The organism is Paenibacillus phytorum (genome assembly GCF_013141715.1).
Classification (GTDB): domain Bacteria; phylum Bacillota; class Bacilli; order Paenibacillales; family NBRC-103111; genus Paenibacillus_E; species Paenibacillus_E phytorum.
In genome coordinates this window covers 1-42,226 of record NZ_WHOA01000079.1, presented here as the reverse complement: position 1 = coordinate 42,226, position 42,226 = coordinate 1, and the positions used below count along the sequence as shown (strand labels likewise).

Here is a 42,226-nt window from a genome sequence, read left to right as displayed (position 1 = left end):
TTTCATCGCTAAAGTGTGCGAGAGGCGGGAGATTGACTCGTTAGCGATGTAAAACATGCTTAAATGATGGGTAGGCTGGCCGAGTAGTCCGACTTCTGCGCCATAATGATGATTTTCATCGCTAAAGTGTGTGAGAGGCGGAAGGACCTTTCTTTAACGATGTAAAACATCCTTAAACGATGAATAAGTTGGCCGCTAGATACAATTTGAGCTCATACCGCCCAGCCGTCAGTCACCGAGTAACCACATGCGCGACCTAATCTTTTTCAGCAAACGCTCAGCCTGTGTTCAACTTATATTCAGCCTACGCTCAGACAGGTTTCAGCCACCCCATTTACACTAAGTCCAGTAGGGATTGTCATGGCCTGGGCGGTGTATAGTCTGGGTAACTGGGAGAGGGGCATAAAGGATGAAATTAGGTCGGAAGAAGAGATGGATCATTGTGGCCCTAGCTGCCATTCTATGCGGAGCGGGAACATACTATTACGTACATAACAAGGCGCAGCCAGCGTCTGCAGCAACACAGCAAACAACGATGAAAGTGACCAAAGGGGCGATATCCATGGCGGTATCAGGGACTTCTCAGTTGGATGCCAAGGACAAGCAAAATATTGTGATCCCGATTGATGGTATCATCAAAACGATGAATTTGACGCAAAATCAGGCGGTCAAGAAAGGCGATGTGCTAGTCGAGCTGTCGGTGCCTTCAACGGAAACAACTCTCAAGGAAGCCCAGGTAAGCTTGCAGCAGCTTGAGAAGGAGCTAGTAGAGTTACAGGACCAACAAAATCATATGAGTGTTACAGCTTTAATGTCTGGCAAGATTACATTAGCAGCCAATCTTGATGTAGGCAGTCAAGTCAATAAAACAACGAAGATCGGCACGATTTCAGATACATCGCAGTTTAAAGTGAAGCTGCCATTCTCCCTGCAAGAAGCTGTGCAGCTGAAAAAAGGTGATCCTGTAGAGCTTAGCGTCGATGGCTACTTACTATCCAAAGTCGGAGCGGTGGATACGATAGGTCGTGAAATTAAAGCAGATGCTAACGGCAACAAAGTGGTAACGGTGGAGGTTCTGGTTACCAATGATGGGACGCTTTCGGCAGGCCTTAAGGTAAAGGGCAGCATCGGCAGCGGCGATGGTAAAATCGACTCCTCCGAGCAGGTGGCGCTTGAGTATGTGCGAACATCTCCTATTTTCGCCGAGGCAAGCGGTACGATAAAAAGCATGAAATTTAAAGATAGCGAAACGGTGAAACAGGGTGATTTGATCGCCACCTTGTTCAATGACGATCTTCAAAACAATATCATTAGCAAGCAATCAGCCATCGAAAGCCAGAAAATCCGTGTGAACGATGCGGAGCAGAAAGTTAATCAACTGACGATCAAAGCGCCGTTCGATGGCGTGTTCTCGGCTGATTTTGCCAATAGTAAAAATAATGTGCTTCGCAATTATCCGGCAGGCGCGCAGATTAATGCCAACACAACGTTGGGTGCCGTAGCGAGCCTAAGCACGATGCAGCTGGCTATTGCCGTAGATGAGCTTGATTTAACAAGCGTCAAGGTGGGGCAGAAGGTAACCGTGAAGGTTGATGCAATCTCCGGCAAGACGTTCCAGGGTGAAGTAACTTCCGTTTCCAATGTAGGAACAACAACGAATGGGGTTACAACGTATGATGCTGTTGTCGCGATTCCGAATACCGATCAGAATGATTTGAAATATGCGATGACGGCGACGGCTGAGATTTCTATACAAGATAAGAAAGATATTCTCGTGCTTCCGATCCAAGTGGTGACAACAACCAGAGGAAAGTCTACCGTTTCGCTGAAGAAAGCGGACGGAACTGTCGAAGAGCAGCACGAAATCAAGGTGGGTATTCGCAGCAAGACACAGGTTGAGGTGTTAAGTGGTTTGAACGCGGGCGACGAGGTCGTGATGCCGGTGCGCAGAGCGACAACGACGAATCAACAGCAGCAAGGTTTCCCTGGGGGTGCAGGTGGTTTTCAGGGTGGCGCAGGAGGCAACTTCCCTGGTGGAGCTGGCGGCACAGGCGGTGGCGGAACGCAAAATGGTGGAGGCACGGGCCGCTAGCCGTGAGCCAGTCCCTACGGAGAGGAGTGATTTGGGTGAATATCATTGAACTAAACGAGGTAACGAAGAGTTATGCTCGGGGTGCAGAAGAATTGCAAATTTTACGCGGCATTACCCTGCATATTGCGGAAGGAGATTTTGTTGCCATCATTGGTCCCAGTGGATCGGGAAAGTCAACGTTAATGAATACAATCGGGCTTTTGGATAGTCCCACCTCTGGCTCCTATACGTTAGACGGCGTAGCAACCGAGAAGATGTCAGACAACGGACTTGCTGAGCTGCGCAATCGGAAAATTGGTTTTATTTTTCAACAATTCAACCTGCTGCCCAGACTTACTGCGACGGAGAACGTAGAGCTCCCGATGATTTATGCAGGCATTCCAGCCAAACAGCGGAGAGAACAGGCGCAGCGGATGCTGGAGAAGCTGGGGATGGGTGAGCGAGGACATCACAAGCCAAGTGAACTGTCTGGCGGGCAGCAGCAGCGGGTAGCCATTGCCAGAGCTTTGGCCATATCACCGTCATTAATTCTAGCAGATGAGCCGACAGGCGCACTGGATTCGAAGACGGGCATTGAGGTGCTGGAATTGATTAAGGAGCTTAATCAGCAAGGCAACACGATTGTTTTGATCACACATGATCATCACATTGCAGTCAATGCCAAACGCGTCGTGACACTACGTGACGGAGAAATCATAAGCGATCTAAGAAACGAAATGCAGCTAACACCTGAACGTAAGTTAGAGGGGGCTCTTTCATGAGAATTTGGGAGCTTTTCCAAATGGCGCTGGCCACGGTGCGTTCGAATCCGCTTCGTACGGTGCTGACTATGCTTGGCGTTATCATTGGCGTTAGTTCAGTCATTACGCTAGTTTCGATAGGTCAAGGCACGTCCAAGGCGATTGAAAAGCAGTACGAAGGGCTGGGAACGAACCTGCTGACGGTTAATCTGATGGGTAACGGACGCGCCACGCAGCTGAATTATGATGAGGTCATGCAGCTTGAGAATACTTCGGGAATCAGTGCAATTGCACCGACGATGACTAGAAATAGTACCAGTATCAAATACGACCGGACAACAGAGACCTACAATGTCATTGGGACAAATGATCGATATCTCAGTTTGCAAAAGGGGACGGTCGCCAGCGGCCGCTTCTTGGCTCAAGCCGATCTGGACTTCCGCAATCACGTTGCGGTCATAGGCAGTGATGTGGCCAAGCAGTTTTTCGGTACGGCTGACCCGATTGACGAAGAAATTAATGTGAACGGATATATGTACACGATAATCGGCGTGCTCAAAACGAAAGGCTCCAATACAAGCGGAACGTCTCTCGATACCTCGGTTTTTGTGCCTCTCCCTACCATGAGCAGGGATTTCAAATTGGGTAACATTCGGACGGCTTATGTCGAAGCGGCTTCTGGCGATGAGGTAACCCGGGTACAAAGAACGTTAGAGACGTATTTATTTAATAAATTTAAAAGTACAACGGGATATAACATTTTGAATTCATCCGAATTAATTAGCGCCAGACAGACGGCATCCAGCACACTGACCAATCAGCTAGTCGCGGTAGCGGCGATATCCCTCCTGGTAGGCGGGATCGGTATCATGAACATCATGCTTGTAACCGTGAGCGAGCGCACCCGGGAAATTGGGATTCGGAAGTCGATTGGCGCGAAGCGGAGAAACATTTTGCTGCAGTTCCTGGTTGAAGCTACGCTGATTAGCGGCATGGGTGGTTTGATCGGATTGATTCTGGGAATCGGATTATCTCTAGCCTGGCCTTATATAAACCCTAGTCAACAAACGAGTTTATCCCTAAATATAGGACTTTACGCATTCTTATTCTCGGCGTTAGTTGGTGTTATTTTCGGATTATATCCAGCCAATAAAGCATCAAAATTAAAACCTATCGACGCACTGCGTTTTGATTAGGTCTACAGGAGGTATGAAAACATGATTCGCAAATTATCATCCATTTCACTCAAACAGACAGGTCTTGCCCTGCTGTTGACTGGCAGCTTGGCAGCTGCATCGTCGATGGCTCCCGCTGCTCATGCGGCTTCCGAAGCGGTTTATATCTCGAACTCCTCTTATTTTACATTAAACCAAGCGGCGCTTTCGTCTTCTTCTCTTCAGTTTTCCGTGCTTTTACATAACGGGGAAAGCCAATCGATCGATTTTAACCAATATGGGGTAAGGGTTACGGATCAAGCAGGACATAGCTATACGGCCAAATTAAGCGAGAAAAAGAGTGCGAGTGTCCTCCCTGGTCAGGATCAAAGCTTCCGATTCTACGCTAACCTGCCAGCAGGTGAAACGGCTGCTCAACTAAAAGTTGATGTGTTCCGCTGGGATTTCGGCAAAGCCGATTTCATGAATCATCTAGGCGATCTTCCAGTTTCCTCGGTCGTGCAGGAGGGACAAGTAAAGGTGCCTGAGCAAATTATTAATTTGCATGCACTCGACAGTACGCTCTCAAATGACGCCTCCGTTGCTTTTCAATTGGGCCAAAGCGTTCGCGTAACAGAGAATGGAAAATGGTACATGTACACGCAAGTTTCTGCAAAAAACCTAGGCTCGAGCAGTGTTAAGCTGCCTCCCGGTCTACAAGTTAGACTCGTGGATGCTAACGGACTGAAATATACCTCTACGGTTGCTAGTGGTTCCGATACAACGTTCCTGCCAAATCAATCGGATACGATGACGCTCAAAACACTCGTTTCCCGACAAATGCCGACCAGTGGTCTCACGCTGGAATATTATTACTTGAACCAAAGCGAGGATGTCTCGCTGGGTACGTTAAGTCTGAACACTTCGCTTCAAACAGCAGCGCTTGGCACCAAACAAGCTTACGCTGGGCAGCAGGAGGGTGAGCAGGTCACTGTGAAGGCGAATACGTCGACGTATTCGATTCAAGCCGACGGTGTTCATGTGCAGACCGTTGTCACGCTCAGTAATGATGGCGAAGCGATCGCTTCCGTGCCATCCTTCTCTGCTTCTTATCAGTTCGGCGACGCCGTGACATCCGTGACATCGACCGATAACGCCGCCCGCAGCGGATACTTGGCTCCAAAGGAGACGGCTTCGTATTATTTCAACGCTACCCTGCCAACAGGAGTTGATCCGAATGCGGCGCAGCTGGTGCTGTGGCAGACGGCTAGTTCGGGTAGCTCGGCATCTGGCTCGACAGCAAGTACTTCGAGTGGCGGCGCAGCTTCTGGAACAGCGACAACCGGCTCGGGAGCGGGGTCCTCGAGTAGCTCGACGGCTGGCAGCAGTGGAACTGCAGCGACTGGTCAAATGCCTGTTGCCGTCTTCCTGCTTAAGGGAGCAAGTGAAGCGCAAAACGGCTTTACAACAGCTGTGAACTATGAACTTGGCAGTAAGCTGATTTTCAACAACAACTCTGTTGTTAATAAAAATCTAGTCGTTGCCTTAGTCGAGCTGCATGCTCACGAGAACGACGATCTAGGCTACAAAACAGCCGTAGCCAAATACAAAATCACGAACAACGGAACAAGCGCCATGGCCCTTCCCGAGCTTCAAAATGAGCTGATCGACAGCAAAGGCAACACCTACACGGGCTCTCGCCAAAGCGCAGTTGCGACCCAAATTACACCGGGAAGTTCTTATGTGGTGAGCTATTCCTACCTGCTTCCGAATAAAACACAATCCGATGATGAGACATTCGCATTGAATGTTTATGACGATAAGTCTGTATCCGAGGGTAATGTGTCTGTCGGAACCTATCGGGTAGCGCTGCAGAAAGAGACAGAAAGCGATACGCTTGCCTTGTATCCTTTCTCACTCAAAGTGAATGACAGCTCGATAAGCTGGCTTTATAACAGCGGGACTTACTCCTACCAGCTTAATCTTGATCTGGACATTGCCCATGAAGATCAGGTGATTATCGATTCGAACTTCTCCAAAATTGAGTTCGATATGGTCGATTCCCTCGGCCGCATTGTTGGCACTCAAACAGCAACACTGACGGGGACTGGGAAATTAACGAGCGGCAAGCAAAAAGTCGTCGTCACCGGTTTGAAAAATGAGCAGGTTGATTCTGGTGTGGTCGTGAATATGTACGAAGTGATTGAGACACCGAATGGGACGGCTAAGCGGCTTATTAAGCAATTTCATTAGTTATAGGGAAAGAAATTCATACAAAAGGGATTAACCAAAAAGACTGTCAGACATCCGGCTATTTCTAGCCTTGTCGGGCAGTCTTTTTGGTTTGTTTCTTAATAGAGGTAGCTGCGGAGACGGCAGATGCCTATTTCACGTCGTATCCTTTGGCAATGGATGGCTCAATCCATCGTTTTTTGAAGTGTTCGCGGCGCAAGATCACCACGCGATCTTTGTAGACGTCCACGACGAGACTCTGGCTGATTGCCTGTGTCTCGGGCACGTTTTGCGCGTTCCATACCTCCCGGATGGAAGCGCTGGAAGCGGCAAGAAACTTCAGCTGCTTCACTTGTTTGGTCGTTTCTAGGTTCCAGTGGGTGTGGCCACTGAACAAAATGACGTTTGGGTGCGCATCGAGCAGCGCCCGCAGCTCCTCGTGCTGGACGACGCCCAGCTCTTGATCCGTGCCATCCAGCGTCTGCGGCAGCGGCTGGTGGAGGAACACGAACACGGGCTTGCTGGCGTCCGCCGAGCCCGCGGCCGTAAGCCGCTCGCGCAGCCAGCTGAGCTGCTCGGGAGAGAGGAACGCATCCTCGCCGTAGGATGCGTTCACGTCCCTGTACGCTTCCCCGCTAAGGAATAGGAAGCGATAGCCCTCCACGATAAGCTCGTGATACGGCTTATCGTAGCCCATCATGCGGTCGAATAACGCGACCGCTTGCTTGCTCGACCATGTTGGATTCATCTTCGATGTATCCAACCCACCCTCCGTCGTGCGCCACACGCCGTAGTAATCGTGGTTGCCCATGGTCGCATGCACAGGGGCATGGTGCTGGCGGCCGAGCAGCGCCAGCAAGCTGCGATAGTCGGCCTCACTCCCATTCGTGAGGTCGCCGTTCAAGACGAGCAGCTTGCTGTCGGGGCGCAGCGCGTGATGATCAGCCAGCGCTTGACTCAGCCTCAGCTGAGCGACTTGATCGTAGGACGTGATGTGAACATCACTCATCACGGAGAACGAAAACAAAGGCGCAGCCAGTGGCTGTTCAACCTTGCCACTAGCCAAGGTTGTGCCTCGCAACGGGGCCAAGAATAGAAGAAAACTAAGGATAAGTATTCGCAACTTTAATGATTTCATCTCGGATTCACCTTCCAATTAGACTTATCGATTGTCCTTATTTAGCTTGCTTAGCGATAGATAATGCGGATTTAGATTGTAGGAAACATTTAAGCTCACTAGGCGAGTGATTTGTTTTCAGGTAATGAGTTACAGGTTAGGTTTCTGTTTAGTTAAGAGTGAACGATCGGAATCCAACGTCAGAGTACCTATCTTTCCCGGCATTTAGGAGGGGGAAGTTGTACGGCGTACAACATTTTTGTCCATTTTTTCTAATAAAACTGAGATTGTTGTAGTTTGTACAACAAAAAAGCTTTATTTCTTGAGTTTGGGCTGTTTTTGGGTTAAAGAGTTGTGTTTTTTACAACAATTGCCGAGAACTCGCGGATTCTCTCACTTAATGTTGTACAAAGTACAATTTTGCAATCAGTGGGGGCAAATAAAACCAGAAAGCCCATACCCTAGTAGTATTCCCAGTTCCAAGGGAATTTATTTATTTTGCTGCCCAGCCCAAATATCAGTTTCTCTGTTGACTTTTAAGTCGGTTGGTTGTATGGTTAATTACATGAGTAACTAACCAATGTGGTGGTGAGAAAAATGGGACTAATGATGGACGATAGCCGCCCGATTTTTGTGCAAATTGCAGAGCGTATTGAAGATGACATTATTGAGTCAAGAATGCCGGAGGAATCGCAAGTGCCTTCTACGAATCAGTTTGCATCCTTTTATCAAATTAATCCGGCTACAGCAGCGAAAGGTGTTAATTTGTTGGTGGACCAAGGGATTTTGTACAAGAAACGAGGGATTGGCATGTTTGTAGCGGAGGGAGCGCGAACGAAGCTGATGGAGAAGCGGAAAGAACTATTTTATGAGCAATATGTGGTGACGATGGTGAAAGAAGCCGAGAAGCTCGGGATTACCGTAGAGCAATTGACGGAAATGGTGCGCAGAGGGGAGAAAGCGTGATGACCAACATTGTGGAAGTGAAAGGACTAACCAAGACCTATGGCCAAATGATGGCAGTGGATCATGTTAGTTTCACGATTGAAGCGAACAAAATCTATGGCTTGCTAGGCAGAAACGGTGCAGGCAAAACAACGATTATGCATATGATCTCGTCCCAGCAGTTCGCTACAAGCGGCGAGTTGAAGGTATTTGGGGAAGACCCCTACGAGAATAGTCGTGTGCTCAATCAAATTTGCTTCATTAAAGAAAGCCAGAAGTACCCAGATAGCTTCCGTGTCATAGATGTAATTGAGGTTGCGAGATCACTTTTCCCGAACTGGGATCATGCTTATGCGAACACTTTGATTGAAGATTTTCGTCTGCCTTTGAAAAGAAAAATAAAGAAGCTATCCAGAGGGATGCTTTCTTCCGTCGGTATTGTGGTTGGTCTGGCTAGTCGAGCGCCGTTAACCATCTTCGATGAGCCTTACTTGGGTCTGGATGCTGTGGCAAGAATCCTATTCTACGATCGCTTGCTTGAAGACTATGCCGAGTTTCCGCGGACGGTTATTCTCTCCACGCATCTCATCGACGAAGTTAGCCGCTTACTCGAGCATGTGCTGGTTATCGATAACGGCAAATTGATTATGAATGAAGATGCGGATGCTCTTCGCGGTCGTGCTTGCACGGTTTCCGGTCTAGCGACAGCCGTGGATTCCTTCACGCGTGGCAAAGAGCTGCTTGAACGCACGGCGATTGGTGCGGCTGCATCGGCTACAATTCTAGGTGTTCTAAGTGAGCGGGATCGGAAGGAAGCAGAGGCGTTGGGACTTGAATTCACACCGGTATCTATGCAGCAGCTTATCGTTCATCTGACACGCACACCATCCATTGCGGGAAAGGGGACTGATAAATAATGAATCAAGTTAACCAGGTAGTAAAACTCCATATGAGGAACAAAATGGCATCGTGGACTATCCCGTGGATCATTATTGGGGCAAACTTTTTGATCAATTTTCTTATAGCGCTGTCGCTGGACAAAGGTGAATCTATTAACACTGGGGCGATTGTTTCGATTTTCATCTACACCTTAGTAGCAGGTACAGTTACTATTAAAGAAACCTTTCCATTTGCCTTGGGACTAAGTATTCGTAGGAAGGATTATTTCTTTGGAACTGCTGTGACAGCTATTATTGTAAATGTTAGTTCAGCCCTAGGACTTGTCATCCTGTCTGTGATTGAAGAGGCGACCAATGGGTGGGGAGTTCGATTGCACCTTTTTAAAATCCAATTTCTAAACGATCTTTCGCTGATAGGCACGCTGGGTATTTATCTGATTGTACTTCTTCATATGTATTTCCTCGGGTTCGCGATATCTAGTTTACACCGTCGTTTCGGCGGCGCTTCGATGTATATCTTTTTTACATCTCTGCTTTTGATTGGTACGGTAGGTTCCTATATCTTCACGCACTTTGGACTGTGGGGCGGTCTCCTGGATTGGATCATTCACAGTTATATGGATATATTCTGGTGGATGGTACCTTTGGTTGTCGTGTACTTAGTGGCAGCTTATGGATTGCTTCGTCGAGCAACTGTTTAGAACTAAGAATAAGCCTGCTGCAGCTGCAGTAGGCTTATTTTGTTAGTTTAGTCTCCTAATCGAAAAAAGAATGGATGACCATCGGAGAGGTTTCCGCGGTATGTTCTATTTATATCGACTGTGTCGATTGTTGAATTTGCTCGATTAAAAGGCTGTTGCGAATACTTATACGACTTTGGCTAAGTATGCATCGAGCTGATCGAACGTTCCGCCGAAGCCTTGTTTCATAGAATCATGCATGCCCTCAAAGAACTTAAGTTCTTCCTCAGTTGCATTGATAGGCCCTCCGCGCATGATCAGTGTGGTTTTTCCTTCATTTTCAGTAAAAGATAACTTATTCATTATTTCCATTGGAAAGCTTTCGCTGAATGGTGCTCTGATAATGTTAGCCTCAGCATCGGAGAAAGAATTCACGAAGACGAGTTTCTCAGGGGAATTAATTTCATGGTAGACAAACTTACCCCACATTTCAAAGCCTTCGGACGATTTCATGCTGTAGTGGAAGATGCCGCCTGGGCGTAGATCTAAGGTGTGTACGCTTAATTCGAAACCTGTTGGTCCCCACCAACGAGCTAAATGTTCAGCTTCAGTCCACGTTTTGAAGACGAGTTCACGTGGTGCATTGAATGTGCGAGTAAGAACCAATTCGCCACCTTCTAATGTGGCATTGAAGTTGTTCCCTGCTTTTTCTTGAGTCATGTCTAATCCTCCAAATCAAATTGATTTTTCTTTTCCTTCTCTAACATTTGCTGCAAATAATCGTCCAAACGATCGAATCTCTCTTCCCACATGCGGCGGAAGGAGTCTAGCCAGCCATCCAGCTCTTTGAACGACTGAAACTGCAGGTTATAGATTCTTTTATTCGCAGACGGTTGTACCTCGACAAGTTCTGCATCACTAAGCACGCGGAGATGCTTGGATACTTGCGGCTGCTGGAGCTCAAGCCGATCCGCTATTTCCCCGACGGTAAGAGGGCCGTCACGCAGAAGCTCGACAATGTGCAAGCGGTTTGGCTCGGCAAGAGCACTGAAAGTCTTATTCATAGACATAATATACTCCGAGTGGAATATTCCTGTCAAGGAATATTTGTGAATGCAATCGCAATTTGTTGAAAAGCAAAAAGACTGCCACACCGGCAGTCTTTTCTTCTTTCACGTTCTTTCACATGTGTTAGTTTAAGCCAAGATTCGTTTTGTATACTACTTTATGCCTTCTTATTTCTTTACCGATTTTTTGTTTATTTTCTTGGGGCTCTGTCCGCCTTGGTTGCATTCGTGCTCACATTTTTAATGAAACACCCTCCGGCCTCAGCAAAAAAATAAATACGAGACGTATATAAATCATAGAATTGGACGAATCTAGTAGCTATAACTCTATTATTTTTTAAGAGGAGGAGATACTATGTTTCGTAAAATTCTTTGTGTTACTTTGACGCTTCCGTTGCTGCTTTGTTTGTGGCAGGTGCAACCCGCCTATTCGTACCCTGAATGTGAAGATGGGGGGGAATTACCTCCTACGTATAGTATGGCAAGAAATGCAGCTCCTGTGGAAGAAGCCGCTCAAGCTGAGCTTGTTCAGCCAAGGACGCAGTACCAAGTGGACCGCGGAGATACGCTGTTCAAAATTGCACGTGATTTTGGTGTAACCGTAGATGACCTTATCAGCTCTAACAATATTCAAAATCCGAACCAGCTAACGATTGGTCAAAGTTTAACGATTCCGAAGACTGAATCAGAGATTGGTTTACCAAATGGTCAAAAGAAAATTATCAAAAAAGTGTTGAACACAACCCTTACAGCTTATACGGCGGGCTTTGAATCAACAGGTAAAAAGGCCTCCCATCCCATGTACGGCATCACATTTAGTGGTCTTAAAGCCAAAGAAGGACGCACGATCGCCGTGGACCCGGCTGTTATCCCTATAGGATCTACAGTGTTCATTGACGGTATAGGTATTCGTAAGGCAGAGGATATAGGTTCAGCTATACGCGGTTCTAGAATTGATGTGTTCATGAATGATCTAAATGACGCTCAAGAGTTCGGCGTGAAGAAGAATGTGAAAGTCTATCTGCTAGATAGAGAGAATATTTAAGTCGATAGCCATTTACTAGGTTAAGGGTCAACCGGGATATCCGGTTGGCCCTTTTTGTGTGAAAGCACACACTTTGTGTATGTATTTCCTCTTTTTTGTAGAAAAGTGTTGAATTTTGAAATAACGCGGATTAATATGGAAAAAAGTCAGTTCTAAATAACTAGTAGCAATGAGTAAAAATACCTAATAACCAAGCAATAATGAACAAAGGCAAATCCATCGAAAGGTGGAGACGCAAAGCCACGGGTCTAAGCCATGAGTCACACCTCATGGGACGATAGCCGGGTTGCTCTCTGGAGCTTGGTTTTTTATTGTCTACAAAGACTATCTATGTGATTGGAGCTGGAGAAGTGATCAAAACATATTTTAAAAAAATGGTATTAAGCTGCTTAATGGCCTTGTTGGTCTCAAGTCTAGGGGAGGGGAATACAGCTTTAGCTGACCAGACGGTCAAAGTTACGGATACACAAACTTCCTATGCTGCTCCTGTACGTAAATCTTATAATAATTCTTTTATTTCGGGCGACGACCTGGTTTGGATTGGTAGTGATGCAACGAATTTGTATCAAATATTTTACCGTAATTTGGACACGGGGGAAACGAAACAGCTCACCGACACGAAAACAAACAAAACCGATCTATGGGCAGGAGGCGATTATGCCGTTTATTTTGCCGATCGGCGTGAAGTGATACTGCTTAACCTCCGTACGGGTGAGTCGGAATCGATTATAAACCATACTACGGTTGAAAACCTCACGACAGACGGACGATATGCAGCTTATATGAATAAGACGGATAGCTACATATATGTTTACGATTTAGAGTCGAAACAAACGAAACAGTTGGTTAAAGGGCGTTATCCACAGGTCGCGGACGGGAAAATCATCATGCAGGATGGGAAAGGAAGTTTGCTGTTATATGACTGCGCTTCTGGCACAACGAGGACGATGAAGGAACCAGTAGATGGATATATTATCAATTTTAAGTTCAATGGAAAAGTGGTCGTCTGGACACAACAAGTTAACGAACACACAGTTCAAGTCAGAATGATGAATGTGGATGAGCTGAATGCGGTACCTACTGTATTAGCCCAAAAGAAAATGGATAAAAACACTTCCTGGCCTACGATGCTTGCCATTAGCAGCAATCTCATCGTCTGGAGGCAAGCATCGGAGGATGGAGGGAAAAGTGAGATTGCTGCTGGAGAGCTTACATACGGGGAATCAATCATTATCGCGAACGAAACCACAGAGTCTAAGCTGGTCGGAATTTACAATGATCAAGTCGCACTTCAGGGCAATGACGGGAACATTTTACTGAGTTCGCTGCAAGTAAGCGGTACACCCACGGCGAAGAAAGAAACTCTTGCGTCAGCTGTACCAGATGTTAAGCAAAGGCCTCAAGCTGTTGAATTTGATACACGGTTTTATAAAGAAGGACTTACATATAAAGAATTAATTCAAAGTAAGTCTCAAGTAGAGGGTCATCCTGTATCCTCGGATAAAAGTGTGAGCTTGGTTGTACCGCCATATTCATTCCAGGATACTTTAGGCAAAATTAGGCTGGCACCAGGGGAAGACAAGAATTTGGAACTCACAAAGGCGATGCAGAGTGGACAGATGATGGTCAGCTTGCCGTGGAATATCGATTTTCCGGATAAAACGGTGTTAGAAATCCAGCTTAATATGTCTTATATGGAGAGCAGAGTACCACATAATTTACGGGATAAGCTTGGTATTTTCCGACTGGAGTCTGACACATGGATTTATATGGGGGGGCTATTGGGCGACAATTCCAATGTGATTCATACAGCAATAGAGAAACCGGGAATCTATGCAATCTTTCTACACGACTTTTCCGATGGTCCTCTGCGCGAGTACTGGGTGAACAAGAGAATCAAGCAAACTATTGCAGAGGATCCGATTCGCGTATTTCTTGACGGAGAAGAACTGAAATTTAACGAGCAGCCTGCTCTGCATGAAAATTACACGACGGTAGAGTTTCGTACTATTTTTGAAAAGCTTGGCTTAACCATTCAATGGGACGAAAACGCACGGAGGGTAACGGGACAAAAGGAAGGACAATCGCTCAGCTTGCAACTGGGGAGCTTGTCAGCATCCATCAATGAGCAATCCATTGATATGCCGGTTGCACCCTATTCAAATAAAGGCTATACGTTCGTTCCGCTGCGTTTTGTCGGTGAAGCAACGGGACGCAAAGTAGTGTGGGATGCCAATTTGAAGGCAGTATATCTGTATGATGCGAGTACGGAAGGAAAGCTGTTTTACGAAGATGGTAAGTTAAAGTACGAAGGCCAGCTCAAAGGCGGCAAGATGAATGGGAAAGGCAAGCTTTACCGCAATGACGGATCGCTTTGGTACGATGCTGAATTTCAAAACGATGAGGTTACGGGTTGGGGCACTATGTATTTCGAAGGCTTCTTGTTCGGAGAAGATCGTACGGGTGAGATTATTACCGGGCAATTTACGAGGGGCTTGCCTAACGGTGTTATTCGTAAGTACGATGACAGCGGGTTTTTGAAGTACGAGGGTCAAGAGGTTTTTGGAAGCCTTACAGGCAAAGGTAAGTTGTACATCCAAGGTCGTCCAGTTTATGAGGGAGGGATGAAAGATGGCTACTTCAGCGGACATGGAAAATATTATGTGGGCGGAAAGTTGAAATATGAGGGTGGCTTTGTACAAAGCATGGAAGATGGTAATGGTAAGGAATATGACGCCAATGGCCTTCTTCAACGAGAAGGAGAATATAAGAAAGGCAATCGGAATGGCAATGGGATTGATTATTATCCATCAGGAGCTAAGTCTTATGTAGGACCTTTCGTGAACGGCACTCGTAGTGGAGCAGGTAAACAATATTATGAGAATGGGAATTTGAGAGCCGAAGGTCTATATGAACATCACTATATCGTGAAAGGCACTTATTATTACGATAACGGTGAACGTTACGAAGGTGACTTTATCAATGGTTTTCCTGATGGCCAAGGCACTTTATATGATAAAAACGGCACCGTAAAATTCCAAGGGAAATTTAAGCAGGGTAAGCCTGAAGCTTAAACAACATGGATACATATGAAAATTGTCAAGTCTATAAGACTAGTAATATTAAGCATATCTATCTAATTACCAAGCAATAATGAACAAAGGCAAATCCATCGAAAGGTGGAGACGCAAAGCCACGGGTCTAAGGCTGGGGACGCAGTTCTCTGGTTAGGACAGCCGGGTTGCTCTATCGGAGCTTGGTTTTTGCTGTTCAAATTCGAAAAAATTAGGAGGCTCATCATGTTGAAAGTGAACAAATTCATAATCATGGTATTTCTTGCTTTTGCAGTCTCAATCGGAGTACTGCAAGATTAGGGTATGATTACTATAGTGGTATGTCGTATGCTAGAGCAAGAATACTATAAACCGGAGTCAGGGCAGTTTATAAGTGAGGATACGTATAAAGGGACATTAGGCAATCCGCAAAGTCAGAATGGGTATACGTATGTGTGGAATAACCCGATTAACTTTATTGACCCCTCTGGGTTTGATCCTGTTACGGTTGGACATGTTTATGACATTGAAGGCCCTTATCAAGGTAAAACTGAGAGTTATGTGGGATCAACTGCACAAGAGCTCCTCGAACGTATGGGCAAACATAAATGGAAAGCGCTTGTTGCAGATCCAGCTACAACAGTAACGACCTATGAAGTGAAAGCGGAATTGAACGTAGCAGAATCCGCCCGAGGGACACAAAGAAGTGCACTAAATGAAGCTCTTCGGGCAGCCGAACAACAAGTAATTGATAAAAAAGGAGGTAAGGATGCGCTGCTAAATGATAGGAATGCAGCAACAAAAGAGAATGGAGAATACTGGACTGTAAAGCATAAAGTCGAAATCGACATGAATTCTTCTAAATTATCATTGAAAGGAGGAGCCCCGGTCGGTGCTTTTGCTGGATTTGCTTTATGGGATGCATTCCTTGCCTATCGGTCTATGGTAACATCCAAGTACGAATTTGCACCATATCTGCTTGAAGATGGTGGTGGTGTGTTCACAATAGGTTATGGTAGAAACGGCTGGCTTGATAGTACAAAATATTGGAAGACCTATCAAACAGGACCAATGGCAGAGCAGAAAGTATATGTTGGGGAAGACGATTTTGATTTCTGGAAAAAAGAAGCGCAAGCTCTATGGGGAAGACTCGATTTTTGGGGTAATTTTGTGCCGGGGTTACTTAATCCTGTTTTACCTGTGGTAGACCCCAACGAAGCTTAGATTTATTAGTGTTCAATAAACACAAATCTGGAGGAATCGTGTGGGACTGGAACTTAAAGTGGAAGAATCCAACTTTCGTGACTTGAAACGAATAGAGCTGGATTATGACTCAATTGAATTTACTAATCGTTTGGGGATCGAAGTCGATTCGACTGAACTTTCAGATTTTATGGGCAACGTTGAAGGAATAGGTCAAATAGAAACACTTAGCATAAACTTCTCTTCACAATTAAAAGATCTAGAGGTTGTTAGGGCGTTTCCGAATTTACGCAACATCGCTGTATACGGATATCAGATCACATCGCTGGATGGAATGGGAGGGTTTCAGCAAGGCGAATACATTAAGATCAGTACGGAATCCAAAAATCGCCGTCGACGGATTGCCCAAATATCCCAGGCCCCCATCAAGCGAATGTCTCTTCAATTTGCTCGACCGGAGGATTTGGACGCCATTGGTGAATGCGTAACGTTGAATTCTCTTGATCTATTTCGTAGTATGGATCTGGATTTTTCGAAGTGGAAACGGGTCCCTCTGGAATCCCTTGGACTCATGCAAGGCAAATTCAAGGAATTGGGAAACACCGCCCAAGTTGAGAGTCTAAGTAACATGAGAGTTTTGGGTTGTCGCAACCTTGAATGGTTTACAGGTGATAACAGTCGAATAACTCGGATGGTGATTGAAGGTTGTAAAAAACTCGATTTGCGAACACTTCAATCCTTTCAAAACATTGAAGCATTAATCGTTAACGGCAATTCTAATAAAGTTGCACTGAATGAAATCGGAGAACTTAAGCAATTGAAAAGTCTGTGGTTAATCGATTGTAATGTCCAAGTCGATATTTCAAACCTGAAACATCAATTTTCTAGACTGGAAGAACTTCAAATCTCCAATATGAAGAATGAGCAAGTGCTTGAACTTAGTCAACTTAATACGGGTGTAATCGTCTCGGGCAGAACATATACTCTGAAAGGAAGTCTAAGAACATATAAGGCCTTAAATGGAAGTTTAATAGAATAACTATACGATCTAGCCGAAAGAGCTCGGAGACCACAAACGAGACTAACCTCTCGCTTGTGGTTTCTTTTTTTCGCCGCTGAATCGATAAGAACACAAATAACCGCTCAAAGAGTATGAGAAGCAAGATGAAAATCCTGAATTTTTAATAGAACTCATGAAGGTGAACGTTTTATGTGAAGCGACGGTGGTGTTGGACAGGTTACATATCCAATGAATGACCAACGAAAACCCGGTACGATGACGTTTTTTAACGGCAGACCGTACAAACTACCCGAATGGCAGTAGATTAGGGCAGAACGAAATATAATGGGTTTCAGCATTAAGGATTGACCATACGATGGAGTGTGTGTCATATACACATACAGCAGACAGCCGAATAATGGCTGCGAGCAACTTGGTAAACGATAAACTTGAGAAGACCAACCTTACGGCACTTGAAAAACACTTAACGGTGATTTCAGGTGCCTTTTTGCGTTCAGAGGATCTTACGGATAGTGTGGTACAGAGAGAATATAATTAAGTATTAGTCGGTTAAGTGTTAAATTTTAATCGCGCGAAGACAAAAATACCCGCAGATCAAGGAGGACGACTAACACAGAGGACTGGGAGTTAATACTTCATGCAAGTGCGTATGTTGGCGAAGTTATTCGCTTGAATCGTGGTGGAGTATGGGGCTGGAATGAAGATTACGATACACCCGCTATACTAGAAATAGGAGCATTAAATCAGGTGTTTAATCCCTTAAACCGAGTTGCTCGCTTTTGGGGCAAACCTATGATGCCAACTATAGTCTTGTTGAAGGATATGAATCCCTAAGATAACTGATAGTGTACCACCTTGTGTTTAACCTTCGTAGGGTGGTTTTCTTTTTTTGTCCGCCGCTGTATCACTAACAACACAATTAACCACTCGTAGAGTATGGAAGACAAAATATTAATTGGAAATCCGCTCTTTGAAGTTTGTTGATCCAAGTGGTAATACTGTTGCATGTCCAGATCCTGTGAATGTGCATTCTTAAGAGATTTAGGTATGTTTGAATTACAAGAAATAATGATGAATGAAGGCAAGTAAACAGCCAAGAAACCGTTTACGAAGAGATAATGTCTTAGTCATGGTAGGAATGCGGTAATAATGTTAGATTTTCTGGAGGTCGAGGGCAAGAAAGGGCTGATGAAAAATGCATCAATGGTTAAAGATTCTGTGGCTGTTAGTAACCATTTTTAGTGTTATATCATTTGGATGGTTTCTGCTTGGAACAACAGCAAATTTTCAGCGATCTTTGGATCTCGTGGGTACTGTAACATTAATTATGGCGGGGCTTCCTTCTCTCGCTATTACAATATTATCTATTCGAATGTTAATAAAAAGGTGGGTTCCATCCAGTGGGGTAGCTCTTGCAGGATTCTATTCTGGAATGATATTACTTATAATTCTTTCAGTCTATTTAATTCAAAGTGTTAGCACTCAGGGGTGGTTAACCGAAAAAATTACAAGTGATTCATTGAAAATTACTAGGGATGATAAATATGAGTATCGAGTTGATTTAATTAATGTGTTTCAAAAAAACAGTCATGCGCGACTTTATGTAAAAAGTGCTGCCACTGGGGAAGAAATGAGCATCCCTGTTGATATTCATACAAATAAGATTGTGGGACTTGGAATTAAAAAGGTTAATAATTGGGGAATCATGAAGCCATCAAGTGCATCAAATCGTTATTCTCTGTTCACGACAAAGGAACTAGGGATTCCAGAAGAGATATTTGAGATTGATTTAGTGACAGGAACTTCGAAGAGATTAGAGTAATAGATAATAGGCTCTATTAGAAGAGTATGAATAACTTAAGAAAATTGCCTTACCTTATGGGTCAACCAGTACTCTGGTTGGCCTTTTTTGTATGAAATCACACACTTTGCGTAGTGGGTGCCTATTTTTTGTAGAAATATGTTGAATTTCATTATTTTATGGAATACCATGGAAATAGTTAGTTCTTTACGACTAGCAATAATGAGTGAAACACACCTAATATCAAGCAATAATGAACAAAGGCAAATCCATCGAAAGGTGGAGACGCAAAGCCACGGGTCTAAGCCATGAGTCACATGTCATGGGATGATAGCCGGGTTACTCTTTAGGGGCTTGTTTTTTTATTGCCAAAAAAGAAAGGAGGGTCCCAAAATGGCAACATATCTTATGCTTATTAAAGTGTTCGACGATGCCGAAAAGGTCATATACAAATTTGGTCCAACAGAAGAAAGTTTGGGTGAAATTGAATTTAATCTAGTTCATGAAGAATTTCGGCAGCTAGAGAGGATCCCGGGTACTACCAAAGACCATATGTTCATGAAGGCTGCTTCAGCTATTGCAAGATGTTATGCAGAGGGAGACGGTTTTCCTGACAAAACTTTTTTTGCTTCATAAAAGAGTTATCTCAATTACAATCTTTCCGCATAATACAATCGGTCCGCAGCATTAACTACCTTGCGTCCTCGCTTGGTAGTTTTTTATTCCACCCCATAACGCTTCACAAATGCCGGCTCAATCCACCTTTTCTCCGAATGCTCACGCCCCTGAATCACAATACGGTCCGTATAAACGTCCACAACGATGCTCTGGCTAGCCGCGCTGCCTTCAGGCTCATTATTCGAATTCCATATTTCGTGGACAGAAGCGCTAGATACTGCTAGGAACTCCAGCTGTTTAATCTGCTTAGTAGTCTCCAAATTCCAGTGGGTATGTCCACTGAAGAACACAACATTCGGATACGCATTTACAATCGCCCTAAGCTCTTCATGCTGTACAACTCCGAGCTCTTGATCCGAGCCGTCCACGGTATGAACGAGTGGTTGATGCAGGAACACGAAGATTGGCTTGTTCGGCGCAGCAGTCGCAGCTACCTTCAATTTTTCCTGCAACCAAGCAAGTTGTTCAGTGGATAAATAGGCATCCTCTTTCACATTAGGATCCACATCGCGATAAAATTCACCCCCTAGAAATAGAAAATGATAATCATCCATCACGAGCTCTTGGTAGGGCTTTTCATAGTTAAACATTTGATGGAATAGGTCAATTGCCTTTTGGCTTGTCCAATTCGGATTCAACTTGCTGGTATCCTGACCGCCATTCTCCGTTTGCCACATTCCATAATACTCATGATTACCAATCGTTGCATGAACGGGAGGTAAGGTGTGTTCGCTCATAATGCTGACTAGACTCCGATTATCTGCTTCGTTGCCATTGCTGAGGTCACCATTCAGTACCATAAGTTTGCTGTCAGGTCGGATGAGATGATGATCGGCTAAAGCCGTACGGAAGCGCTTTTGTGAATCTTCGTCTTCTGCACCCACATGTACATCACTCAGCACGGAAAAAGAAAAGAGGGGTTCGTCACTTGCTGTGGACGTTTTTTTGGGAATAGTACGAAAGAGTTTTACCATAGGCAGTGGCTCTTTATTAGGAAGCGCCTTAATTGATTCCGAAACAGGCACTATCGCCGTTGCTTCCCAAGCATAGGTAGGGAGTAATAGAAGGAATAAAGCAGATAACAGGATGCGTATAGTTAACGTTTGTTTCCGTTGTTTCATATAAGTTAAACCTTCCTTTTCCCAGGATAAAAGCGTGGGTTACCAAGTTTGCTAAGTATTTAACCAAAACGTCTGTCGTATAAACACTGTTTTTGCCTGACACAGGTCTTAGATGCGCCCCGACTAAGGTCTAGGAACAAATACCGTCGTTAGTCCGTTTTGGAAAGCTTCGTTTTTACCTAAAATAAAGACATGAACAAGAGCACAGCAAACAACAAAGCAAACGACGAAAGGCGGTGACGAAACGATGAAAAGAAATACGGGCTTAGCCGCTCTGCTAATCGCATTCGGTGCACTGATTCTGTTAAATAAGCTAGGCGTTCACATGGGACCTTTTATTGGCTCAGTGATGGGATACTTGATTCCAATAGGAATGGTTGGCCTTGGTTATGTTGGCATACAGAACGGCAGCAAATTCGGTTGGATTATTGCAGGGCTTGGCGGTATCATCCTGATTGGTAAATTAGCTGGTTGGATCATCATTTTACTGGCGATTGGGTTGATAGGTTACGGAGTTTCGATGTTGACAAGAAGAACTGTGTAATGAATTGAAACGAATACAGAGAGTGAAAAAGGTGGTATGAGAGATGAGCCTATTTAGGCGAATGAGAGACATTACCGTAGCGACACTGAATGAACATCTGGAGCGATCGGAAGACCCGGTCCGCTTGATTGACCAGTACTTAGCAGCGCAGCGTGAGCAGCTTCAACAGTCCGAGAGACTGTACCAGCAATGCGTCACTCATGCAGCGTCCCTCCGGCAGCAATATCTGACGGCGCTGGAAACCAAAGAGAAGCGCGAGCATCAAGCGCTGCTGGCTCTGAAGGCCGGCGAAGAACATATGGCAAGGATCGTGCTTCAAGAGAAGCTGCAAGCCGAAGAGAAAAGCGAGCAGTATCATGAATTGTACGAACAAGCGAAGCAGTCCATCCTTGATTTGGATGAAGAGCTGCAGCAGCTCAAAGCCGATTACAAAGAAGTGGCAGACAAACGCAGCTACTACTTAGCGCGAATGGAGTCCGCAAGGTTGCAGCAAAGATTGCATGCTCGCAGCAGTGTGGCGCAGGATGCGACACCACGGATGTTCGGTCGCTTGGAAGAGCGCGTATCCGATATGGAGCTTCATGCCAGAACGCTCCGCGATGTAAGACGAATGGGGCGCGAAAGCTACTATAGCGGGGGCAACCCGGCTGTGGATGCTGAAATGGAAGCTCTGAGAAACAGACTGCAGCAGGAGGGAGCCAAATAATCATGAGCAAACTTTACCGCTCACGAAGAGATAAGAAAGTTACTGGTCTATGCGGCGGACTCGCCGAGGCCATGAATGTAGATGCAACGCTATTACGTTTGTTAGTGGTGATCACTACAATCTTCACCGGAGGAACAGTCATTTTCATCTACTTTGTAGCTGCACTTGTTATTCCGAAGGAACCTGGGTACGATCAGCCTCCATTTGATCCTTATGCCGGCTCATATGGCCGTCAAGGTTATAATGGCGGGGCATGGAACGCTCACAAGCCGCACCACCCTAACCATGCGCCACAACATACGGGCTTCAATGCTCCGTACGACGCAGGGAAAACAAACAATATCGACGAGATGATGAAAGACATTGAAAAGAAAGCTCTGCAAAGAGAAGTAGAAGAATTGAGAGCCAAAGTCGCTCGCTTCGAACAACAACCAATTGATATTAAAAAAGGAGACGTGTAAACCATGGGAGTATTTACAAGAATGAAAGATATGACAAAAGCATCAATTCACGAGGTATTGGATAAAATTGAGGATCCGATCGTTATGTTGAATCAATATTTGCGGGATATGGAGCAAGAAATCGCGCAAGCTGAAGTTACTGTTGCTAGACAAATCGCCAATGAGCGCAAGCTGAAACAACGTCTGGAAGAGTCTGTTCGTCTCGTGGCTGACCGCGAAGCAAAAGCTTCCGCAGCGATTAAAAATGGCCAAGAGGCTATCGCTCGCCAAGCCGTTGAAGAAAAATTGTACCACGAAGATAAAATTGTTGAGTACACAGATCTATATGCCGCTTCCAAAGCACATGCTGATGAGCTAACACAGCAGCTGCACGAAATGAAAGATGAGTTCTACAAACTACGTAACAAACGCAACGAGCTTGTGTCCCGCGCTCAACTGGCTAAAGCCAAAAAACAAATGGCACAAGTATCCTACAATGGCGTCATCGAGAGCGGCAACGCATCCCGCGGCTTCCAACGCATGGAAGAGAAAATTATCCAACTGGAAGTTGAAGCGGAAATCGCTCGCAAGCCTTACGTACCAGCAGGTTCAGTAGGCAGCTACACACCTGTTGATGTTGCAAAACAAGCCAAAGTTGATGAGCAGTTGAATCTGCTGAAAGAGAAATTAAACGGTAAAGAAGCTGAGTAATGAATTGTGTTTGATCGAGAAGCCCCTCCTTGTGAGGGGCTTTTTTGTTTGCCTGGGTTTAGAGGGTTAGAGATTAGAGGTTTGAGGTTTGGGGTTAGAGATTAGAGGTTAGAGGTTTGAGGTTTGAGGTTTAGAGGTTTAGAGGTTTAGAGGTTTGGGTGGAGGTTTTTCGGCCCTTTCCCTGATTTATTTAACGGTAAGTTGTACTTTGTACAACAATTCTGGTGGGTTTCTTCTCACCAAGCTATAGATGTTGTACGATGTACAACAATTTATCCTTTTTTCATCCAATAGAGCTACTTTTGGCTAAAATTGCTGTATTTTTTGCAACAATTACGGGATTCACGCGGAATTGTCTGCATAATCTTGCACAAAATACAACACTTTTTGGAACAAGTGTTTTTTTCTGAGGACCGTTTATGATTTTCAAAATCATAAGATTTTCAACTTTTTTGAAGAGATTTATCCACTCTTTTTCCAGACGATAGCAGATAGAATTAGCACATAAGCACGAAATGTTAAAACGAACACGAGGTGAGGTTATGAGTGAAGCTCTAGTCCGGATGGAAGGAATTGAGAAGCATTTTCCTGGTGTGCACGCCCTCCATCAATGTCGTCTGGAGTTGGCAGCGGGTGAAGTGCACGCGCTTGTTGGTGAGAACGGCGCCGGAAAGTCCACGTTAATGAAAATCGCCACGGGTGTCTACCAGAAAGATGAAGGCAGAATCGTCTTGAAGGGCAAGGAAGTGAACATTCCCAATACGAGAGCTTCTCAGCAGCTTGGCATCTCGATGATTCATCAAGAGTTGAATTTAATGCCGGATTTAACGATTGCCCAAAATATATTTATTGGGCGCGAGCCGAGGAAGGGAATCAAGCTGTTCGTCGATGAACGGAAGCTGAACGATCAAGCACAGCAACTGCTGAACGAAATGAATCTCCAGCTAGATCCACGCACAAAGGTGTCTGAGCTGACAGTCGCCAAGCAGCAAATGGTGGAAATTGCTAAGGCATTGTCATTTCAATCCGAAGTGCTCATCATGGATGAGCCCACGGCGGCACTCACCAATGCGGAAATCGAGGAGCTGTTTCGGATCATTGAGCAGCTGCGCGGGCGTGGGGTAGGCATTGTCTATATTTCTCACCGGATGGAAGAGTTGAAGCGAATTACCGATCGCATCACCGTCATGCGTGACGGTCGTTATATCGATACTGTACAGACGAAAGATACGACCATTGATCAGATCATTGCGATGATGGTAGGTAGGGAGCTGTATGCCACATCTCAGCAATACACCGTCAACACGTCAGTGACTAAGGTGCTCGAGGTTACGAATCTGAACCGCGGTTCTTCTGTGAAAGACGTCTCCTTTCATTTGGCAAAAGGTGAGATTCTTGGCTTCGCGGGTCTCATGGGAGCCGGTCGTACCGAAGTGGCTAGGGCCATTTTCGGCGCAGATGCAATTGACTCGGGTGACATACGCATCCACGGGAACAAGGTTCAGATCAAAGCCCCGCATGATGCCGTGAAGCATGGAATCGGTTATTTATCAGAGGATCGTAAACGTTATGGGCTCATGGTGGATATGGATGTGAAGACGAATATCGCCGTTGCCTCTTATCGCAAAGCGAGGCGTCTACTCGGGTGGATGCACGACGGCAAAATTGAACAGTCAGCTTCACACTTTGTGGAAGCGCTTCAGATCAAGACGCCGAGCATTCATCAGCAAGTCAAGTTTCTTTCAGGCGGCAATCAGCAGAAGGTCGTTATCGGTAAATGGCTGCTGCGGGACTGCGATATTCTCATCTTCGACGAGCCCACACGAGGTATCGATGTTGGCGCGAAGACAGAGATTTATAAGTTGCTGGATGAGCTAGCCGCACAGGGGAAATCGATCATTATGATTTCGTCCGAGCTGCCCGAAATATTGCGAATGAGCCATCGCATCATGGTCATGTGCGAAGGTCGAATTACCGGTGAGCTTCGTCAACAGGACGCCACCCAGGAAGCAATTATGAAATACGCCACGATGCGAATCAGTTAGCGGATGTCTTAGGAGGAATCATGATGTCAACATGGCTTGTACGCAAAAAAATAGTGCCCACGATTTCAGGTCAAACCGGCGCGGCACAGAAGCTGCTGGCATTCGCCAGCTTGATTATGTTGGTTATTATCTTCTCGGTATCTTCCAGCAATTTTTTTCAATTCAATAATATCGTAGCCATTATGCTCTCAACAGCCGTTATCGGCGTGCTTGCTTTAGGTTCAACGTTCGTTATCATCACCTCTGGAATTGATCTAGCCGTCGGAACCGTCATGACCTTCTCGTCGGTAATGGCGGGAGTCATCATCACAACGTGGCATTTACCAATGCCGCTTGGCATTATCGGGGGCATTGCCACTGGAGCCATTTGCGGTCTGATCAGCGGGCTTCTCGTGGCGAAAATGAAAATTCCGCCCTTCATTGCAACACTAGCTATGATGATGGTGACCAAAGGACTTTCTCTCGTCATCTCTGGGACGAAGCCGATTTATTTTAACGATACGCCGGCATTCTCGCAGATTTCGATGGGCTCCATTCTGAATTCAATCATCCCTGGCTTCGAAATTCCTAACGCGATTCTTGTTTTCTTCGGCGCTGCGATCATTGCCAGCATTATTTTATCGAGGACGATCATTGGACGTTATAACTTTGCCCTAGGAAGCAATGAAGAATCCACTAGGCTTTCCGGTGTTAATGTAGACTATTGGAAAATTGTCATCTACTCGCTGACTGGCGTGTTTAGCGGTATCGCCGGCATTATGATGGCCTCCCGCCTCAATTCAGCTCAACCCGCGCTCGGCTCTGGCTATGAGCTGGAAGCGATCGCTGCAGTGGTCATCGGCGGCACTTCCTTAAGTGGCGGCAAAGGATCCATTCTCGGAACCGTCATCGGTGCCCTCATTATGAGCGTACTCACGAACGGGCTGCGAATCTTATCAGTTAAACAAGAATGGCAGACGGTTATTGTAGGTGTTGTCGTTGTACTGGCAGTTTACGCGGATATGATGCGACGCCGCAAGAAATAAACTTCGGTATTCACTCCAAGTCGGAGTCACATACAACAAACTATAAGTAAGGGGAGATTAGATTGCATAAACGGACAAAGAAATTTGCGGTAGCATCATCGCTATTATTATTAACGACGATAGTACTTGGGGCATGCGGTGCCAAAACGACGGATACGAAAACAGCGGCAACAACGGCTGCGCCAGCAGCATCAACAACAGCGGCGCCTGCTGCGGCAAAACCGGATAAAATTTATATTCCGGTCATCTCAAAAGGCTTCCAGCACCAATTCTGGCAAGCTGTCAAACAGGGGGCAGAGAAAGCCGCCAAAGAATTTAATGTAGAAATTACGTTCGAAGGTCCAGAAACAGAGACACAAGTGGATAAGCAAATTGAAATGCTGCAAGCTGCATTGGGCAAAAAGCCAGCAGCCATCGCTTTCGCAGCACTGGACAGCAAAGCAGCCACACCGCTGCTAGAGAAGGCAAAAGCAGGCAAAATCCCCGTCATCGGCTTTGACTCCGGTGTCGACAGCGACATTCCGGTGACGACGGCCGCCACCGATAACAAAGCCGCTGCCGCGTTGGCAGCTGATAAAATGGCGTCGCTCATCGGCAACGAGGGTGAGATCGCCCTTGTCGTACACGACCAAACGAGTCGTACGGGCATTGATCGCCGGGATGGATTCACGAATCGGATCAAAGAGAAATATCCGAATATCAAAATTGTTGATACGCAGTACGGCGGGGGCGATCAACTCAAATCCACAGATTTGGCCAAAGCAATTATCCAAGCTCATCCGAGTATTAAAGGTTTCTTCGGTGCGAACGAAGGATCCGCGATCGGTGTTATCAATGCCGTTACAGAGCTAAAAAAAGATGGAAAGATCACTGTCATTGGCTACGACTCCGGCAAGCAGCAAATGGATGCGATCCGCAGCGGTAAGATGGCCGGTGCCATTACACAGGATCCGATCGGCATCGGTTACTGGTCAGTGAAAGCAGCCGTCCAATCGATCAAGGGTGAGACTGTTCCTAAATCGATCGATACAGGCTTCCACTGGTACGACAAAACGAACATTGATGCTGCTGATATCAAGCCGCTGCTCTACGAATAAGAATGAAGAGGCTGCGCCAATACGGGCAGTCTCTATTGTCATTTATTGAAACTGCTGTGTACAATACACATAGAGCTAAATTCGATTTCGCCAGAGGTGACCCATATTGTACAAAATCATCATGATTGACGATGAAGATGAAGTCAGAGAAGGCATCAAGCGAAAGACGAATTGGGAGGCGTGCGGCTTCCAACTAGTTGGAGATTTCGATAATGGCAGAGATGCCTATGAGGCGCTGGAGAGTCTGCAGCCGGATGCAGTCATTACAGATATTTGCATGCCGTTCATGGACGGCCTTCAACTGACAGAGCTCATTGCTGCGAATTACCGGGATGTTAAAGTTATTATTGTAACCGGTTACGAGGATTTTGATTATGCGAAGCAGGCGATCAAACTCAAGGTCAAAGATTATTTACTGAAGCCGATCAACGCCGCAGAATTCACCGAATTTCTTCATAAGTTAAGGCTAGAGCTGGATGAGGAGCGCAAACAACGGGAAGATGTCACCTTTCTCCGTCATCAGTTTCACGAAAGCATGCCGCTTCTTCGAGAGCGATTTCTTGAACGGTTAGTTACTTCCTGTATGAGAAAAGATGAAATTGAACGCAAGTTCCAGATGTTTGGACTGTCTTTGAGCGGTCCTAGTTTTACGGTACTTGCTCTTGATATTGACGCATTTCATCGTGAGTGCCACAGTGACCCTGTGGCTGAGGAGGAGCTGTTACGCTTTGCAGCCTATAACATTTTTCATGAAATTATGGAGAAAGAACAAGGCGGTATCGTATTCCGAACGCGTGATGACAAGCTTGTCGCACTGCTTTCTGGCGATTCTGAAAGGATAGAATTGACCTGTCAAACGCTTGCCGAACATGTGAGGCACAGTATCGAGAAATATTTGAACATGACGGTAACGATGGGGATTGGGCGCACTTACAGCGATCTGCGAGACCTGCCAAAAGCATTTCAGGAAGCGCTTTCTGCGTTAGATTACCGCTTTTTGCTTGGGAATAACCGGATTATTTCGATTGGGGATATGGAATTTGGGAGCAGCCTAGACAATCTTGGTTACATCCATATGGAGAAGAAGCTGATTTCTGCCATTAAAACAGGTGAAAAGACAGTCGTAACGCTTACGCTGCAGGATTGGATCAATGAAATGAAGAAGGGCTCCTGCTCGATGGATAAATGCTACGGCAAACTGAATAAACTGCTCGTCGCCTTAATGAACGTATTGGTGGAGACTGGTTTCGAAGAAGCTGCGGTGCTTGGCGATCATTCTTTTATGCAGTTATATGCGAGGAAAACCTTAGATGATGTGCGGTTCTGGTTAGAGGAAATTTGTCTAGCGCTCGTGGACTTGCTGGCTGAGAAACGAACCAAAGTGTCTCAAGCCCAGATGGAAGCCGCGGTCGCCTATATTCATGCGAATTATGCGGACGAACAGCTTTCGCTTCAGCAGGTGTGCAATCATATTTATATGAGCATGAGCTACTTCAGTGCTTTGTTCAAACCGCATACGGGCGAGACCTTCGTCGAGTACGTGACCCGTTACCGTTTGGATAAAGCCAAAGAAATGCTCGCTGCTTCACAGTTGAAAACCTATGAGCTTGCCGCTAAGGTTGGCTACAGTGATCCGCAATATTTTAGCGTTATTTTCAAAAGAAATACAGGCATGACCCCCAAAGAATTCAGATCAGCGCACAAAGGTCAGCTGAGCCTATGAGAATCTGGCAGCGTCCTATTCAATTCAAAAGCATTCATACGAAGATTGCTCTGTCGTTTTCATGCTTAATTCTTTGCACGACCATCATCCTAAGCTACAGCGCTTACCGCCTCTCTACAGTGGCTGTTACGGATACTTCATTGGAATATACCAAGCAGCTTATCGAACAAGTAAACAAGAATATCCAAACCTACATTGGTAACATGGAAAGTATATCAGCCCTCTCGCTGAGCAACACCGATTTGAAACGATACTTGGCGTTGAAAAACCCGAATGAGGCAGAGGGAGTGCAGCTAGCGAGTCAGATCAGCAGTTATTTTCATGCCATTGTTGCTTCTCGGAACGATATCGCTTCCATCGTATTTGCGGGCTCCAATGGCGCCATCGTATCGGAACGCATGGATGCAAATTTCAAATCGTATGCCGAGTTAATTTCGCAAGAATGGTACAGCAAGGCTAGTAAAGTCAATGGCGACGTGGCCATTTCTCCCTCACACGTTCAGCACCTATATAAGGATGAGTACAAATGGGTCGTATCGATCAGTAAGCAAATGCCTAATCCATTGCCTGGTGCAGCGAGCGGTGTTCTGTTGGTCGATTTGAATTATAACGTCATTAATGATCTATGCAATCAAATTCAACTTGGGCAAAGAGGGTACGTCTTCATACTCGACCAAGCTGGCGATCTGATTTATCATCCTCAGCAGCAACTTATCTACTCAGGGCTGAAATCAGAGGATATTCCTACTCTCTTACAGGCAAAGGACAGCACCTTCCATACGCAAGAAAAAGAGCAAAGCAAAATCTACACCGTCCGTACTACGAAATTTGGTTGGAAAATTGTTGGGGTTACCTACGCCGGGGATCTAAGCGGAAATAAGAAGGACATGCAGCTGACTTCGGCGATGTGGGGCGGCATCTCGTTAATCATTGCTTTAGCGATCTCCATTTTGCTGTCTGTCACCCTAACCAAGCCGATTAAACAACTGGAAGTACATATGAAGCAGGTAGAGAAAGGTAACTTCGACATTCGCGTCGATGTAGAAGGTGCGAATGAGATTAGTAAACTGTCACGTACCTTTAATCTAATGATCAGCAAAATCAAAGAGCTCATGAACCAAACTTTGAAAGATCAGGAAGTCAAACGAATCAGTGAGCTGAAAGCGTTACAGGCGCAGATTCAGCCCCATTTTCTGTACAATACACTGGATTCTATCATTTGGATGGCTGAAATGGGTAAGGTGGATGAGGTGGTTACGATGACTTCGGCCTTGTCCAAACTCCTCCGTTCGAGCATTAGCAAAGGGGAAGAACTCATACCAATTGCGGTTGAATTGGAGCACATTCAGAACTATTTGACGATTCAGAACATCCGTTATCGGAATAAATTTACGTACGAAGTCGAAGTAGAATCGGACATTCTCAGCTGTCGAATATTGAAAATTATTTTGCAGCCCCTGGTTGAAAATGCCATATACCATGGAATGAAGCATCTACCTGAACGCGGTCATATAAGAATCACGGGACGTAGGATCGAAGGAGATATTGAGCTCAAGGTCATGGATAACGGTGTTGGGATGAGCGAAGAGAAATTGAAAATGTTGATGCTCAAAACACGTCAAGCAGAGTCGGGCAAAGGCTTCGGCGTGCACAACGTGAATCATCGCATCCAGCTTTATTTCGGGGAGCTTTACGGATTGCAATTTGAGAGTGAGCTAGAAGAGGGCACAACGGTAACTGTACGTATTCCAGCAATACCCCCAATCCATAACGATAGTGAGAATTGAGGTGTGAGGTTGAAAATTAGAGTAAGCTACGTAGCGATTGCAGTCATACTGGTCCTGCTCATGACGACAGCGTACCTCATCGTGTCAAAGGGCATAGAGGCAAAGGACAGGCCGCTTATCCTCATTCCCAAGACGATCGATCCTCATGTGGAATTTTGGCGGGTTTTGAACCAAGGAGTGACTGCGGCGGCCAAAGAGTACAATACAGAGGTGAAAGTGATGGGAACGCCGTCCGAATCAGACATCGACGAGCAGATAAAGTTGGTGGAAGAGGCGATCGCATTGAAGCCGAAAGCCATCATGTTGGCGGCGACGGATTATAACCGGTTGGTGCCTGTTGCTCAAAGAGTAATTAGTTCCGGCATTAAGCTAATTACGGTAGACTCGGGTCTCGAAGGCGGTGTTTCAACCAGTTTGATTGCAACTGATAACTATGCAGCAGGGAGCAAAGCAGTTGAAGCGATGAGACGCTATGTACAGGGACCTGCTACTTATGCGATCGTCAGTTTTGTCAAAAGATCCACAACCCAGCTGGATAGGGAGAATGGGGTGCGAGACCATTTGAAGAATGATCCTTCCATACAGATTTTAGATACGTTATATAGTAATGGTTCGGAAGACAAAGCGTATGAGCAAACGAAAAATCTCCTTGCCGAACATTCGGATATTCGCGGCATTTTCGGATTGAATGAAGTCTCTACGGTAGGGGCTGCGAGGGCGTTGAAAGAGCTTGATCCCGACCATAACATTAAGCTGGTTGGCTTCGATAGCTCGATGAATGAAGTAGCTTTCCTGGAGGCTGGGATCCTGCAAGCGACCATTGTGCAAAAGCCTTTTAACATGGGATATCTAGCGGTGAAAACCGCACTTCAGGTTTATAGTGGGGAAAACGTCAAGGCGTCAATAGATACTGGCTCTGAGGTTATCACGAAAGAAAATATGTACACCAGAGAAAATCAAAAGCTGCTGTTTCCATTCGTTGAGAAATAGAAAGTGTTTTATTAAGAAGCTCCTCCTTGTGGGGGGCTTTTACGATTTATTCGGGCGATGCAGATTAAGTTCGTTTTCCGAGCTTAACCTGCATGGACGCGCGAGATGGTCTACTGAGAAGTCGATTTCCGGCTTCTCGGACTCTGTGGGCGAGCTTCGGTTCGCATAGCTCTTGCTGTAAGCGCGATTTTCGCGCTTATTTATGTTATTTAGACGAAGAAAACAGCACTTTTACAAATTTCCCGGGAAATATTGGGTTTAATGTCGAAAGCAAAGGAAGCCATAATAAGAACGGATTCTAATGGAGCGACTATTCGCGATGGAGAAGAGAGTTTCAGATCGGGCAGGGGGGAACATAGAATGGGTAGCATGATTCGGATTACAGGTGTACTTGTAACGATGTTTCTGAGTGGATCTAGCTTAATTGGATGCTCGACACCAGAATTACATAAAGGGAAGGACCCGAAATCAGTATCCATCAAGACATTGCAGCTTTCACCAAATGGAACAGAGAAGACATCCACAGCTTCCACAGCGACTTACGTAGAAGACGAAATTGTGGAAACGCAGCATTTCTACACGGGACCTCCACACTTCTCTTCTTCTGGTTCTGGCAAAATTGCATACCTCACCTTCGATGACGGACCTTCTGAGAGTACGAGCAAGATACTTCATATTTTAAAAAGATTCGGTGTCACCGCCACTTTTTTTGTTGTCGGCGCGGATACGAGCGAGGGGCGCGCGCTTTATAAGCAAATCGTCGCTGAAGGCCATGCCCTAGGGAATCATACATACTCACATGACTATAATCGTATTTATAAATCCCCTGAAGCTTTCATGAAGGATGTTCGTAGGTTGGATCAGCTCTTGGAGGAAACGGTCGGCTATCGTCCTGATATTTTGCGGTTTCCGGGAGGTTCGAATAATCACTTGAGCTGGAAGCCAGGAGGCAGAGGCATTATGAGTAAAGTAGCTAGCGTGGCGAAAAAGGAGGGGTACCAGTATTTCGACTGGAACGTGAGCTCAACCGATGCGGCTGCTCCTGTGCAAGACAGGGAAATGATTATCGATTCCGTGCTTAGCGCTAGCCGCGGCAAGAAGAGCATTATTGTGCTGATGCACGATAACACCTACAAGACAACAACCTTAGAAGCGCTGCCTATCGTGATCAAAAAGCTGCAAGCAGCCGGCTTTCATTTTGAAAAATTGAAGAAATCCTCATTCACGTTCCAATTCTTGGAGCCTTAACAGTTGCAGATGCCTCTTACTTTGACTACGATAAAGATAGTCGAATGAGAGAGGCTGGCGTTATCTATGCCTGATGTGTTACAGATTGGACCGTTTCAACTGCAAGGAAGATTACTGGCGCTGCTGCTGGCGTGTGCTTTGGGACTGTGGCTAATTCGAAGGGTATCGCAGCGTTTGTTGAAAGATAACCAAATCGTGATTGCCAAGCCTATTGAGGATCTTATTTTTAACAGTGCTATTATCGTTTTGTTGACCTGGAAGCTAGGGGTCATTGTGACGCAGCCATCCCTTTTGTGGAATAATCCATTAAAGCTGCTCATGGTGTCTGGCTCGGGCACGGAGATTGCTTTAGGTGTGCTGATTGCTTGTATCTACATGTACTACCAAATTCGTAAAAATCGAACGCCACTCTCCCTTGTACTGGATGTTATCGCAATTGGAATAACGGCTTCTGTTTTCCTATTCTGTGCACTAATTCCCGCATATGGACTGCCTACAGCGGTACCTTGGGGCATTGGGGTCGAGGGTACGGTATCTCGTTTTCATCCTTATCACGCTTATATTTCGCTGCTTCTTGTGCCACTGCTTACTTGGCAGCATGTTATAGAGCCGCGTAAGAAGACGCTTGGACAAGGCGTACTGCTCAAATATTCGCTGTTGTATGGGGGAGCGGTGGGGATGCTAGCCAGCTTTTTTAGTGCTGCTAAACCGACACTGCTGTATCTTAGTTTAGTGCAGCTATTGTTTCTATTCATGCTTATCGTTGGAATGCTTCTCCCCGTTTTGACACATAATACTAGCAGAAAGGAGCTGAGTGCATTGAGTCAAAACGATTCCAAGACGCAAATCCAGCAAGAACAGCAAAACCAAGAGCGCGAGAAGGCCGCAACACCAGCAGGGAAAGAGGGCTTTGTTGATAAGAAACTGGACGGTCCGAACCGACCTTCAACATGAGTCCAGACAAGAATAAGATGGCCAAATCAGCTCAGGACCAGAGCAATCAGAATCAAAGTGATCTCGATCCGTTCGAGATTGAATTTCTCCCTCAATTCGAGCAGGGGCGCGGTCCGCGAGAAGCTTTTGTGAATGAACATGGCGTCGTTATCGGTGATCATGAGTATGAATCGGACAATTCCCCGCTAGAGCAGTGGACGGCAGAGACAGACCCTGAGGTCATGGCCGGAGATGAATGGGTTCATCCTTTTAAGGATGTTGGTTTCCAAAGCGCCGAGAATCGAGAATATTTTGAAAAAGGCATCGTGCCGCAAAGCGGAATTTTCACGCATCCGGATAAAGATGTTTCCTATGAGCCTGGACAGGCTTCAAGTAAGAAGAACGAAGATGAAGCGGAAGCGTAAAAGCTTTCGCTTTATTTCTATTTGGGACATAAGACTTTGCTTTCATGGCTATCGGATGTATAATATAAGTGGTAACGATTACGTTTTGAGAGTAACTAATAAATCCTAAGGGGTGGCACATATGGCAATGTCTTTTGATTCTTACATGAAAGATATGGTTAAACCGATGAGAGAAGATTTGACTCGTCTCGGTATTACAGAGCTTCTTACACCAGAGCAAGTAGAAGAAGCGATTGAAAAATCGAAGGATGGCACGATGCTGTTAGTCGTCAATTCCGTTTGTGGTTGCGCAGCCGGCCAATGTCGTCCAGGTGTAGCCAAAGCACTTCAAAACGATTCACTTCCAACGTACACATACACCGTGTTCGCTGGACAAGAGAAGGATGCAACTGCGAAAGCACGTGAATTCTTGGCGCCATACCCGCCATCATCCCCTTCCATCGCATTATTCAAGAATGGTGAACTCGCACACTTCATTCAACGTCACCAAATCGAAGACCGCTCCGCGGATATGATTGCTGGCGACTTAATTAGTGCCTTCAATGAATTCTGCAAATAATAAATAGCATAAATATGATTCGGAAAGGCCCGCCCTGCAGTAGATGCAAGGGGGTCTTTTTGCTTTTAGGAGCCATGTCCGATGGATTGACCTTTGAAATTTCAGGAATGAAAGTCTATACTAAATCTTAAAGAATGAATGGTTTCAAACTATAGAAAAGGTGGAGAGATGCATGAGTTTGCAAACGGAAATTATCGCGAAGCTCGGCGTTAAGCCGGAGATTGATGCGGATGAAGAAATCCGCAAACGTGTGGACTTTCTGAAAAACTATGTGCTGGGTGCGAATGCAAACGGCCTGCTGATTGCCATCAGCGGCGGCATCGACAGTGCTGTAGCTACGGGTTTATGCAAGAAAGCGACGGACGAGCTGACGGCCGAAAAGGGCAAAGAATACAAAACCGTCGGTGTGTTTCAACCATACGGTCAGCAAGTGGATATCGAGGACAGCTACGCGGTGGCCAAAGCTTTCGATTTGAAGTATCAAATCGAGAATAATATTGAAGAAGCTGTCGACGAAATCGCCATTGAAGTCGAGTATGGTCTCAAGCATATCGGTGTTCATCAGCATGTAAGCCGCGGCGGCAAAGGCAACATCAAAGCGCGGACACGCATGGTTATGCAGTATGCACTTGCTTTTGAACTTGGCCTGATCGTTGTAGGGACAGACCATGCATCTGAAGCGATCACTGGCTTCTTCACCAAATATGGCGACGGTGCGGTCGACATTACGCCGCTGAGCACGCTGAACAAGCGTCAAGTGCGTTCACTTGCTTCGAAGCTTGGCGTACCGCAAAGCGTGTTGGATAAAGCTCCGACAGCCGGACTCTGGGACGGTCAGACGGACGAGAATGAGCTTGGTATTACATACGGAGATAACAGTGACTACCTCGAAGGTAAGCAAATTGATCCGGCTGTGCAGGAGAAGCTTGAGAAGCAATATTTGAAAACGGAGCATAAACGAATCCCGATTCCGGGTGTGTAGGGCTTCGCAAAGCCATAAAACAACCCCCGACCAAAGAGGTCGGGGGTTGTTATCGGTGAACTACACCTAAGGCATCTGTTGGCCGCGGGAGCTCGTATAGAGGGTGTACCACTCTTCGCGAGTCAGGGATTCGGCTATTCTCACGGCGTCTTTGCAAGCGACAATGCGATCGGCGGAAGACGTACCGATAACCGGTTGAATGCGAGCAGGGTGCTTCATGAGCCATCCGAGCACGATGGATTCCGGTTTAGTTTCATATTTGTCGGCTAATTGTTGCACGAGAGCCGTTGTTTGTCTTACGGTTTCAGGCGCATCATCTAGACTGCTGCCAGAGAACTTTCCGTTGGCAAGAGGGCCCCAAGCCTGGATTTGAATGTCTTGCATTTGGCAATGCTCCATGATGCCGTCTGCGAAATTGGTGTCCAAGCCAGCTTTCTGGTTGACTGAAATGCCTTGATCCAACCAGTCTAAACGGGCTAGACTCATTTCCAGTTGATTCACAACGAGCGGTTCTGGCAGTGAATTTTGAATGAAACGAATTTGTGCGGAAGACATGTTGGATACACCGAAATGACGCACTTTTCCAGCTGATCTCAATTGATTAAAAGCTTCAGAAATCTCTTCCGGTTCCATAAGCGGGTCTGGACGATGCAGTAAGAGAATATCCAGATGTTCCACGCCAAGACGCTGCAGAATCCCATCAACCGAGCTTATGATATGGCTTTTGGAGAAGTCAAAGCGAGTTGGAAGCACGCCGTCACTAGGGCGAATTCCACATTTGGATTGCAGAATGATTTGGTCGCGCAGATCAGGTCTTTTTTTGAGGATTTCTCCGAAAATAGACTCGGATTTGCCTTTTCTATAAATATCAGCATGATCGAACATCGTAATGCCAATCGACAATGCAGCTTCTACAGCTTTTTCAGCGATGATGATATCTTCCTTTGTATAAGGAGTCGAATTCCATTCCCCGCCAATTCCCATACATCCATAGACGACTCGGCTATTCGATATTCCACGTTTCTCTAGCGGCATGATTCTCATTATGTTTGGCCTCCCAGCTTTTAAATCTATACACAGTATACCCCTAGTCGAGGCTCGGCAGAAGAGCTGAAAATAGTGTAACTTACTTACCTCGAAGTAAGCATTGGGGGGAAGTGCTCACCTTTCCCAAACATAAGAATGAACAAGGATAGACTAGGGGCAAGTATGGACAAGCCCTTCACCCCTTGACCGCAAGCAAGGAATCATGTAAATTGTACGCACAACGTTGCAAGAAAAGTGGGGCTCAGGAGTCTATGATTATTGGGGTCGGAACGGATTTAGTTGAAATTGCACGGCTTCGCAAAATGTTAGAGGGTTCTACGGGCGAAAGGTTTCTTGAGCGGATTCTGACGCCTCAGGAGAGAGAGTTGGCGCAGAGACGGCGAGGCAGACTTGCTGAGTTTGCTTCAGGCCGGTTTGCTGCTAAGGAGGCCATTGTCAAAGCGATTGGCTGCGGCATTGGCAAACAAATTGGCTTTCAAGACGTCGAGGTGCTGCCGGATGAACTTGGCAAACCGGTATGCCATGTGAACGAGGCTGCGCTGCTGCGGGCAGGCTTAATAGGCAGCCACCGCATCCATATTAGTATTACCCATACGGAATCGATGGCTGCCGCCTATGCAATCGTGGAAAAGCTCTAAAGCGGCGACTACTTCTTCGAATTGAGCCACTCGGATAGAAGTCCGATTTCCTCTTCGGAAATCGTGGTTTTATAGACTGGCATGCCGCCTCCGCCATTCTTGATCTTGTTCGCGATTTGCTCGCTGCTCAGTCTGCTGCCGACCTTTTGCAAATTGGTCTTAGGGCCGACTTTGCCAGCAAGATCAACGCCGTGGCAGCTGATGCATTTGTTCGTTGTGAAGAGCTCCTGCGCCTTCACGAACGCAGGGTTGCTCTCGGCTGCCGCGGTTGCTGCTGGTGTCTTCGTGGCGGCGCTGCCACCCGAAGTACCGCCGCCGCACGCGGCGAGCGTAAGAACCATCGGCGCAATGACGAGCGCGCCGATTAGATATTTATTCTGGCTTGCGCGAGTGCAAGCCTTTTTGTTTTGTTCCATAGCGAGACTCCTCCTATGTTGGGGTTTCGTCCCTCTATCTACCAGTTGGGCAGTATCAAGCTTTGGCAGAAGGGACAAAGTGGGTTACGGTAGATTTCCAAAAAGATGCAAAAAGTGCAGCAAATAATCATTTTTTTTCTAATTTGAAGAGTTATCATGCATTTTGTGCATCAAACTCCTGCTTTTTAGCTGAGAATGAGAGCTATCCGCCGTATTAGATGCACTTTTTGCACGATCTCTTCTGAAACGGGAGGTGTAAGCGAGAATTTGACGCGCTTTTTACATCATTCTTGCATTTCTGCTCTTTCCACTTACCGTCCCCAAACGCGCAGCATATACCCGCTTAGAATAAGGCTAATGCCGCCCATTCCTTCCAGCACAACACCGGAGTAACCTAAATACCACACGCCCATCAGTGCAGACAAGGCGAACAACCACAAGCCAAGGTAAACAAGCGGTCTACCTAGCAGGAGTCCGACCTGTACGAACCCGATGGCGAGAATGAACGCTCGCAGCACCGGTGCGAAGAGTGGGCTAACAGCGCCAATGGCCTCGAGCAGGGCAACGGCAGCAATGAGCATCGCTCCAGGCAGCACTAGAAGCGCTGGATGTCCCCAGCCACTGTGCTCAGCAGCACTTGACCCTGCGCCTGCATGTCCACCCGAGCCAGCTGATCTTTCACGCGCGCCTTCAGCAGAGTCAGCCCTAAATTCCTTCCGCAGGCTCCATATCTGAATCAAGCTGGCCACAACCGCTGTGATAAAAGCGGCTTGCTTCAACCAATCCAAGTCGCGCCAATAAATCGCTACATCAACAAGCGCGCTGAATATCCATTCCGCGCCCCAAATGAACAGAAGCGGGATTAATGCGTTAGCTTGACCGATCCAGGATTTTCTTTTATTCTCCAAGTCCTGCCGATTCGTATTTGCCAGATCTGTTTGTTTTGAGTTTTGCATACATTCACCTCTAGTTTTATGTTCCACACTTCTCGTATAATGAAAACATGTCCATTCATTCATTATAACTGGAACGTGTCCCATAGAGAAGGAGAGCTCATGTACAGCGAAGAACAGAAAGTTTATTTTTCCAAAAATCTATTGGATTGGTACCAAACGCATAAACGGGATTTACCATGGCGAAGAAGCAAAAACCCTTATTATATATGGATTTCCGAAGTCATGCTGCAGCAAACTCGTGTAGATACGGTGATTCCGTATTTCCATCGCTTCGTCGATCAATTTCCAACGGTTGAAGCATTGGCTACTGCACCAGAGGAGAACGTGCTCAAAGCTTGGGAAGGGCTCGGCTATTACTCGCGTGCAAGAAACCTTCAAACGGCAGTCAGAGAAGTTCACGAACGTTATGATGGTATAGTCCCCCAAAATAAAGAGGAGATATCCTCGCTCAAAGGCGTCGGCCCATACACATCAGGTGCGATCCTCAGCATCGCCTATAATAAACCTGAACCTGCCGTGGACGGCAATGTTATGCGAGTCCTGTCGCGCTATTTTCTAATTGAAGAAGATATTATGAAGCCTGCAACACGGACCAAAATGGAGAAGTTGGCACGCGAACTCATCCTAGAAGGTACGGCAAGTGATTTCAATCAAGCATTGATGGAGCTTGGGGCTATGGTATGTACGCCTCGTTCACCGCACTGTTTGACGTGCCCTGTTATGGCGCATTGCTCCGCGCGTGAAGCTGGCATGGAAGAAGCCCTACCCATCAAAAAGAAAGCTAAACCTCCGCGTCCAGAACTGCGTGCAGTGGCTTTGATAGAAGGTACAGGTGTGAATGAAGGGAAATGGTTGATCAGGCAGCGCCCGCAAGAGGGATTGCTCGCTCGGATGTGGGAGCTGCCGCATGTGGCCTGGAAGTCTGAGGGATGGAATTCGGATGAGGATAATAAAAGTGAGCTCCGTCAAGCTCTTGTGGATCAGGAACAAATCGGTATTGAGCCTAACGAGTGGTTCATGGATACAGAGCATATTTTCAGTCATATCGTTTGGAGAATGAAGGTATATCGCGCCAAGCTAAGTAACGCGAACCGCTCAAGTCATGGGGGAGAATGGATCCCTTTTCATTATCGCTGGGTAGGCCCGGACGAGCTCGATCAATACGCTTTTCCGAACGTTTTTATACGGATTATGAAAGAGTGGCAGGAGAGAAACGAGGAGTAATTTCCTAAGCTTTCTCTTTTTTTTACCTGAATGGCCTCTATAGAGGTTTTCTCATCGAATCTCGCTCTTAATGGCATCCACATTTCTTAATGTGATTAACTTTTTATCAATTTGTATAAGTTCGTCATCGAGGAGCTCTTGCAGCACCTTGGTTACGGACTCTCGCACAGTGCCAACCATATTAGCTAGCTGCTGATGTGTAAGTTTTACATTAATCAGAAGACCTTCCGGTGTAGGGACACCATGCTGCTCGGATAGACGGATAATGGTCTTCATGATGCGAGAGCGAACCCCTAAGAACGTGAGGTCATAGATTTGATCATTGGCAAGACGCAGTCGTCCCATCGTGGTTTCTAGGAGCTTTAAACATAGTTTAGGGCTCTTCTCCATGAACTGAGTGAATACCGTACGTTTAAGGATATAGAGTGTACAAGACTCCATCGTTTCGGCGGTTGCGGACCGAGTATGACCGCTGCCTATCAAAGACATTTCACCGAAAAAATCCCCATCACGAAACAAAGCTAGAATAATTTCCTTGGCTTCATCCAAGCGATATATTTTCACGACACCTGATTTAATAAGAAATAATTCCTCACCTTCGTCACCCTCGAGAAAAAGAATTCCGCCCTTTTTTGCTTTTTTTTCTATGAATAAAGGGGCAATTGCCTGTAAATCTTCTTCCGAAAGCTCTTGAAATAAGGGGACATTTTGGAGTAAAGAAACGATTGTTTTCACCAGGCATTCATCTCATTTCGGCCATATTAAACGACCAGCTGTTCTAGCCTAGGGGGATATCGCGACGTTGCCGACGGAACAGCTTGACCATGTCTATATCGTACAGCTTTCCAGTGTTTGCGTAAAGAACTTCCAGTGCATGATGTGCGGGGATGGTTTAGAAGTTGAAAAAATTAAAATCTTTCTATATACAACTTGCTCGAATGTGATAAAATCGTAAAAAAATGGGGGGTGCGAATATGTATGGAATAATTAATTATGAGGTATTTTTGCTAACTGGAATTCTTCTAAATCTTATTCCTGGTGCTGACACAATGTATATTGTGGGAAGAAGTATTTCCCAGGGGAGAAATGCGGGTATTTATTCGGTTTATGGCATTATTAGTGGCTCTTTAATCCATACATTACTAGTTGCTTTTGGTTTATCAATCATACTCACAAAATCACTTCTCCTATTCAATATCATTAAAATAGTGGGAGTTATTTATTTAGTTTATCTTGGCATTCGAATGTTACTTGATAAATCAAATGTAAACTTTAGTGCTGCAGCTGAGTCCCACAAACAAAACATAAGCAAAATATATATGCAAGGGCTTGCGACCAGTCTTACGAACCCAAAAGTTTCCTTGTTTTTCATTGCCTTTCTCCCGCAATTTATTGACAAAAAGGCTTCTGGTCCAATCCCATTTATTATTCTAGGGCTTACATTTACGTTCACTGGATTGCTATGGTGTCTCTTTATTGCCTATTTTTCTTCGCATCTTACAAAAAAAGTAAGAGGAAGCGCAAAGATTGGCACGGTTTTAAACAAAATAACGGGTGTTATCTTTATTGGAATGGGATTAAAGCTGCTTCAAACAAAGGCTCCTCAATAAATCTCTCTTGCTAATAAATAGATCGAATCATAAAGCGACCTCGCGGGGTCGCTTTTTTGGTTTAAATAACTGCTTGGAGACCTCAAATCCAACGCTATTTTTTAAAAAAGCAAGGCGAATGGCTGGAGGGATAAAATAAAGCCATTGAACCATTGGAGTTTATCCACTGTTTTTCCCATCCAGGCCTAACCATGACATTTACTATTGGATATTTCCAATCGAACCGCCTCTAAATGTTAATTTTCATAGGAAAATCTTAGATTCCATTGGAT

At 45.8% G+C, this 42,226-nt stretch carries 39 protein-coding genes, 1 pseudogene and 3 riboswitches; of the genes and pseudogenes, 32 read left to right on the top strand and 8 right to left on the bottom strand.

Annotation, left to right across the window (positions count from 1 at the left end; all coding sequences use genetic code 11):
- Positions 1-409 precede the first annotated feature (409 nt).
- From GC098_RS40785 to GC098_RS10530, 4 genes are read left to right on the top strand one after another with little or no spacing between them, the layout of a single operon-like run.
- Positions 410-2,092, top strand: coding sequence for a permuted SH3 domain-containing protein (locus GC098_RS40785; RefSeq protein WP_171643125.1), 1,683 nt, complete (start codon positions 410-412; stop codon positions 2,090-2,092).
- A 35-nt stretch (positions 2,093-2,127) separates the two neighbouring features.
- On the top strand, positions 2,128-2,853 hold the full coding sequence (locus GC098_RS10540) for an ABC transporter ATP-binding protein (RefSeq protein WP_312880041.1): 726 nt from the start codon (positions 2,128-2,130) through the stop codon (positions 2,851-2,853).
- Positions 2,850-4,028: an ABC transporter permease gene (locus GC098_RS10535; protein WP_171643124.1), complete on the top strand. Its 1,179-nt coding sequence runs from the start codon at positions 2,850-2,852 to the stop codon at positions 4,026-4,028. The genes GC098_RS10540 and GC098_RS10535 overlap by 4 nt, the downstream gene beginning before the upstream one ends.
- A 21-nt stretch (positions 4,029-4,049) precedes the next feature.
- Entirely contained in the window at positions 4,050-6,239 is a 2,190-nt protein-coding gene (locus tag GC098_RS10530; protein ID WP_171643123.1) for a hypothetical protein, read from the top strand.
- Between the two features lie 130 nt (positions 6,240-6,369).
- On the opposite strand, the gene GC098_RS10525 is transcribed toward GC098_RS10530, so the two are convergent.
- Positions 6,370-7,356, bottom strand: coding sequence for a metallophosphoesterase family protein (locus tag GC098_RS10525; protein ID WP_171643122.1), 987 nt, complete (start codon positions 7,354-7,356; stop codon positions 6,370-6,372).
- A gap of 576 nt (positions 7,357-7,932) precedes the next feature.
- Here GC098_RS10525 and GC098_RS10520 point away from each other — a divergent pair.
- From GC098_RS10520 to GC098_RS10510, 3 genes are read left to right on the top strand one after another with little or no spacing between them, the layout of a single operon-like run.
- A complete protein-coding gene (locus GC098_RS10520; RefSeq protein ID WP_047678668.1) occupies positions 7,933-8,301 on the top strand; it encodes a GntR family transcriptional regulator in 369 nt (122 codons plus the stop codon).
- The gene (locus GC098_RS10515) at positions 8,301-9,197 is read left to right on the top strand and encodes an ABC transporter ATP-binding protein (protein ID WP_171643121.1); all 897 of its coding nucleotides are present in this window, start codon (positions 8,301-8,303) and stop codon (positions 9,195-9,197) included. Before GC098_RS10520 ends, GC098_RS10515 begins: the two co-directional genes overlap by 1 nt.
- 44 nt (positions 9,198-9,241) lie before the next feature.
- On the top strand, positions 9,242-9,880 hold the full coding sequence (locus GC098_RS10510) for a hypothetical protein (protein WP_171643120.1): 639 nt from the start codon (positions 9,242-9,244) through the stop codon (positions 9,878-9,880).
- A 165-nt stretch (positions 9,881-10,045) separates the two neighbouring features.
- Here GC098_RS10510 and GC098_RS10505 read toward each other — a convergent pair whose 3' ends face one another.
- Together GC098_RS10505 and GC098_RS10500 are read right to left on the bottom strand one after the other, a co-directional pair.
- Positions 10,046-10,579, bottom strand: a complete 534-nt coding sequence (locus tag GC098_RS10505; RefSeq protein ID WP_171643119.1) for an SRPBCC family protein — start codon at positions 10,577-10,579, stop codon at positions 10,046-10,048.
- A 2-nt stretch (positions 10,580-10,581) separates the two neighbouring features.
- Positions 10,582-10,923 carry an ArsR/SmtB family transcription factor gene (locus GC098_RS10500; RefSeq protein WP_171643118.1) on the bottom strand — a complete coding sequence of 114 codons (342 nt, stop codon included), beginning with the start codon at positions 10,921-10,923 and terminating at the stop codon, positions 10,582-10,584.
- 358 nt (positions 10,924-11,281) lie between these two features.
- Between GC098_RS10500 and GC098_RS10495 the strand changes: the two genes are divergently transcribed.
- The 7 genes and pseudogenes from GC098_RS10495 (at position 11,282) to GC098_RS10470 (ending at position 19,685) form a co-directional block, all read left to right on the top strand.
- The gene (locus GC098_RS10495) at positions 11,282-11,971 is read left to right on the top strand and encodes a 3D domain-containing protein (RefSeq protein ID WP_171643117.1); all 690 of its coding nucleotides are present in this window, start codon (positions 11,282-11,284) and stop codon (positions 11,969-11,971) included.
- Between the two features lie 199 nt (positions 11,972-12,170).
- A riboswitch (cyclic di-GMP riboswitch) is annotated at positions 12,171-12,265 on the top strand.
- A gap of 17 nt (positions 12,266-12,282) precedes the next feature.
- A complete protein-coding gene (locus GC098_RS10490; RefSeq protein WP_171643116.1) occupies positions 12,283-15,045 on the top strand; it encodes a stalk domain-containing protein in 2,763 nt (920 codons plus the stop codon).
- Positions 15,046-15,123: 78 nt separating this feature from the next.
- Positions 15,124-15,220: riboswitch (cyclic di-GMP riboswitch) on the top strand.
- A gap of 128 nt (positions 15,221-15,348) precedes the next feature.
- Positions 15,349-15,462: pseudogene (locus GC098_RS41515) on the top strand (hypothetical protein); the annotation flags it as partial.
- A gap of 15 nt (positions 15,463-15,477) precedes the next feature.
- Complete coding sequence (locus GC098_RS10485) at positions 15,478-16,248, top strand: hypothetical protein (protein WP_246358543.1); 771 nt, start codon at positions 15,478-15,480, stop codon at positions 16,246-16,248.
- An 82-nt stretch (positions 16,249-16,330) separates the two neighbouring features.
- Positions 16,331-17,266: a hypothetical protein gene (locus tag GC098_RS10480; protein ID WP_171643114.1), complete on the top strand. Its 936-nt coding sequence runs from the start codon at positions 16,331-16,333 to the stop codon at positions 17,264-17,266.
- Between the two features lie 1,177 nt (positions 17,267-18,443).
- Positions 18,444-19,070, top strand: coding sequence for a hypothetical protein (locus GC098_RS10475; RefSeq protein WP_171643113.1), 627 nt, complete (start codon positions 18,444-18,446; stop codon positions 19,068-19,070).
- A gap of 231 nt (positions 19,071-19,301) precedes the next feature.
- Positions 19,302-19,396, top strand: a riboswitch (cyclic di-GMP riboswitch).
- 46 nt (positions 19,397-19,442) lie between these two features.
- Positions 19,443-19,685 (top strand): hypothetical protein, encoded by a 243-nt coding sequence (locus GC098_RS10470; protein ID WP_171643112.1) that lies wholly within the window; start codon positions 19,443-19,445, stop codon positions 19,683-19,685.
- An 83-nt stretch (positions 19,686-19,768) separates the two neighbouring features.
- Here the strand turns inward: GC098_RS10470 and GC098_RS10465 are convergent, their stop codons facing one another.
- Entirely contained in the window at positions 19,769-20,848 is a 1,080-nt protein-coding gene (locus GC098_RS10465; RefSeq protein WP_171643111.1) for a metallophosphoesterase family protein, read from the bottom strand.
- A gap of 247 nt (positions 20,849-21,095) precedes the next feature.
- On the opposite strand from GC098_RS10465, the gene GC098_RS10460 reads away from it, so the two are divergent.
- The 15 genes from GC098_RS10460 (at position 21,096) to nadE (ending at position 36,063) form a co-directional block, all read left to right on the top strand.
- Positions 21,096-21,392, top strand: coding sequence for a LiaF transmembrane domain-containing protein (locus GC098_RS10460; RefSeq protein WP_047678649.1), 297 nt, complete (start codon positions 21,096-21,098; stop codon positions 21,390-21,392).
- Between the two features lie 43 nt (positions 21,393-21,435).
- Positions 21,436-22,098, top strand: coding sequence for a PspA/IM30 family protein (locus GC098_RS10455; protein ID WP_171643110.1), 663 nt, complete (start codon positions 21,436-21,438; stop codon positions 22,096-22,098).
- A gap of 2 nt (positions 22,099-22,100) precedes the next feature.
- Entirely contained in the window at positions 22,101-22,559 is a 459-nt protein-coding gene (locus GC098_RS10450; RefSeq protein WP_171643109.1) for a PspC domain-containing protein, read from the top strand.
- Between the two features lie 3 nt (positions 22,560-22,562).
- Positions 22,563-23,249, top strand: a complete 687-nt coding sequence (locus tag GC098_RS10445) for a PspA/IM30 family protein (RefSeq protein WP_171643108.1) — start codon at positions 22,563-22,565, stop codon at positions 23,247-23,249.
- Between the two features lie 542 nt (positions 23,250-23,791).
- Positions 23,792-25,294, top strand: a complete 1,503-nt coding sequence (locus GC098_RS10440; protein ID WP_171643107.1) for a sugar ABC transporter ATP-binding protein — start codon at positions 23,792-23,794, stop codon at positions 25,292-25,294.
- Between the two features lie 20 nt (positions 25,295-25,314).
- Positions 25,315-26,319, top strand: coding sequence for an ABC transporter permease (locus GC098_RS10435; RefSeq protein WP_171643106.1), 1,005 nt, complete (start codon positions 25,315-25,317; stop codon positions 26,317-26,319).
- A 62-nt stretch (positions 26,320-26,381) separates the two neighbouring features.
- Complete coding sequence (locus GC098_RS10430; protein WP_171643105.1) at positions 26,382-27,416, top strand: ABC transporter substrate-binding protein; 1,035 nt, start codon at positions 26,382-26,384, stop codon at positions 27,414-27,416.
- 106 nt (positions 27,417-27,522) lie between these two features.
- On the top strand, positions 27,523-29,139 hold the full coding sequence (locus tag GC098_RS10425; protein WP_171643104.1) for a response regulator transcription factor: 1,617 nt from the start codon (positions 27,523-27,525) through the stop codon (positions 29,137-29,139).
- Positions 29,136-30,926 carry a cache domain-containing sensor histidine kinase gene (locus tag GC098_RS10420; protein WP_171643103.1) on the top strand — a complete coding sequence of 597 codons (1,791 nt, stop codon included), beginning with the start codon at positions 29,136-29,138 and terminating at the stop codon, positions 30,924-30,926. Before GC098_RS10425 ends, GC098_RS10420 begins: the two co-directional genes overlap by 4 nt.
- A gap of 3 nt (positions 30,927-30,929) precedes the next feature.
- Positions 30,930-31,916 (top strand): substrate-binding domain-containing protein, encoded by a 987-nt coding sequence (locus GC098_RS10415; RefSeq protein ID WP_312880033.1) that lies wholly within the window; start codon positions 30,930-30,932, stop codon positions 31,914-31,916.
- Between the two features lie 360 nt (positions 31,917-32,276).
- Entirely contained in the window at positions 32,277-33,164 is an 888-nt protein-coding gene (locus tag GC098_RS10410) for a polysaccharide deacetylase family protein (protein ID WP_171643102.1), read from the top strand.
- A gap of 75 nt (positions 33,165-33,239) precedes the next feature.
- Complete coding sequence (locus tag GC098_RS10405) at positions 33,240-34,118, top strand: prolipoprotein diacylglyceryl transferase family protein (protein ID WP_171643101.1); 879 nt, start codon at positions 33,240-33,242, stop codon at positions 34,116-34,118.
- On the top strand, positions 34,115-34,522 hold the full coding sequence (locus GC098_RS10400) for a DUF3905 domain-containing protein (protein ID WP_376773857.1): 408 nt from the start codon (positions 34,115-34,117) through the stop codon (positions 34,520-34,522). Before GC098_RS10405 ends, GC098_RS10400 begins: the two co-directional genes overlap by 4 nt.
- 121 nt (positions 34,523-34,643) lie before the next feature.
- Entirely contained in the window at positions 34,644-35,081 is a 438-nt protein-coding gene (locus GC098_RS10395; RefSeq protein ID WP_171643100.1) for a BrxA/BrxB family bacilliredoxin, read from the top strand.
- A gap of 172 nt (positions 35,082-35,253) precedes the next feature.
- Complete coding sequence (gene nadE, locus GC098_RS10390) at positions 35,254-36,063, top strand: NAD(+) synthase (protein ID WP_171643099.1); 810 nt, start codon at positions 35,254-35,256, stop codon at positions 36,061-36,063.
- Between the two features lie 66 nt (positions 36,064-36,129).
- Here nadE and GC098_RS10385 read toward each other — a convergent pair whose 3' ends face one another.
- Entirely contained in the window at positions 36,130-37,107 is a 978-nt protein-coding gene (locus GC098_RS10385) for an aldo/keto reductase (protein ID WP_171643098.1), read from the bottom strand.
- Positions 37,108-37,361: 254 nt separating this feature from the next.
- Between GC098_RS10385 and acpS the strand changes: the two genes are divergently transcribed.
- On the top strand, positions 37,362-37,748 hold the full coding sequence (gene acpS / locus GC098_RS10380) for a holo-ACP synthase (RefSeq protein ID WP_171643126.1): 387 nt from the start codon (positions 37,362-37,364) through the stop codon (positions 37,746-37,748).
- Between the two features lie 8 nt (positions 37,749-37,756).
- Here the strand turns inward: acpS and GC098_RS10375 are convergent, their stop codons facing one another.
- Positions 37,757-38,242, bottom strand: coding sequence for a c-type cytochrome (locus GC098_RS10375; protein ID WP_281366937.1), 486 nt, complete (start codon positions 38,240-38,242; stop codon positions 37,757-37,759).
- A gap of 233 nt (positions 38,243-38,475) precedes the next feature.
- Complete coding sequence (locus tag GC098_RS10370) at positions 38,476-39,120, bottom strand: hypothetical protein (protein WP_171643097.1); 645 nt, start codon at positions 39,118-39,120, stop codon at positions 38,476-38,478.
- A gap of 99 nt (positions 39,121-39,219) precedes the next feature.
- Between GC098_RS10370 and mutY the strand changes: the two genes are divergently transcribed.
- Positions 39,220-40,344 (top strand): A/G-specific adenine glycosylase, encoded by a 1,125-nt coding sequence (mutY, locus tag GC098_RS10365; RefSeq protein ID WP_171643096.1) that lies wholly within the window; start codon positions 39,220-39,222, stop codon positions 40,342-40,344.
- A gap of 51 nt (positions 40,345-40,395) precedes the next feature.
- On the opposite strand, the gene GC098_RS10360 is transcribed toward mutY, so the two are convergent.
- Complete coding sequence (locus GC098_RS10360) at positions 40,396-41,079, bottom strand: Crp/Fnr family transcriptional regulator (RefSeq protein ID WP_171643095.1); 684 nt, start codon at positions 41,077-41,079, stop codon at positions 40,396-40,398.
- 239 nt (positions 41,080-41,318) lie between these two features.
- Between GC098_RS10360 and GC098_RS10355 the strand changes: the two genes are divergently transcribed.
- Complete coding sequence (locus tag GC098_RS10355) at positions 41,319-41,954, top strand: LysE family translocator (protein WP_171643094.1); 636 nt, start codon at positions 41,319-41,321, stop codon at positions 41,952-41,954.
- Positions 41,955-42,226 lie beyond the last annotated feature (272 nt).

Bases quoted from the DNA above. Each gene is read 5' to 3' on its own strand.
- GC098_RS40785 (WP_171643125.1), top strand. From the start codon at position 410: ATGAAATTAGGTCGGAAGAAGAGATGGATCATTGTGGCCCTAGCTGCC.
- GC098_RS10535 (WP_171643124.1), top strand. From the start codon at position 2,850: ATGAGAATTTGGGAGCTTTTCCAAATGGCGCTGGCCACGGTGCGTTCG.
- GC098_RS10530 (WP_171643123.1), top strand. From the start codon at position 4,050: ATGATTCGCAAATTATCATCCATTTCACTCAAACAGACAGGTCTTGCC.
- GC098_RS10525 (WP_171643122.1), bottom strand. From the start codon at position 7,356: ATGAAATCATTAAAGTTGCGAATACTTATCCTTAGTTTTCTTCTATTC.
- GC098_RS10520 (WP_047678668.1), top strand. From the start codon at position 7,933: ATGGGACTAATGATGGACGATAGCCGCCCGATTTTTGTGCAAATTGCA.
- GC098_RS10515 (WP_171643121.1), top strand. From the start codon at position 8,301: ATGACCAACATTGTGGAAGTGAAAGGACTAACCAAGACCTATGGCCAA.
- GC098_RS10510 (WP_171643120.1), top strand. From the start codon at position 9,242: ATGGCATCGTGGACTATCCCGTGGATCATTATTGGGGCAAACTTTTTG.
- GC098_RS10505 (WP_171643119.1), bottom strand. From the start codon at position 10,579: ATGACTCAAGAAAAAGCAGGGAACAACTTCAATGCCACATTAGAAGGT.
- GC098_RS10500 (WP_171643118.1), bottom strand. From the start codon at position 10,923: ATGAATAAGACTTTCAGTGCTCTTGCCGAGCCAAACCGCTTGCACATT.
- GC098_RS10495 (WP_171643117.1), top strand. From the start codon at position 11,282: ATGTTTCGTAAAATTCTTTGTGTTACTTTGACGCTTCCGTTGCTGCTT.
- GC098_RS10475 (WP_171643113.1), top strand. From the start codon at position 18,444: ATGCATCAATGGTTAAAGATTCTGTGGCTGTTAGTAACCATTTTTAGT.
- GC098_RS10470 (WP_171643112.1), top strand. From the start codon at position 19,443: ATGGCAACATATCTTATGCTTATTAAAGTGTTCGACGATGCCGAAAAG.
- GC098_RS10465 (WP_171643111.1), bottom strand. From the start codon at position 20,848: ATGAAACAACGGAAACAAACGTTAACTATACGCATCCTGTTATCTGCT.
- GC098_RS10460 (WP_047678649.1), top strand. From the start codon at position 21,096: ATGAAAAGAAATACGGGCTTAGCCGCTCTGCTAATCGCATTCGGTGCA.
- GC098_RS10455 (WP_171643110.1), top strand. From the start codon at position 21,436: ATGAGCCTATTTAGGCGAATGAGAGACATTACCGTAGCGACACTGAAT.
- GC098_RS10450 (WP_171643109.1), top strand. From the start codon at position 22,101: ATGAGCAAACTTTACCGCTCACGAAGAGATAAGAAAGTTACTGGTCTA.
- GC098_RS10445 (WP_171643108.1), top strand. From the start codon at position 22,563: ATGGGAGTATTTACAAGAATGAAAGATATGACAAAAGCATCAATTCAC.
- GC098_RS10440 (WP_171643107.1), top strand. From the start codon at position 23,792: ATGAGTGAAGCTCTAGTCCGGATGGAAGGAATTGAGAAGCATTTTCCT.
- GC098_RS10435 (WP_171643106.1), top strand. From the start codon at position 25,315: ATGATGTCAACATGGCTTGTACGCAAAAAAATAGTGCCCACGATTTCA.
- GC098_RS10420 (WP_171643103.1), top strand. From the start codon at position 29,136: ATGAGAATCTGGCAGCGTCCTATTCAATTCAAAAGCATTCATACGAAG.
- GC098_RS10410 (WP_171643102.1), top strand. From the start codon at position 32,277: ATGGGTAGCATGATTCGGATTACAGGTGTACTTGTAACGATGTTTCTG.
- GC098_RS10400 (WP_376773857.1), top strand. From the start codon at position 34,115: ATGAGTCCAGACAAGAATAAGATGGCCAAATCAGCTCAGGACCAGAGC.
- GC098_RS10395 (WP_171643100.1), top strand. From the start codon at position 34,644: ATGGCAATGTCTTTTGATTCTTACATGAAAGATATGGTTAAACCGATG.
- nadE (WP_171643099.1), top strand. From the start codon at position 35,254: ATGAGTTTGCAAACGGAAATTATCGCGAAGCTCGGCGTTAAGCCGGAG.
- GC098_RS10385 (WP_171643098.1), bottom strand. From the start codon at position 37,107: ATGAGAATCATGCCGCTAGAGAAACGTGGAATATCGAATAGCCGAGTC.
- acpS (WP_171643126.1), top strand. From the start codon at position 37,362: ATGATTATTGGGGTCGGAACGGATTTAGTTGAAATTGCACGGCTTCGC.
- GC098_RS10370 (WP_171643097.1), bottom strand. From the start codon at position 39,120: ATGCAAAACTCAAAACAAACAGATCTGGCAAATACGAATCGGCAGGAC.
- mutY (WP_171643096.1), top strand. From the start codon at position 39,220: ATGTACAGCGAAGAACAGAAAGTTTATTTTTCCAAAAATCTATTGGAT.
- GC098_RS10355 (WP_171643094.1), top strand. From the start codon at position 41,319: ATGTATGGAATAATTAATTATGAGGTATTTTTGCTAACTGGAATTCTT.